The 57671-nt window shown below is 40.1% G+C and carries 63 protein-coding genes, 1 tRNA gene and 1 other RNA gene (1 of these 65 running past the window's edge); 18 read left to right on the top strand and 47 right to left on the bottom strand.

Features of this window, described 5'->3' with window-relative positions:
* From fosM to SLU01_RS04430, 6 genes are all read right to left on the bottom strand, one after another.
* Positions 1-313: the 5' portion of a FosM family fosfomycin resistance protein gene (fosM, locus tag SLU01_RS04455; RefSeq protein WP_147055770.1), read on the bottom strand. It extends 110 nt beyond the left edge of the window; only the first 313 of its 423 coding nucleotides appear in the window; its start codon is at positions 311-313; its stop codon lies off the left edge, out of view.
* A 205-nt stretch (positions 314-518) separates the two neighbouring features.
* On the bottom strand, positions 519-1055 hold the full coding sequence (locus SLU01_RS04450; protein WP_246110870.1) for a DUF5412 family protein: 537 nt from the start codon (positions 1053-1055) through the stop codon (positions 519-521).
* 400 nt (positions 1056-1455) lie between these two features.
* Complete coding sequence (locus SLU01_RS04445; RefSeq protein ID WP_147055766.1) at positions 1456-1707, bottom strand: hypothetical protein; 252 nt, start codon at positions 1705-1707, stop codon at positions 1456-1458.
* 27 nt (positions 1708-1734) lie between these two features.
* Entirely contained in the window at positions 1735-1959 is a 225-nt protein-coding gene (locus SLU01_RS04440) for a hypothetical protein (RefSeq protein ID WP_246110869.1), read from the bottom strand.
* 247 nt (positions 1960-2206) lie between these two features.
* Positions 2207-3202: a S66 family peptidase gene (locus tag SLU01_RS04435; RefSeq protein WP_147055763.1), complete on the bottom strand. Its 996-nt coding sequence runs from the start codon at positions 3200-3202 to the stop codon at positions 2207-2209.
* Between the two features lie 7 nt (positions 3203-3209).
* Positions 3210-3632: an NUDIX hydrolase gene (locus SLU01_RS04430; RefSeq protein ID WP_147055760.1), complete on the bottom strand. Its 423-nt coding sequence runs from the start codon at positions 3630-3632 to the stop codon at positions 3210-3212.
* A 97-nt stretch (positions 3633-3729) separates the two neighbouring features.
* On the opposite strand from SLU01_RS04430, the gene SLU01_RS04425 reads away from it, so the two are divergent.
* Positions 3730-4071, top strand: coding sequence for a hypothetical protein (locus tag SLU01_RS04425; RefSeq protein WP_147055758.1), 342 nt, complete (start codon positions 3730-3732; stop codon positions 4069-4071).
* A gap of 132 nt (positions 4072-4203) precedes the next feature.
* Here SLU01_RS04425 and SLU01_RS04420 read toward each other — a convergent pair whose 3' ends face one another.
* From SLU01_RS04420 to SLU01_RS04400, 5 genes are all read right to left on the bottom strand, one after another.
* Positions 4204-4668, bottom strand: a complete 465-nt coding sequence (locus SLU01_RS04420; RefSeq protein WP_147055757.1) for an NUDIX hydrolase — start codon at positions 4666-4668, stop codon at positions 4204-4206.
* A 49-nt stretch (positions 4669-4717) separates the two neighbouring features.
* Positions 4718-5032 carry a hypothetical protein gene (locus SLU01_RS04415; protein WP_147055754.1) on the bottom strand — a complete coding sequence of 105 codons (315 nt, stop codon included), beginning with the start codon at positions 5030-5032 and terminating at the stop codon, positions 4718-4720.
* A 95-nt stretch (positions 5033-5127) separates the two neighbouring features.
* The gene (locus tag SLU01_RS04410) at positions 5128-5868 is read right to left on the bottom strand and encodes a hypothetical protein (protein WP_147055752.1); all 741 of its coding nucleotides are present in this window, start codon (positions 5866-5868) and stop codon (positions 5128-5130) included.
* A gap of 71 nt (positions 5869-5939) precedes the next feature.
* Entirely contained in the window at positions 5940-6287 is a 348-nt protein-coding gene (locus tag SLU01_RS04405) for a cell division protein FtsK (RefSeq protein WP_147055750.1), read from the bottom strand.
* 59 nt (positions 6288-6346) lie between these two features.
* Positions 6347-7414: a DUF1835 domain-containing protein gene (locus SLU01_RS04400; protein ID WP_147055748.1), complete on the bottom strand. Its 1068-nt coding sequence runs from the start codon at positions 7412-7414 to the stop codon at positions 6347-6349.
* Between the two features lie 152 nt (positions 7415-7566).
* On the opposite strand from SLU01_RS04400, the gene SLU01_RS18190 reads away from it, so the two are divergent.
* The gene (locus SLU01_RS18190) at positions 7567-7791 is read left to right on the top strand and encodes a hypothetical protein (protein ID WP_246110868.1); all 225 of its coding nucleotides are present in this window, start codon (positions 7567-7569) and stop codon (positions 7789-7791) included.
* Positions 7792-8149: 358 nt separating this feature from the next.
* On the opposite strand, the gene ltrA is transcribed toward SLU01_RS18190, so the two are convergent.
* The 3 genes from ltrA to SLU01_RS04380 all read right to left on the bottom strand — a co-directional run bounded on the left by ltrA (position 8150) and on the right by SLU01_RS04380 (position 11855).
* Positions 8150-9436 (bottom strand): group II intron reverse transcriptase/maturase, encoded by a 1287-nt coding sequence (gene ltrA, locus SLU01_RS04390; protein WP_218029692.1) that lies wholly within the window; start codon positions 9434-9436, stop codon positions 8150-8152.
* Between the two features lie 574 nt (positions 9437-10010).
* On the bottom strand, positions 10011-10544 hold the full coding sequence (locus tag SLU01_RS04385; protein WP_147055744.1) for a YfiT family bacillithiol transferase: 534 nt from the start codon (positions 10542-10544) through the stop codon (positions 10011-10013).
* A 93-nt stretch (positions 10545-10637) separates the two neighbouring features.
* Complete coding sequence (locus SLU01_RS04380) at positions 10638-11855, bottom strand: helix-turn-helix domain-containing protein (protein ID WP_170232588.1); 1218 nt, start codon at positions 11853-11855, stop codon at positions 10638-10640.
* 171 nt (positions 11856-12026) lie between these two features.
* Between SLU01_RS04380 and SLU01_RS04375 the strand changes: the two genes are divergently transcribed.
* Positions 12027-13274, top strand: coding sequence for an MFS transporter (locus tag SLU01_RS04375; RefSeq protein WP_147055740.1), 1248 nt, complete (start codon positions 12027-12029; stop codon positions 13272-13274).
* A 148-nt stretch (positions 13275-13422) separates the two neighbouring features.
* A complete protein-coding gene (locus tag SLU01_RS04370) occupies positions 13423-15039 on the top strand; it encodes a thiamine pyrophosphate-binding protein (protein ID WP_147055738.1) in 1617 nt (538 codons plus the stop codon).
* Positions 15040-15213: 174 nt separating this feature from the next.
* On the opposite strand, the gene SLU01_RS04365 is transcribed toward SLU01_RS04370, so the two are convergent.
* From SLU01_RS04365 to SLU01_RS04305, 14 genes are all read right to left on the bottom strand, one after another.
* The gene (locus SLU01_RS04365; RefSeq protein ID WP_147055736.1) at positions 15214-15753 is read right to left on the bottom strand and encodes an NADPH-dependent FMN reductase; all 540 of its coding nucleotides are present in this window, start codon (positions 15751-15753) and stop codon (positions 15214-15216) included.
* Between the two features lie 240 nt (positions 15754-15993).
* Positions 15994-17022 (bottom strand): spore photoproduct lyase, encoded by a 1029-nt coding sequence (gene splB / locus SLU01_RS04360; protein ID WP_147055735.1) that lies wholly within the window; start codon positions 17020-17022, stop codon positions 15994-15996.
* Entirely contained in the window at positions 17019-17276 is a 258-nt protein-coding gene (locus tag SLU01_RS04355) for a transcriptional regulator SplA domain-containing protein (protein ID WP_147055733.1), read from the bottom strand. Before SLU01_RS04355 ends, splB begins: the two co-directional genes overlap by 4 nt.
* 114 nt (positions 17277-17390) lie before the next feature.
* On the bottom strand, positions 17391-18806 hold the full coding sequence (locus SLU01_RS04350) for a VWA domain-containing protein (RefSeq protein WP_147055731.1): 1416 nt from the start codon (positions 18804-18806) through the stop codon (positions 17391-17393).
* Positions 18807-18829: 23 nt separating this feature from the next.
* On the bottom strand, positions 18830-19858 hold the full coding sequence (locus tag SLU01_RS18330) for an AAA family ATPase (protein ID WP_281288363.1): 1029 nt from the start codon (positions 19856-19858) through the stop codon (positions 18830-18832).
* Entirely contained in the window at positions 19801-20010 is a 210-nt protein-coding gene (locus SLU01_RS18325; RefSeq protein ID WP_281288362.1) for a hypothetical protein, read from the bottom strand. Before SLU01_RS18325 ends, SLU01_RS18330 begins: the two co-directional genes overlap by 58 nt.
* Before the next feature lie 163 nt (positions 20011-20173).
* On the bottom strand, positions 20174-21169 hold the full coding sequence (locus SLU01_RS04340) for a GGDEF domain-containing protein (RefSeq protein ID WP_170232587.1): 996 nt from the start codon (positions 21167-21169) through the stop codon (positions 20174-20176).
* Entirely contained in the window at positions 21162-21992 is an 831-nt protein-coding gene (locus tag SLU01_RS04335; RefSeq protein WP_147055728.1) for an alpha/beta fold hydrolase, read from the bottom strand. Before SLU01_RS04335 ends, SLU01_RS04340 begins: the two co-directional genes overlap by 8 nt.
* A gap of 193 nt (positions 21993-22185) precedes the next feature.
* Positions 22186-22632 carry a GNAT family N-acetyltransferase gene (locus SLU01_RS04330; protein ID WP_147055726.1) on the bottom strand — a complete coding sequence of 149 codons (447 nt, stop codon included), beginning with the start codon at positions 22630-22632 and terminating at the stop codon, positions 22186-22188.
* A gap of 19 nt (positions 22633-22651) precedes the next feature.
* On the bottom strand, positions 22652-23188 hold the full coding sequence (locus SLU01_RS04325; RefSeq protein ID WP_147055724.1) for a hypothetical protein: 537 nt from the start codon (positions 23186-23188) through the stop codon (positions 22652-22654).
* Between the two features lie 24 nt (positions 23189-23212).
* Entirely contained in the window at positions 23213-23593 is a 381-nt protein-coding gene (locus SLU01_RS04320; protein WP_147055722.1) for a hypothetical protein, read from the bottom strand.
* A 505-nt stretch (positions 23594-24098) separates the two neighbouring features.
* Positions 24099-24896, bottom strand: a complete 798-nt coding sequence (locus SLU01_RS04315; RefSeq protein WP_147055720.1) for a helix-turn-helix transcriptional regulator — start codon at positions 24894-24896, stop codon at positions 24099-24101.
* Between the two features lie 195 nt (positions 24897-25091).
* On the bottom strand, positions 25092-27080 hold the full coding sequence (locus SLU01_RS04310) for a PAS domain S-box protein (protein WP_147055718.1): 1989 nt from the start codon (positions 27078-27080) through the stop codon (positions 25092-25094).
* Between the two features lie 581 nt (positions 27081-27661).
* Positions 27662-27734 (bottom strand) — tRNA-Arg (locus SLU01_RS04305).
* A 181-nt stretch (positions 27735-27915) separates the two neighbouring features.
* Between SLU01_RS04305 and SLU01_RS04300 the strand changes: the two genes are divergently transcribed.
* Both SLU01_RS04300 and SLU01_RS17890 read left to right on the top strand, forming a co-directional pair.
* Positions 27916-28761, top strand: coding sequence for an MBL fold metallo-hydrolase (locus tag SLU01_RS04300; protein ID WP_174842614.1), 846 nt, complete (start codon positions 27916-27918; stop codon positions 28759-28761).
* A gap of 203 nt (positions 28762-28964) precedes the next feature.
* A complete protein-coding gene (locus tag SLU01_RS17890) occupies positions 28965-29132 on the top strand; it encodes a hypothetical protein (protein ID WP_170232586.1) in 168 nt (55 codons plus the stop codon).
* Between the two features lie 37 nt (positions 29133-29169).
* On the opposite strand, the gene SLU01_RS04295 is transcribed toward SLU01_RS17890, so the two are convergent.
* The 3 genes from SLU01_RS04295 to fdhF form a co-directional block, all read right to left on the bottom strand.
* Positions 29170-29805 carry a Yip1 family protein gene (locus tag SLU01_RS04295; RefSeq protein ID WP_147055716.1) on the bottom strand — a complete coding sequence of 212 codons (636 nt, stop codon included), beginning with the start codon at positions 29803-29805 and terminating at the stop codon, positions 29170-29172.
* 97 nt (positions 29806-29902) lie between these two features.
* Positions 29903-30382: a helical membrane plugin domain-containing protein gene (locus SLU01_RS04290; protein ID WP_147055714.1), complete on the bottom strand. Its 480-nt coding sequence runs from the start codon at positions 30380-30382 to the stop codon at positions 29903-29905.
* Between the two features lie 5 nt (positions 30383-30387).
* Positions 30388-33324, bottom strand: coding sequence for a formate dehydrogenase subunit alpha (gene fdhF / locus SLU01_RS04285; protein WP_147055712.1), 2937 nt, complete (start codon positions 33322-33324; stop codon positions 30388-30390).
* Between the two features lie 382 nt (positions 33325-33706).
* Here fdhF and SLU01_RS04280 point away from each other — a divergent pair, with 382 nt between their 5' ends.
* On the top strand, positions 33707-34669 hold the full coding sequence (locus SLU01_RS04280) for a polysaccharide deacetylase family protein (RefSeq protein WP_147055710.1): 963 nt from the start codon (positions 33707-33709) through the stop codon (positions 34667-34669).
* Between the two features lie 167 nt (positions 34670-34836).
* Positions 34837-35628, top strand: coding sequence for a formate dehydrogenase accessory sulfurtransferase FdhD (gene fdhD, locus SLU01_RS04275; protein WP_147055708.1), 792 nt, complete (start codon positions 34837-34839; stop codon positions 35626-35628).
* A gap of 28 nt (positions 35629-35656) precedes the next feature.
* Here the strand turns inward: fdhD and SLU01_RS04270 are convergent, their stop codons facing one another.
* The 10 genes from SLU01_RS04270 to SLU01_RS04220 form a co-directional block, all read right to left on the bottom strand.
* Positions 35657-36223 (bottom strand): hypothetical protein, encoded by a 567-nt coding sequence (locus SLU01_RS04270; protein ID WP_147055706.1) that lies wholly within the window; start codon positions 36221-36223, stop codon positions 35657-35659.
* Positions 36220-36855 carry an SCO family protein gene (locus tag SLU01_RS04265; protein ID WP_174842613.1) on the bottom strand — a complete coding sequence of 212 codons (636 nt, stop codon included), beginning with the start codon at positions 36853-36855 and terminating at the stop codon, positions 36220-36222. The genes SLU01_RS04270 and SLU01_RS04265 overlap by 4 nt, the downstream gene beginning before the upstream one ends.
* 30 nt (positions 36856-36885) lie before the next feature.
* The gene (locus tag SLU01_RS04260) at positions 36886-38583 is read right to left on the bottom strand and encodes a cbb3-type cytochrome c oxidase subunit I (RefSeq protein WP_147055702.1); all 1698 of its coding nucleotides are present in this window, start codon (positions 38581-38583) and stop codon (positions 36886-36888) included.
* Between the two features lie 14 nt (positions 38584-38597).
* On the bottom strand, positions 38598-39065 hold the full coding sequence (locus SLU01_RS04255; protein WP_147055700.1) for a cytochrome c oxidase subunit II: 468 nt from the start codon (positions 39063-39065) through the stop codon (positions 38598-38600).
* 466 nt (positions 39066-39531) lie between these two features.
* Positions 39532-40224 carry a Crp/Fnr family transcriptional regulator gene (locus tag SLU01_RS04245; protein WP_170232585.1) on the bottom strand — a complete coding sequence of 231 codons (693 nt, stop codon included), beginning with the start codon at positions 40222-40224 and terminating at the stop codon, positions 39532-39534.
* A 108-nt stretch (positions 40225-40332) separates the two neighbouring features.
* A complete protein-coding gene (oppF, locus tag SLU01_RS04240) occupies positions 40333-41265 on the bottom strand; it encodes an ABC transporter ATP-binding protein (protein WP_147055695.1) in 933 nt (310 codons plus the stop codon).
* Positions 41265-42329, bottom strand: coding sequence for an ABC transporter ATP-binding protein (locus tag SLU01_RS04235; protein ID WP_147055693.1), 1065 nt, complete (start codon positions 42327-42329; stop codon positions 41265-41267). The genes oppF and SLU01_RS04235 overlap by 1 nt, the downstream gene beginning before the upstream one ends.
* Positions 42330-42345: 16 nt before the next feature.
* Positions 42346-43365, bottom strand: a complete 1020-nt coding sequence (opp3C, locus tag SLU01_RS04230) for an oligopeptide ABC transporter permease (protein WP_147055691.1) — start codon at positions 43363-43365, stop codon at positions 42346-42348.
* A complete protein-coding gene (gene opp3b, locus SLU01_RS04225; RefSeq protein WP_147055689.1) occupies positions 43365-44297 on the bottom strand; it encodes an oligopeptide ABC transporter permease in 933 nt (310 codons plus the stop codon). Before opp3b ends, opp3C begins: the two co-directional genes overlap by 1 nt.
* A 172-nt stretch (positions 44298-44469) precedes the next feature.
* Positions 44470-46188, bottom strand: a complete 1719-nt coding sequence (locus SLU01_RS04220; RefSeq protein ID WP_147055687.1) for a peptide ABC transporter substrate-binding protein — start codon at positions 46186-46188, stop codon at positions 44470-44472.
* A gap of 255 nt (positions 46189-46443) precedes the next feature.
* On the opposite strand from SLU01_RS04220, the gene SLU01_RS04215 reads away from it, so the two are divergent.
* The 3 genes from SLU01_RS04215 to SLU01_RS04205 all read left to right on the top strand — a co-directional run bounded on the left by SLU01_RS04215 (position 46444) and on the right by SLU01_RS04205 (position 47862).
* The gene (locus tag SLU01_RS04215; RefSeq protein WP_147055685.1) at positions 46444-46788 is read left to right on the top strand and encodes a DUF3899 domain-containing protein; all 345 of its coding nucleotides are present in this window, start codon (positions 46444-46446) and stop codon (positions 46786-46788) included.
* A 149-nt stretch (positions 46789-46937) separates the two neighbouring features.
* Positions 46938-47414 carry a DUF948 domain-containing protein gene (locus SLU01_RS04210; protein ID WP_147055683.1) on the top strand — a complete coding sequence of 159 codons (477 nt, stop codon included), beginning with the start codon at positions 46938-46940 and terminating at the stop codon, positions 47412-47414.
* A 19-nt stretch (positions 47415-47433) separates the two neighbouring features.
* Complete coding sequence (locus SLU01_RS04205; protein ID WP_170232584.1) at positions 47434-47862, top strand: DUF948 domain-containing protein; 429 nt, start codon at positions 47434-47436, stop codon at positions 47860-47862.
* A gap of 33 nt (positions 47863-47895) precedes the next feature.
* Here the strand turns inward: SLU01_RS04205 and SLU01_RS04200 are convergent, their stop codons facing one another.
* The 3 genes from SLU01_RS04200 to cax form a co-directional block, all read right to left on the bottom strand.
* Positions 47896-48447 carry a DUF948 domain-containing protein gene (locus SLU01_RS04200; protein ID WP_147055680.1) on the bottom strand — a complete coding sequence of 184 codons (552 nt, stop codon included), beginning with the start codon at positions 48445-48447 and terminating at the stop codon, positions 47896-47898.
* Complete coding sequence (locus SLU01_RS04195; protein ID WP_147055678.1) at positions 48444-48884, bottom strand: DUF948 domain-containing protein; 441 nt, start codon at positions 48882-48884, stop codon at positions 48444-48446. Before SLU01_RS04195 ends, SLU01_RS04200 begins: the two co-directional genes overlap by 4 nt.
* Positions 48885-48947: 63 nt before the next feature.
* The gene (gene cax, locus SLU01_RS04190; protein ID WP_147055676.1) at positions 48948-50006 is read right to left on the bottom strand and encodes a calcium/proton exchanger; all 1059 of its coding nucleotides are present in this window, start codon (positions 50004-50006) and stop codon (positions 48948-48950) included.
* A gap of 126 nt (positions 50007-50132) precedes the next feature.
* Here cax and ssrS point away from each other — a divergent pair.
* A non-coding RNA gene (ssrS, locus tag SLU01_RS04185) (6S RNA) lies at positions 50133-50323 on the top strand.
* A 117-nt stretch (positions 50324-50440) separates the two neighbouring features.
* Here the strand turns inward: ssrS and SLU01_RS17885 are convergent.
* The gene (locus tag SLU01_RS17885; RefSeq protein ID WP_170232583.1) at positions 50441-50734 is read right to left on the bottom strand and encodes a hypothetical protein; all 294 of its coding nucleotides are present in this window, start codon (positions 50732-50734) and stop codon (positions 50441-50443) included.
* On the bottom strand, positions 50735-51037 hold the full coding sequence (locus tag SLU01_RS04175) for a YunC family protein (RefSeq protein WP_147055672.1): 303 nt from the start codon (positions 51035-51037) through the stop codon (positions 50735-50737). It abuts the gene before it with no gap.
* Positions 51038-51161: 124 nt separating this feature from the next.
* On the opposite strand from SLU01_RS04175, the gene SLU01_RS04170 reads away from it, so the two are divergent.
* From SLU01_RS04170 to SLU01_RS04145, 6 genes are all read left to right on the top strand, one after another.
* Positions 51162-51983 (top strand): S1C family serine protease, encoded by an 822-nt coding sequence (locus SLU01_RS04170; protein ID WP_147055670.1) that lies wholly within the window; start codon positions 51162-51164, stop codon positions 51981-51983.
* 73 nt (positions 51984-52056) lie between these two features.
* On the top strand, positions 52057-52503 hold the full coding sequence (locus SLU01_RS04165) for a hypothetical protein (RefSeq protein ID WP_147055668.1): 447 nt from the start codon (positions 52057-52059) through the stop codon (positions 52501-52503).
* Positions 52491-52784 carry a DUF2653 family protein gene (locus SLU01_RS04160; protein WP_147055666.1) on the top strand — a complete coding sequence of 98 codons (294 nt, stop codon included), beginning with the start codon at positions 52491-52493 and terminating at the stop codon, positions 52782-52784. The genes SLU01_RS04165 and SLU01_RS04160 overlap by 13 nt, the downstream gene beginning before the upstream one ends.
* 125 nt (positions 52785-52909) lie before the next feature.
* The gene (locus SLU01_RS04155; RefSeq protein WP_147055664.1) at positions 52910-53947 is read left to right on the top strand and encodes an IS1595 family transposase; all 1038 of its coding nucleotides are present in this window, start codon (positions 52910-52912) and stop codon (positions 53945-53947) included.
* A 106-nt stretch (positions 53948-54053) separates the two neighbouring features.
* Positions 54054-54281, top strand: coding sequence for a hypothetical protein (locus SLU01_RS04150; RefSeq protein ID WP_147055662.1), 228 nt, complete (start codon positions 54054-54056; stop codon positions 54279-54281).
* A gap of 261 nt (positions 54282-54542) precedes the next feature.
* Complete coding sequence (locus tag SLU01_RS04145) at positions 54543-55472, top strand: hypothetical protein (RefSeq protein ID WP_147055660.1); 930 nt, start codon at positions 54543-54545, stop codon at positions 55470-55472.
* 348 nt (positions 55473-55820) lie between these two features.
* On the opposite strand, the gene SLU01_RS04140 is transcribed toward SLU01_RS04145, so the two are convergent.
* Positions 55821-57512, bottom strand: coding sequence for a methyl-accepting chemotaxis protein (locus SLU01_RS04140; protein WP_170232582.1), 1692 nt, complete (start codon positions 57510-57512; stop codon positions 55821-55823).
* Between the last annotated feature and the right edge of the window lie 159 nt (positions 57513-57671).

Below are 57671 nucleotides of genomic sequence, written 5' to 3'. Positions count from 1 at the left end.
TAGACTTCTTATCCTTTTTATCTCTCGGACGACCAGATAAGATATTCACACCCAATCCCTCTAACTTGATATATACACTAGCAAACTCAGCCTCTTCAATTGAAAATGCTATATGTGTATATGATTGATTTATTTCATTACGCTGAATATCACTTTCTAGATTGAGAGCAAGCCATATACCATTTAGGTCAAAATAAGCAGTACTGCTTCCTTTAGTCAATAACTTGGCTTCAAACACATCTTGGTAAAACCTAATCGATTTCTCTAAATCAGATACTGAAAATAATAAATGATTTATCCCTTTTACAAACAACTGGATCACCTCAAAAAATAACGTTCTTTTGTCAATCTGGGAATACCGCCTAAATACAGCTAGTATATCATGAAGACACTACTACTTTCCCACAATTCATATAAAAACAAAAATAAATACACCCCTTAGCTTTAAGAAGGTGTATGATATGCAAGTCCGACCCAATTGCTCTTCAGTTAAGCTATTCCCTAAAGAAACGCTGCATTCATTTCCGATAACAAGTTTCATATTCATCTTTCATTAGCCAACTTCGACATGCTAATCCTCTATCATGATAAATCTCATGCTCCACATTTAATTTGATACTATTGCTGCGATTAGGGCCTGCGTTCGTGATGAAAATCCTTTTTTCATCTACCCAATCAATGAGCATATTGTCATTCGCATCACTATAATAGATTATTTTCTTACTGTCATTGTCATCATGTCTCGTTATCTCCACCCACACATTAACCCCGCCTGCCGCGCCGCCATATGGCTCGTAATAGGCATTGGCCGTATATTCTCCTGTCGGCGACAAAACTGGACCCGGTCCGTTTTGGATGAATTCTCTATCAATTTCATCAAATGTAAAAAAGTACACCTCATAAATATAGATTGTAGATACAAGTACCATTCCAACTAAGGTTACGAGCATTAATTTTTTAGGAAACTGTTTCTTCTTGATGAATGAAATAATAACCCTGACCACAAGAATGAAAAATAGAATTACCGTAATGAAAGATATAAGGATAGCAAACAAAATTAGAATGATATTCCCCCCCTAGTGTATTTCTCTACCAGCTATCGAATTGTATCAAAATAAAACCCGTGCATAGCTGGCCACATTTCCCCTTTTTAGCCCAAGATTTGACTAGTTAATGAAAATTGCGCTTCTAATGTTAACGATAATTGGAGGGTTTTGTTGTACTAAATTTTGCATTTATGAAAACATATTACGCAGACGACTTTGGACGTGGGATGGGTGGCATTGGACGCGCGGCGGATGGCTTTGGACCGTGGAACAGTGACATTTGGACGCGCGGACAGTTTTGAACGCTGGACTGACCGCTTTGGACGCAGGACAGACAACATTTTACAAATAACCATCTTAGCAACAAAAAACTGTCCATAAAGTTATGTTTTCGACTTTAAGGGTGTCCTTATTGTGCAATTTCATTACGAGAATTCCTCCAATAAATAACTGTTAAAGTTAAGAAAAGGATTGGTGCTACACCTAAGAAAGAGATAGGTGGATTGCCACTTAGAAAGTACATGGAAATAGGTAAACTGGCAATGAAACAAACTAACATAGCCTGCCACGAACGTTTAATCACAGCAAGAAACAGAGAAAAGAATGTAATGAAAATGGAAAATCCTATTAATAGCGTTAACAGTAAACCGACTAAATTCACTTCAAACACCTCCTACCTAAGAAGAACTTATTTTTCCCCGTACTTTCCAACGTTAATCGCCTTTCGAAACTCGCCGTCTTCCTCAATGGCAATCGCCTCATCTGGATGAATCCCTTTTATCGAATATAGCTTAGTCCCTTTACTATATTTATTAGAAAAATTTCCGGAATACGTTCCTTCCTTATCCGAATACCTAGTCACTTTTCCAATCTCTTCATCTATTTTCACCCACATACTCATTGCCGACTTCATACATATCATCATTCCATACAACAAATGATGAGTTCCAGTCGGCGCTTGAAGAACAACCTGATATAATTAATAACATTAGAAATACTATACCTATCATTCTTCTCATTCTACACATCCTCTTGAACAATTTTTCATACGTCAGTTACCGACTATGCCGATTAATGCTTCACTTGGCTGGAGATCCATAACACACATTTCAAGCACTGCATTTATCAACGAACTGCTATGTGTAATATGGAATGTCGGTTCATTCCCCCATCCATTCTTCTGTACAAAATACTTTTTGACTATCGGCATCTAACTTCACTGTTTTCCCAATCGCTAGTGGATGCATCGGATGGGTGTGACATGTATCGAATTCAGCCAAAATCGGGATTTCCTTCCCATCCAATTGTTCCATCAATAAATCCAGCGGCTGTTTGCCTGTCCCCAAATCATCATATTGCTCATGCTTCCCTAAGAGAATGCCGGCCACTTTATCGAAAATGCCATGTACTTTTAACATCGCAAAGTTCTTTTCCACTACGGAAGCGGTTTTCATGCAATCCTCCAATAATAAGATGTCGCCTTTTTTAATTTCAGGAAAATAAGCTGAGCCAATAAACCCATACATAGCATTCACATTGCCGCCTATCAGTCTCCCTTCAGCAACCTCACTATGTCCAGTGATCCATTCATTTTTGTACAGTTTTTTCTCTGTTGTTTTTTCCAGCCAATTTACCGGTTCATCTGACCAGAAGGGAGACATTGGAATTTCATACGGGAGCTCATTTTTATCCATAAAATAATGTTCAAAATAACGATATGTATCATCCACTAAAGGTTCAAATTCACCAAAAGAAGGGATTAAAGCTGGGCCATAATACGTTGTTATCCCTGTTTTAGCATATAAGGCAAGTAAGATGGCTGTTGCATCTGAATAACCAACTACCAATTTAGGGTTCTGCTTAAAGGCTTCATAATCAATATACGGCAGCATGCTGTTTGAGTTTGTCCCGCCAATCGTGGACATGATCATCTGGATATTTGGATTTCGTAGCAATTCATTCAACTCTTCCGCTCGCTCTATCGGGGTCCCCGAACGATATCCATCCACTTTTCCAGTCAAGTTGCCTTCGACAATCTCAAATCCCTTTTCCTTCAAAAAAGATTTTGCCCGTTCAAAGCGCAGTTTTGCCGTGACCGTTGCGGGAGAGGATGGTGTAAATATGCCAATCGCATCTCCTTTTTTCAAGCGTTTCATAATGTCTTCACCTCGTATTAGTATCGATTTGATTCTGGCTGTTGTCTAATTGCTCTAGCAAAAGTTTTAAATCCTCAGGATAGGCGTGCTTCAATATTTTCAAGTCAGAAATAGACTTCCATTCAGCTTCAGCAATCAGGTTATCCGGATCATTAATTCCACTGCTTAAACCAATCTTATCTACTCTAAAATAATAGGTTTTTACTTGGATGCCTTGGATAACAGTTTCTTTCACCATTAGCTGTTCAATGATTTTCACATCATAACCTGTTTCTTCTTTTACTTCCCTGACGCAACATTCTTGCGGAGTCTCCCCCTCTTCAATTCCACCTGAAGGGATTGCCCATTGCTTTGAATCAAAACTTTTGACCATTAACACTTCCATTTGTTCATTAATACAAATACCCGCTGAACCAGTCCAGCTTTTCATAAGCCATTCCCCCACGATTCTATTTACATTCGGATGAAATTTTTGTCGAAACATGATATAATTGAAGCACTATATTGTTTTCAAAAGAGGTGAAAAAATGAGCGGGTCAATCAATCAAGACGTAATTTTACAAGCAATAAAAGAATTGTCATCACTTGACATAGAGAACCAGAATGAACTGAAAGAGATGCGTTTAATTGTCGATTCGAATACAAACGAACTAAAAGTACTACATTCGACTCTCGAATCGCATACTAACAAGCTGAATGATTTGAGCGAAACGGTCAAGTCGAACCACGAAGAAGTAATGGAACGCATTGATTCGGTAGAAGAAAATCTCAGTGAAAAAATACGAAAAGTAGATGCCAAAGTAACCATCCTCTCAAATGAGTTGCTAGAGACAAAAGCTGATGTCCTTCGGTTGCAACAAGCTAGATAAATAGGTGCCTATGACCAAATCACTTCCTCTATTTGGTCATAGGCATCTTTTCTTATAGCATTAGGTAATTTTTTCAAACAATAAGCGTGGGCAATGATTCAAAAAAGCAGTTCTACTAATCCGATTGCAGACTTAACTAATAACAGGCAAAGCCTTATTTTCAGCCCAATGGCGAATAAACTGTTCTTGGCGTGGGTTTAAGTTTTCGGGTAAATCCTCTTTCTTAAAAAAACGATGCTCTTTACTTTCGATTCCTTGCTGCTTCAATTCACCACCATATGAAGTTGTCATAAAGATGATTTGCACACTGTATACTTTATCGTAATTTTGATATTGAACAAAACAGCTCTCTCCAGAATACATACCGAATAACTTCAAATCATTCACGTCTAATCCTGTTTCCTCATAAGTTTCTCTCTTGGCTGTTTGTTCAAACGTTTCCCCGATCTCCATCACTCCACCAGGGATACACCAATTATCTTCATCAGTACGATGCTGCAGTAATATACATCCTCCGTTTTCTATAATTACTCCACATCCAACTGTGAAAAGAGTTTCGTGGCCAATCAGCTCTCTCATATCTTTAATATAGTTCATACCATTCCTCCCCATTCAGTATTTTTGATGCTACTGCAATAGATTCGATTCATTCTACTTTTTCTACCGTGAGTGTATTTATTACTTGGGGAGCTGTCTCACCAATCATACCATCATAACCAACCCTTATCTTATCGCCGATTTGAAATGTTTCATTCGGGTTTACAGTAAGATCAACGCTAATTTGGCCAAGAGCTTTTCCATCTTCCCTGAAAGCAAAAACTAGAGCATCATTATCTCCTCTAATTTCGTCTATTTCACCAACAAAAGTTGCTTTGACGTCTTTCTCCAGATTTTGAGAACCACAGGCAACTAGTAGACTAGCAACTATGGTATAACAGAATAAAATTAATTTATTTCGCATTACCCCATTCCTCCTTTATAACTCAGACGATTACTTTTGGAGAAATGCTACACTTTTCGCCTTAGAAATAACTTGCTTGTTTAATTAGCTCACCTTTATTTTCGCGAACTGCCCAAAATATATTCCCGTGTAAGTTGTAGCATCTTCTCTTGCATTTCTTCATCATTCTTTTCCCTGTCTATCAAATAGCCGACATGATAAATATAACCATTATAATAAGCATAAAACTCATTTGAAGAAGTGCCGACGATTGTTATTTTGTTTTCTTCATCATTATATTGATAATACCTATACAGCAAGGCGCTATTTGTTGTGAGGACCTGCTGGTAGATCGGCAAGTTATCCGTCAGGTGTTCTTTCTTTAATTTGTTTCCAACCAAATCCACTTCATCTGAAGTGTCATAGGCATTCAGTGGATTTCGATCGCTTTCGGTAACGGAAATGATATAAAACCGTTCTGTGTTACCATACTCGTTTTTGCCAAGATAACTGACTTGGGCTTGGCTAATACCTTTTCCTTCTTTACTTTTCGAAGTGACGAAATAGACATTCTCCTCATCAACTTTAAAAGGCAGATCTTTCAAATCGATTGGATGTATAACTTTTTTCATTTCATCAGGCAAGGACGTCGACTGCACTTCATTCATCGAAAGCGGTTTATAAAATTTACTGTTTCGTCTTTCATCCAGCCTATCGTATGCACGAAAGTACTCACTAAATGTTAACCCGTCGCTTTTTGTCTTTTTTAAGTTCGTTTGATCGGCAGTACAACCGACCAAGAGAGAACCGATAAAAATTATTGAACATACTATTTTCAAGGATTTTTTCTTTAGCATGGCTGACTCCCCCAAAAAATCGTTTACTCCAATTACATGCTCTATGATTGTAGAAATTCATTGCTTTTAAGTTAGAGAATAAGATCGTGCGCCTCTCCGAATATAAACATAACCAAACCGATAACGGAAAGTGCGATACCCAAGTAAAATGGCCAAGGATTGTCTTCTTTTTCTTTATCAAATGTATATAGTGTCACCACGCAAAATGTTAAAGTTATCAATGGGATAATTCCGTATTTTGGTCCGAACGCAAATGCAATGCCACCAAATATCAATCCTATAAGTCCATAGGGATTTTGTGTTGGAACTCTGTTCATATATTCTTTTTCCTTGTCAGATAGACCTTCATATTTATCTCCCCAAATATCAAACTCTTTTAGTCTATTTAGGAGTTCAATGAACTTTTTAAAACCCTTCATGTAACGCACCTATCCTATTAATTATTCCAACATGTATTGTACTAATAATTAATCATTATTCATTTACGCAATTTAACACTATAATGTCTTATTGATTTGGGAATTCCTTTCAGTTCAAGGAAACCACTATATAGTAAATGCCGAATTCTATATTCCAGGAAGAAAACATTTATCAATTCTTTTTTCCCTGATAGGACTTCTCCAATCACCATTCCAGACTTGATAAAATCCTTTTTCTCCTGCTTGCGATGCAGCATTTCAAGGATTTCTATGATCAGGAAGTCGAAATAATCTTCATTGACACACTTTATTTCATCCTTCTCCCATATACGAAGGTCTTCTTTCGTTTGCGCCAAGAACAGCCACTCTTCTAGTAGCTGACTTCTTAACTGTTCGGATAGAGGCTTGTCCTTCCTTCTCTTTTCAAAAAGGATACGTAAATCGTTTGATTCGATTTGACTTGTATATGATATTTTTCGATTTTCACCTTGGGAAGTGATGTATTTTGCGTAGAGTTCAGTTGAGTTCAAAAGAAATATATCATTTGCCTTGTCGCGCAGTAAAAATAGAAGAAACCGAAGACCAATTTGTTCATCGACATTATTGCTATACCAAGTGTAGATAGGAAATTGACCAGGAATATCGTCTATTTCCCGTACTGTATTGGAAAATTTATTTTCATATATATAATCATCTTGTTCATAATTAATATGTTCATATATCCATTCAAAGCGAATCGTTTGCCCCTCTTTTTTATGTAAATTATACAATGGACCAATTGAAAAGGAGTCAGGAAATCCAATGACAACCTTGGGCCAATCGAGTCCTACGCGTAAGGAGCCAGCTGCAGATTCGGAGGAAACAATATGTACAGGCATCACCTCATCCTCCTCAATCGGGCTAGGTGAATAAGATTTATGATTTTGAATATATCCATTTATGATTTCCACTATATGGTTGATGTCATTTTGATTCAACACAAATCCTCGGCCTTCGAGGTGATTGCCCGTTTCATGATTAAAACTTTCAAAAGTATCTTCCTTTTCTGCTTCAAACGTTTGCCATTCTCCATTTTCATCCACATCTAAAGCAGTTACATAATTTTGCGTTTTAATTTGATAAACCAATACTCCTTTAGCTTCTATAAAAAAATAAACAAATGGATAATTGACTTTCGTTTTGATTATTTACAACTCCTCTCACATTATTCAATTAGCAGCAACCATCTGATATGGTATAACAAATTACTCTTTGGTAAAGCTAATTTTGAGGTGATCATATGATTCGAAAAGTATTGCTTGCGTCAATTCCCATACTTTTCCTATTCACTCTTTCAATGGTAAGTGCACAGAGCACAACAAATATTGAACTTCTTGCTATCGAAAAAAATGAAATAACCACAATTCCAACTAACTCCACTATTCAATTGGAGACTGAAAAAATTATAAAAGAAATCGATACTGTTCTTAAAAATTCAACCCTATTCCAGACAACGGTTATATAGTGAAAATTCCTTTAAACCCATCTCTCCGATTGGAAAATAAATGGGTGAACGCTATGATTAGTGAGGTTATTATTATTATTCCAGAAGAAGAAGCCCCTTATTTACTTATATTTGACAATGAAAACAGGCCTTGTTTTTTCACCTTTAAAAAAGAAATTAATACGTTACTAAAATCTTTAGAATTACCCCTTTAAAAAAGACCATTTGTCGGTCTTTTTTTATGTACTCCTCCAACCGATTATATCATGAAGCTGACAGCTACTTTCACATTATTCGTTAAAGTTAAAATCGAGTAGGAGGGAGTAATTAACTCCCGACCTCTCACACCACCGTACGTACGGTTCTCGTATACGGCGGTTCAATAACTTAAGTATCGACGCTCATATAAGTGATTCAGGTCTTTCAGACCCCACTTGTTGAGCGTTTCTGCTTTGATTGCTTTATGCAGTGTTTCGCTTTTGGAAACTCTCCAGTATCCCTTTCGGGAATTTGCCACCATCCAAGCTTCTTCATGCCAGATTCCCAATCTTCGCAACTGGCGATATTTGGTCCACGTCTTCTTCCAACGTTTCCATATCAGTTGCCGTAACCGGTGGTTCAGCCATTGCGCCATGGATTTGATAAAACTTTTCATAAAGCCAATTCCATAGTAATTTATCCATCCTCCTGTCACTTGGTTGATTTCTTTGGCAATTTCATCGAAGCGGCCTGGACGATTCCGTTTGGTGATTTCCTTTATTTTGGATTTGAATCGACTTTTCGCGGAATGATGTGGTCTACAACCTACACCCTTAGATGTGGAATGGAGGCAGAAACCAAGGAACTTGAGTTTGGTCGGGGAACCCACCTTGCTCTTTTCTTGGTTCACCGTCAGCTTCAAGTCATGTTCTAGGAACTTTGTAACGCTTTCCAGAACACGTTCCCCCGCTCGCTTACTTTTCACATAGATGCAGAAATCATCCGCAAATCGAACGAATTTATGCCCCCGTCTTTCAAGTTCTATATCCAACTGATTCAAATAGATATTGCTGAGAATCGGGGAGAGTACGCCACCTTGCGGGGCACCTTCTTCTGTCGGACTGATAAGTCCGCCTTCCAGAATGCCACTTTTTAGAAACTTCCATATCAACTTTAGGACAATCTTGTCGTTTATGAACTCTTTCAGGTACTCCATCAGCTTCTGATGATTAATGGTATCGAAGTAGCTTTTCAAATCACAATCGACTACCACTCTATAACCTTGTTCATAGTACGTGATGGATTGCTTAATGGCTTGATGTTGGTTCCGTTTTGGACGAAAACCATAGCTCCCCTCTGAAAAATGAGGGTCAATGATTTTGCCAATCACCTGGTAAATGGCTTGTTGAACCATTCGATCTCGTACACACGGTATGCCGAGTTTCCGCATTGAGCCATCTAACTTTGGAATTTCAACACGTTTTACTGGCAGTGGTTCGTACGAACCGTCTTTCAGCTTTCTAATAAGCTGGGTTCGGTATTTAGCTACATGACCTAAGAGTTCATCTACTGTCATTTCATCGACACCCGGCGCCCCTTTATTTGCCTTCACTTTCTTACAGGCATTAAAGAGGTTGTTGATGTCGACAACTTTATCAATCAAATCGATACCATCCTGTCGCTCCATTTCTGTAAAGACAGGGCTGCACGCTCCCGCATACTCTTTGGTTTCCAACCTATCCCTTTGCGGCCAGCCATCTGCCAATGTTTTCTGTGGTCTTTGCACTGTCTCTACCTCCATTTCATTTCAGGATTGTTATTGTTCAGCCCTTCATCCTAGCGGACTACTATGGCCTCTGCTGACTTCTTACAGTTCAACCTGTCATCACTGCCAAGTTTGTTCCTGTGGGATATTCCATCCCTCTTGTCGGGAACCCCTGTAAGACCTCCCCGGGTAAGAGCTATAACCTTCCTCCCATGTAACCGCTGCATTTACTGTATGGAATTCGGGCAGTATTGGACTTTGTTTTGTTAAGCAAACTCGTCCATTCCAATTCAGCCTTATATGCAGTTTCTGTCCGTCGGTTCGGGATTTTGCCGCCGGCTTCCTTCAGATTCCACCTCACGGTGGACACCCTTGCCTTAAGCTAACAGTTCCTACTGCCAAGCCTGTAGTGGACTTTCACCACCAAGTTATAGCCCATGCCGGGCGCACAACAAATACACCTTCCTACTCTCTAGGAAGGTGTATTGTAATGAAACTATTTATAGTAAACTCGTTCACTGTCTGTTTTTAGAGCGATATTTATATGTTCCAGATGATGATTTTCATGCCAAGCTAATTTTGCAAGCTTTGTAGCTACTGTAATTGCCCCGTTTTGTTCATGTGTAAAAGTACGCTCTAATTGCTCTTCAGTGAGATTGTTTCCTAAAAAGACGATGCGCTCATTAATGCCTTCCAGTATTTTGATAGAACTTTCCACGGGAAGCTGTGTATCCGGCTGAACCGCCCATTTATCTTGATCAAAAGCAGGAATTGTTGGGTTCTCATCTGTTAACGCGAGCTTCAAACGTTGGTACATGTTCAACTGGGAATCCGCGATATGATGAACTAGCTGACGAACAGTCCACGCACCATTCCGATAGGTTTTGCTTAATTCTTCTTCTGTTAATGAGTCAACGACTTCTCGTAAGCGAGTTGTGTACGTTTCAATGTCCTTCAGCCATTCTTGAACATTGGCAAGTGTTACCTTTTCAGGAACTTGTAATTCTCCAATCGGAAATGTAACATCCATTTTCAATTCCCCTTTTCTTTAATAATTTTATAGAGCACCCTTAGGCTATTATATCATAAAAACAATTATATTTTTCTAATAATTCACAGAAAATTAACTAGCTATCGTGTTATATGTTTTCATAATAAAATCCTTATAAGGGCTGCTTGGCATGGCCGATATATTCTCCACCGCTATTTCAATCAAACGTTTGGCTTCTGCTTTATTTCCTAAAGCCATATGAGAAAGGGCCGCATAAGCATCCTTTTCGTATAAAATGGACAAGTCGAATGGATGGTGGGCGTAGTGTGGAATTTTCACCTCTTTAAAACAAGCCAATGCCTCTTCATATCTTCCAAGACCGTAAAGGGCCTTTCCCTTTTCCCCCATAAAGGAATAAGAAGTATTCGATTCGTCGAAGCCATATTCATTATGATGCTCTTTTATTAGTTCGAACGCTTCCCTAAATGACTTTTCATAGGACGTTAAATAATGTATTTTAACAAAGTTAATAAAGGGAATTGCATCTCGGTCCTCAGCAAACACCCCATAGTGTAGAATTTTATTCTCATAATAGCTTATTGCGCTTATATCCTTATTCATCATCGCATTAACGATTGCCAACTGATATAGGTGCGCAATACGATAGAATATTTGCTGACTCTTAGAAAATTCTATCCCTTCATTCATGATTCGCACCGCCTCTTCTGAATTACCAACAGCAAAGTGAAGAAGAGAAGTCCAATAATCAAAATCGAGACGGATAAGAGGCTCAATAAGTCCATTCCGTTTTTCAAATTTAGACCTTTCCTCCAAAAGAATTGCAAGGGAATCCTCATACTCACGCTTGGTGAACTTAACGATCGATTTGAAAATACCAATTGCAGCGAGACGGCTTGTTAGATTCAGTTGATCATAAAGGGCAGTAGCTTTGTCTATCACTTCTATCCAGTTGTCCATTTTTTCGTAATAGAGGGCACGCCCATACAACTCCAACAATCTCGCAGCCTCATAGCCTTGATCCAAACTTTCTATGTATGGTCTGACCGCATCAATGATTTTCTTATATTTATCCTCCGTTTCCCCTGTGTAAATCTTCTCAACTGCCTTTAATACTTCCCGCACTTCTTGCGGATTTATCTCTTCCATCAACTCGGATACTTTGACACCTAAACGCTCCGCAATATACGAAAGGCTTTCCATTGATGGGTTTGCTTTATTGTTTTCGATATAGCTCATCATTGCCTTCGTCATCTGATCTCCCGCCAAAGCGTCCAAAGTCATCTTTCGTTGTTTACGTATGGCTCTAATTCGTTCACCTAATGTACTCAACATGAACCCCCCTATTTTTCATCTTGGTTAAATTATACTTAACTTTTTGTTGCAATGAAAGAGAGAGCATGCTATTCTTTTGTTAAATTTAATTTAACTTCTGGAAAGAGATTAGTTTCGGTTTTAAAGTAGGAATGAAAGGGACTGGATTAATTACAAAGGGGGATCTCCATGGGGAAAAACTATTTCATTTATATCTTTAGCACAATTGTTGTTGCGTTAGGTGGCTCTGTGTATACATTTGCAATCTCGTATTTTATTTTACAAGAAACCGGCTCAGCACTTTATTTTTCAATCAATGCAGCAATTATGAGCATTGGTGCCATTATTGCATTGCCAATATCCGGAGTAATAGTAGACAGCATGAACAGAAAGAAAATTATTCTTTCCTTTGAAGCACTCTCAGCATTGACGTTGCTTTTTCTCTCTCTGTATATTGCCTTTTTCGGCTTTAACATCTATGCACTTTTCTTCATTACGGCAGTTCGTTCCATTATTACACCGGTTATTTTCAATGCTTTCGACGCTAGTATGACGCAATTGTTCGACAAAGAACATATCCAAAAGACACTTGGTAAAATCTCGCTCTATAAAACATCAATTATGTTTTTAGGGCCGATACTTGCGGGAATCATTTATGGATTCTTATCTTTACAATTGATGATTCTGATATTTTTTATTATGCAATTGCTTTCTTTCATCTTGAATATTTTTCTTGTATTTAGCGAACAAAAACTGGAAAAGGCTTATGAGAACGCAAGCTTTGAAATTTGGTTTAAGAGCTTTTCAAATAAATTCATCCAAGGCTATCAGGTTATTTTAAAATCGGATGTATTAAAACAGTTATTGGTTTTATCTGTGGTCATTAATGCAGTTGGCGCTGCAAGTTTTGGCGTTTTACCGGAAACTATAATGATCAAAGAATTAAATTTCACCGCACCTCAGGTTGGTATTGTAGGCACCATCTTTACTGTTGGATCGTTAATCGGTAGTTTTATATTATCAAAACAGAAAATCAAAAATCCGCTCAATATAGTGAAATATGCGTTCATCATCGTTGCTATGTTCTTGCTGTCCTTTACATTGCCAGTATATGTTGAGATGAAGCCAATCATATCGATGGTTTACATTGGATTAATTGGTTTATCGATGGCCCTTGTATTTCAATTCATTTCGATTCCAATGTCTTCCTACATGCAAAAGACGATTCCTGATGAGTTTAAAGGGAGAGTGTTTTCAATAAACGGTACAGTAGGGATGGTCCTCATGCCAATAGGAACAATCTTTTATGGTGCTTTATACGAAAAAGGCATCTACTTTCCGGTAAACTTGTTCTCGTCAATCATCATCTTAGTCACCGTATTTCTTACCTTAAAACCATTCATAGTGGCGAAAAGTGCGATGGAGTATACTCGATAATATTTTGAGACTACTGGATCCAATAAATCTCTCTCACTCGTCTAAACCTAAAGTTTATCTACTGCTTTTTAGAGGAAGAACTATAAGAGCGGACTTTCCTGTTACACAGCTAACAGGATGGATAGAACTTTCGAGGAGGTTGTATGATATGGAAAATAGTGAACGGACAGTTGCAGAATTGGTACTCGATCAACTGTCGTTATTCGGTGTAAAACGGATTTACGGAGTAGTCGGTGATGCGATTATCGGTCTTATTGACGCACTTGCAAAACAAGATCAGATTCAATTCATCGCAGTTAAACACGAGTCAACCGCTGCCTTCATGGCTTCTGCCGAAGCGAAGCTGACAGGCCGGCTTGCGGTATGTACGGCAACGATGGGTCCTGGGGCAGCCAATTTGCTTAACGGGTTGGGAGACGCATATGCAGACAAAGTACCTGTCCTTGCCATCACAGGCCAAGCACCGACGGAAAAAATCGGAACAGAATTTCCGCAATATGTGGACCAGCAAGAGTTAATGAAGCCATTCGCATCGTTTTCCGCTAATCTCGCGAGTCAGGACGCAATCATCGAACTTCTGCATAGAGCATCATGCAAGTCAGTTGAACAGCGGGTTGTCACCCATTTGTCGATTCCAAAAGACCTTTTCATGGTTTCATCGTTGAAGGAACCGCGTCCTTTGCCAAAACGTATAGACGGAGTTTCTTATTTTACAAAGGAAAGCTTAATAGAGGCAACATCAATAATGAAAACAGCAAAGCGCCCGATGATTCTCGCAGGCTCCGGCGCCGCCGCTGCGTCAGAAGAGGTTGAGATGCTTGGTGAAATGTGGGGAGCTGGCATCTTAACGAGCTTAGGTGAAAAAGGTTTATTGGATGAATCTTCCCCTCACCTGCTGCAAGGTATTGGCGAAGGCGGAAATCCATATGCAGCCGATATTTTGAAAGATGCCGATGTTGTTCTCCTTGCAGGCACAGCATGGTGGCCGGAAGGGTATGTCCCATCTGATGCGCAAATTATCCAGATAGACACCCATTTCGACAAAATTGAAAAGAGCATCCCCGTGCAGCTCGGCATAACCGGCTCAACAGAAGAAGTTCTTCCTCTTTTAAGGGAGGGCTTGCAAGGATTTTCCCGAGCTGAAGAATGGGTCGATCGCTGCCTGAAAGCCAAGCAGAAATGGGCCGAGCAAAATGAGCAAGAAGGAAATTCTGCCGGTTCACCCGTGCACCCTTCCCGGATTATGCGGGCACTTGAACGAACAGTCGATGCCGATGCAATTCTTGCAGTCGATACAGGTGACGGTACAGTGTGGTTGAATCGCAATTTCAGGCAAAAACAGCAAAAGGTTTTATTCTCTGGATATTGGCGAACGATGGGCTTCGGTCTACCTGCTGCAATGGCAGCAAAGCTTGAAAAACCGGAGAAGCAAGTGGTGGCGATTGTCGGAGACGGCGGCCTTCAAATGACACTAGCCGATTTAACGACCGCGACTCGCTATGGACTCAACATTACCATCATTGTATTAAATAACGGCTCACTCCAAATGGAAAGAGACAAAATCAATGTCATGGACAAGAAAGAAATAGGTGTCGATCTAACAAATCCTGATTTCGTCAAAATTGCTGAAGCGTGCGGGTGGAAAGGATTCCATGTCGCAACAGATCAGGAACTTGAATCCATGTTGGAAACCGCCTTAAAAATAAAAGCCCCTACACTCGTAGATATTCAAACATCCCAAGCATTTTTCCCGGAAACCAATTAAAATTTGCTACTAGTTGAATGACAACAATCCCATGTATCTACAAATGAAAAGCACTGTCTACATCTATCAGTGAACTACTATCTAGAAATTATCTAAGATACAGGTTCTCTGATATTGTAGGCAGTGCTTCATTTATACAACTTTTGGTTAGTTTATGCAGTTTTGTCTATTCCTTTACTTCTTAATCAATTCGACAAATGTATCCACAAAGCCTTGTAAGAATTGAAGAGTATCTTCGTTTTTTATTTTACCATTCTCATCTAATAATTCTGGTGAATTGGCGAGATATACTTCAGGTTGTTGAACGACTGGCATATTTAGGAATGCGAGTGATTGGCGTAAATGGTGGTTTGCGCCAAATCCGCTTAAATTACTAATCGATTGGCTAATAATAGCTGCTGGTTTGCCATTCCACACACTTTCACCATAGGGTCTTGAACCAACATCTAGCGCGTTTTTCAATACACCTGGCACCGAACGATTGTATTCAGGAGTTACAAATAGGACGGCATCTACTTCCTTTATTGTATTGCGGAATTGTGTATATTCTTCTGGAGAATTGCCATCATACTCCTCATTATATAATGCAAGATTACCGATTTCGACAAACTCTGTTTCATAACCTTCAGGAAATAATGAAGCAACATTTAAAGCGATTTTTTTCGAATAGGATTCTTTCCGTAAACTTCCAACTACAATACCCACTTTTGTCATATAGATCATCCTTTTTATATTTTTTTAGTTCCAAATCAGTCCTCTAACAATTATAGTTACCCTTTTTCATATCATTTAATCCCACTGAAAGAAACCGGTCTCGGAAGGAAAAAAAACCTTGAAATCGTAGTTAAGAATTCACTATAAAAAACACCAAATTGCTAGTATACTCCTAACAATTTTGGTGCTATTCATCAATAAGTATTTCAATTTTTAAGCTGACCTCATCATCTTAAATTTCTACGTGAAGTATTCCAATTTTGCTTCTGGGAAAAACTTCTCCATGTAGCCATAAAGATGGCTTTTAATATCTTCTTCCTGTTCTTTTTGGTAAATATATTTCCCAATTCCGTATTTACCCCATTTATATCTCCTTTTTTCCTCATCCAGCTCTAATTTTGTCATGGGATAATTCTTTTCTATCACTCTTTTGGCTGGCTTGGTAAAACGATGTTGAATAAATTCAAAGGTCAAGTCCTTTTTTGCTTCGGGGGGCAATTCAGCTTCTAAACGTTCGAACATATGATAATATCCTTCCTGCCAGCCTTCGTGAAGATAAATCGGGGCAACTATAAAACCAAGAGGATACCCCGCTCTCGCAACTTTTCCTGCCGCCTCAATTCGCTTAACGAGTGGAGAGGTGCCAGGTTCAAAATACTTAATGACATAATCCGCATTTACACTAAATCGAAAGCGCGTTTTTCCGTTATGCTTCGCATCCAGTAAATGATCGACATGGTGGAATTTTGTCACAAACCTCAGTTTTCCATACTCCGATTCTCCAAAATGTTCAATCGCCCGTTTTAACGTATGTGTCAAATGATCAATCCCAACAATATCTGACGTACAGGCAGCTTCGAAACGAGTGAACTCCGGAGCTCGCTCGGCCATATAGTTATCTGCAGCGTCAAGAATCTCATCTACATTCACATACGTTCGAATATACGGTTTACTTCCCATTGTCGTCTGTAAATAGCAATAATGGCAATGTCCCATACAGCCTGTTGCAAAAGGAATAGCGTATTCAGCAGAAGGTTTTGAAGTATCAAACTTCAGTGTCTTTCTGATTCCAACAACTAATGTGGATTTCGCAACCCTGTATTTCTGAAAATCATTATCACCCGGAAGATTTCTCACCTGGTTATGGGATGTGGTGTATCGAATTTCGACATTCTCTTTTTCAAACTTTTCATGCAGTTCTTTTCCTAATGGATAGTTAAGTGCATCGGGTTCAAAGTAAATCAGCTTAGGTGTAAATGGCTTATTCATTCAAGTCTACCTGCTGAGTCATCATCTCCATAATAGTAATCGTAGGCTCGGTTCGCTTCTTCTTCTGATGAATATACGGCCATTTCACTGGAAAGCGGGTAATAATCTTCATAAAGAAATATTGCGAGTTCATCAGGCTTTTCGGGGCTATTGACAACAGCAGCGCTTTGTACGTTTGCAACATCCTGCGTATGTGGATTTCGGTAAAATACATAGACGACATCACCGGCGCGATAAGAAGCGTTCCCGTTCATTTCCTCACTCCTCGTATTATAATACTGCAATTATTGATTTCCATTTTACTATGACGCAAATCCTTGGAATTAACCCTCCCAGTTTCTGGTCTAACATTCTTAGAAATCCAACCCCTATACTTCATATGCTGTATAACTTCCTTCGTCATCGAAATCCTTAATTTCAATCACCCTATCGGAAAACCTTTCGACTGTATGCATATTGGTACCTATGACGAGGGTAAGGACATTGAAGTCCTTCAATTGTTTCTTTTTCTCGAACGATTCGAGGAACGAATCGTTTACACGGTCTTCACCATCAGTAATAAAGACAATATCAGCTCGCTTGAAACGGCTATCATCGATTACGTGCAGCGCCTCGTTTAGTGCAAGTTCAAAGTTCGTTCCACCTCTTAAATAGGTTCCTGCGAGCCTAACTATTTCAGAAGCCCTAATTTTCCCTTTTCCATAAGTGAAAGTTTGAGAACGCGAGGAGAATAATATTAAACAAAAATCCCTTTTCTGCTTCCTTGCGATTGACATAAGGGCTAAGGCAAATCCTTTCGCTGGGGTGTCAAGGCCACTCATACTGTCCGACTGATCAAGACACAGTACAATTGGACCTTTGTTAAGAATTTCAGGCCCTTTCTGTTCAAATTGCATCGTTTGTCTTTCCGCAAAGCGACGAAGAAAATCTATTTTCATTAGCGGGTGTGTATAGAAGCTATACTCAACCGACAGTAAATTTTCAATGTCATTCCCTATGGTAACTCCTCTTCTAGACGCGGAATGGCTCTGTTTCGATTTTTGTCTTTTCCGAGCAATCCGTTTGAATCGGCCTGCCCAATCGGCTATTTCTTTCATCATCTTTGTCGAAGCCATCTTCTCTGCCAGAACTATTTTGTCGCGCAACGGGACTTTTTGCAATTCTGCCTCCGCATTGCCTGCACTTATTCCACCTATTAATGAGTTCAACCCATCTTTCAACTGTGTCGCTTCTTGCCTTGCTTGTCCCATAGTTTCCAAGAAGCCTTCACGATTGCTTTGAAATATCTCCTGTAACGTTACTTTAAATTCATTCATGGCATCTTCTAGACTTTGTCGATCAGCTTCTTGATGCTGTTGATTTTGCAGTTGCCTGCGCAGCAGTTGAATTTTTCTTGCCTGTTCTCGGAGCACTCCATCTTCCTCTGATTGCCGCGCTATCCATTCATTTGCCTTTTCCCCGAGCATGATTGTACCAATGGCGGATGCCAGATCATTTAATCGGGTGAAATTCCGATAGTATGCAAATTGTTCATCACCCATAATGACTTCCATGAGTAATTTATTTACCGATAGTAAACCATCTACTTCCGTTGCTGTTATGACCGGTTTCATCTTATATAAAGAAGCCCAAATATCTCCAAGGAGAGGTTCGAACGTTGGCAATGCAGCCTTTTCAATAAGCAGTTGGAGACTTGACGACATTTCAAGAATTTCTTGAAAACGCCTTTTGTCGAATGTATCCGTATTCAGTACTGAAAAGTTCTCGTCGGTGATTTTGAACATTCTCACGAGGGCAGCACTCCCTTTCACATTCTATAAAAGATACCCGAAGATTCCTCGATTTCATTTTTGTCATGTAACGCATTAAAATATAAAGGCTCTAAAGTTGCGTTCAGGATCTCTTGCTGGAGCGATTTTACGTTAACAAGCAAAACGTCAATTTCCACACTTCGTTCCTCATGACGCCTTTTCAGGTCGTTCAAATCAGTCTCCAAAGCCTTCATTTTTTGAGTTGCTTCCATCCCTATTTCGATCGAATTATCCTGCATGATTGAATTAAAAATTTCATTTGCTTCATTTCGTATAGTATCGAGCATCCGAATCACCGTGTCTTGCGCATGTCTACGAACAATAATTGAAACTGCCTCTTTTTGATCAACCGTTTCCCAAAGAGCATTTTCGAGAATTACAATATCGTCTACTGACACGACTTGTCTATTACGAATCAATGCTCTCGCCTTTAGAATGCTTAATGACTGCTTAAATCGCCGATCCGACGGTCGAATCCCCTCATCATGCAACGCTTTGCGGATTTTCGAAATTGCTGTGTACACTTCATCCTGAATGACTACCTTATCTGTTAACAATTGAAGGTATATCAACTCTTCCATTGTCATAGCCGGCATTTGCTTATCTTGTCCGGCATCCTTCATCATGGAAATAAAATTACTGTCACCCGCTAAATAATCAATTTCAAAACGAAGTAAAAAACGATCAAATAACGCTTCAAGTCCTTCCCCTTCTTCTGGATATTCATTAGAAGCACCGATTACGGACATCAAAGGAACTTGCACGGGTGACCCGTTATTGTAGAAAAGCCTTTCATTAATCAAGGTTAGTAAACTGTTTAAGATAGCGCTGTTCGCCTTGAAAATTTCATCTAGAAACACCAGATCTGCTTCAGGCATTTTTGTTTTTGTATTCCGTTTGTATATTCCTTTTTCCAAATCCTTCAACGATAAAGGTCCAAATAATTCCTCAGGTGTACTAAACCTCGTTAGGAGCCATTGAAATAGTGAGTGCCTTTTATAATTTTTGCAAGATCCACGGCCAATGCCGATTTTGCTGTGCCTGAAGGACCTATCAGAAGTATGTGCTGTTTAGACAATAATGCTATAAGGATCGCTTCGACCTCAGCTTCGCGCTCATAGAACTTGGCATTTAACGCAGTTTTAATTTCACCTATTTTTGAAAGGATATTCTCCATTCACCACTACTCCCCTCACATCAAACATGTTTCCAACAAGCTTTTCCATTTCGACCATTTGCTATTCCCCATTGATTCTAAAAGGGCTGTCACAGAAGATCAGTTGTTACTGATTCTCTGGACAGCCCTTGTTATTCTCAGGTAATGCTTTTTGTATGTGATTTTAATCAGTAAATAGCGAACGTATCAAATCGCTTGCGTGAGTGACTTGATTTCGACCGCGATTCTTTGAGGTATAAAGTGCTCGATCTGCTCTTAATTGTATAGCGCTTTCTGTATCGTTTGATGAACTTGTGGCAACCCCTATACTGATCGTGATGTTTGGTAAATTCCAATTTGTATTTTCGACATGTAAACGAATCCCCTCGGCAATTTTCAAAGCACCGGATTTATCGATGTTCGGGAGAATTAATGCAAATTCTTCGCCCCCATATCGAGCGGCAATGTCATTTGTTCTGGATTCGTCTTTCAGCAATCGTCCAAACTCTTCTAGAATCTTGTCCCCCATCATATGACCAAAATTATCGTTTATGCTCTTGAAATGGTCTATATCAATTAGAAGAAGTGAAAATGGTTCCAATCGTTTTCTGTGTAAGGCTACATTTAAAGTTAGATTTTCTTGAAAGTAACGTCTGTTCTTTAATCCTGTCAATCCATCTGTAACGGCTAACGTTTGAAGCTTTTCATTCAACTCTAAAAGTTCGTTTTGCTTCGACTCCAATTCAAGACGAAGAAGGTCCAACTCGGCTATTTGCTTTTTCTTTAGCTGGTTGCAGGAGTCTGTTTCTTTTTTAACTGTCAGAAGTGCCTGCTCATACTCATATCGCCGCTTCATTGGCACACAGATGTAATCATTGCACATCTTCCCATTACGCTCATGTCGACATGCGTTAAGGAGAATAGGAATCTCTTCGTCAGTCTTTGACTTGAGTGAAATGTACATTTCTTCTACCTTCTTCTGAAGCCGGATCATCGGGAAAAAATAGAGTTGAGAAAAAGATCGGCTTGCGTTTGATAGAATGAGATCGATGTGCTTCCCTTGTAACTCATGAAGGTTGTGACCAAGCAAGTTGAGTAATGTCTCATTGATTGCCAGAATGGTCCCATCATCATCAAGGGATAAATAGCCACATGGCGCAAAGTTTAGTTGCTCATCCATTCGATATGCATCCCGCATAGCTAGTTGTTAAATAATCGCTTATCAAACGGATTGTTTCCTCAGGATGGCTCATGTGTGGACAATGTCCTGTCGCTTTCATTAAGGAAAACGTACTTTCTGAAAGAGTTCGATGCATATACTCTCCCACTTCAATCGGAGCGATGGAATCATTGGAACATTGAAGAATAAGTGAAGGTACAGTAACCATCTTTAAGTCTTCCCGATGATCAGAGAAAAAGGTCGCTATGGCAAAATCTCGAGCTACTGTCGGATCCGTTGAGCAAAAGCTTTCTTCCAATTCTTGCGAAAGCTCCGGCCGATCAGGGTTTTTCATAATAACTTGCGATAGATAATTCGCCCAACCTATGTAGTTCATCTCCATCATTTCAATCAAAGCCTCTAATTCCCCTTTAACAAATCCACCACTATAATTCGGAGGGTCATTAAGGTAACAAGGCGATGGGCCAATCATAATGAGATGCTCAAAACGATCGGGTTCCTGAATAGAAGCTAGCATACCAATAATTCCGCCAACTGAATGTCCCACAAAGACTGCCTCTTTTAAATTTAGTGCGTCGCATATATCAAGTACATCTTGTGCATATCCCTTAAGGTCACTGTATTTGCTAGGGCTATAAGCATTATAATCAGATTTTCCAGAACCGACGTAATCGAATAGAATGACACGAAAGTGTTCTTCAAAAAACGGAGCCACCATCCGCCACATATTCTGATCACATCCGAAACCCGGTGCGAATAGGATTGCTTTTGAGCCCTTACCTGTAATGTTAACGTTATTGCGAAAAAGGATGTTTTGATCCATATAGAAACCTCCTTGGATACAAAAGTAGAATAAATACAGTCAGTAAATAATAATTCTAGTAAATAAGTCTAGTAATATATGACTATAGACAGTATATATTATACCATATGCTTTTTCAATAACGCCCCTTATTGCAGCTAGTTAATGTCTCTTTCTTTTTTAATGAATAAAGAAAAACCGCTGAATGGAGTAACTATTTGCTGGAAATTATATTCTTTTTAAATACATAGCTAACTTTATCATATCCCATCTTTTCCTCATAAAATCGGTGAGCGTCGGTTCGCTGCAATCCCGAAGATAAGGCGACGCTCCGATACTCATGATCTTCAGCCCATTCATGTACATAAGAAAGTAGCCTTTCCCCATATCCGTTTGAACGCTTGGTTTGATCGGTGACTAAATCACATACCCAAACAAACCGCCCATAATAGAGAGTTATCATCGGTTTAAACCCAATAACTGCAACAATCTCTCCTTGATCAAACAAGGCAAACAATCTGTACATATCCTTTTCTTTGGCCTCTATCACCAAATCCAGATAGGTTTTTTCATCCAAATGTGTTCGCAATTGATTCATTACAGGAAATGCCTCAAGCATTTCTTTTGGAGATTCAAGTTCCTTGACTATCATTGTATCCATTGAGCAATCTCCTTTTTATTTACTTTGAAACGTTATTGAATCCGAGGTTATAGAAGAGCTTTCCGCTCTTTAACAAATAAACGCCAAGCAATAACTGAATAACAGTTATAACAAGGTTTTGAACAATGAATTCCGTTTGAACACTTGTATCAATTAATTTTGCAGATGAGACAAACATGATATTAGACACTAATTGAAAAGCCTTTGGTATTGAATAAATAATTAAAATCAACCCGGCCAACTTCATAAACAGCATGAATAATTCCCCAGCCTTGTCGTCTCCCTTCTCAACCGAACCTCGAAAAGCAAATTGAATGATCGCCTCACCGCTTTTCAACAAATAAATCCCCAGTGCCAAGAGCAAGACAGGATAGACGGCCTGAAAAACAAGGGATAGTCGATAATTTGTTAGATCACTATTTGTCATCATATCTGAGAGATTGTAGATAGAGTAGAACATATACACAACAGAGATGACGTGGGTCAAACTCCAAATGATTGTTAGCAAGCCGATAATCTTTAAACCCGCACGAAAAAAAGCTGTTGGTTGTAACAAGTGAACTCCCCCAAAAATTTAAGATCATTTCTTTTTGATTTCAAATGTTTTAGCAAAGATGTAGCCTGACAATCCGAATGATGAAAAAACCACATAACATTTATAATTATTATTTTGTAAGTACTGTTTGAGTTCTTCCACATCATCATACCAAATTGGCCAAGCATGCAATTTATGAGCCTCAAATTGTTCTCTGTTTTTCACGAAAAATGTAGTTACATCTGCTTCTTCAATATCAAACAATATACTGCCAGCCATTACATGTTCGAAATCGTGTGCTAAATAATTATCGAATGCAACAGTGACAGCCTCATCTGCCACCGTTTCAATATCTATTAGTAATTCATGCTTTAAAAAGTTCACAGCGTACCCTATTACCACACCATCATGAATAGATATTTTCATTCATCTCCTTCTTTTCAAATTCTGGCCTGCTGTGGTACATTCTTAAGTTCATCTGTGAAAATGATCGTTTCTAGCACATGCTTCCATTTTCCAAATAAATGATGGACAGCACAATTGAAAACTTTCACTTTAACTCTTATAAGTAGTTTAAATGATTCAATTATTTAATCAAGCCACACCCAGAATTAAATTCATGTGCATCATAATGAGTTCTAATCGCAATACAATGAAATCGGGACGTATCACAACGAAACTGCCGCAACACAATGAAATTCGCATGTAACAAAATGAAATTGGTAAGCAACGCAATGAACGTTACTTGCATCGAAATGAAGCCAACCTTTGAATAGGCCCTGGCATTGAAGGAATGAGCCTTTGTACGAAAGAATGGACCTTGGCAGCTAAAGAATGAGCCTTTGTTTGAAAGTACGGACCTTGGCATCGAAAGAATGAGCCTTTATGTGAAAGAATGGACCTTCGCAGCTTAAGAGTGGACCTTAGAATTTCAAGGGCAATAAAACCCCTCCACCGGTTTATCAAACAGCATGAAAATATCCTTGAAATACGTTTCATCGACCAATTTATCCAATACGCCCTTGAAATACCCCGGCAAATTGCGGATCGCCTTCTTCTTCGTTGCCATCACAGTAATTTTTAATGCACGATAAGCAAGCTCCTCGAATACATCCTTATCATCCTTATAAATTTCGTACTTCAACATACGTCCTAAGACAGCCCGATGAATTCCGAAAAATTCACGGGTCTTTTTTGTGTCTCCGATTGTTGCGGCAAGCAGTTCTTTCATCCGGCTGAATAGACTTGTGGATAACTTTGACGACTCACTATGAGACGTGCAGTTAAGTTCTTTAGATTTTAATAGAGATTTAGAAAGATAGGCTTCGTCTGCTGAAACCTGTGAAGTTTCCGCGTTGTCATGCGGTTTGTCGTCATGGTCACGGTTGTTCATTTTCCCCTGGTCAACAAAAGGCAAAATGATATAGATGTTAGCGCCGAGCCCGCTCATGACTGGACGGATGAAGTGAACTTTCTCAATGATTCCTAATTTGACAAGTTTGCGGATGGCGCGACGTACAGTCGCGTTTGACTTTCCAACCGCAGCTTCAATTGTTCCATGTTTCAAGTGTGCAGCACCGTATTTTACAGAGTAGCGGCGGATGACATCGAGCACTTGGCGATCCGATTTTGTCAGCTCATCCCAGTGTTTCATTAAGTGCTGTTCAGCAGCTGCGTCCATTTCCGCGATAGTTGTGAAGCGTGAGTATTCTTTCAAGTAATGTGTCATTTCCCATTCCCCCTTTTACCCCCTATATAGATGGGTGGGGTCAAAAAGGATACTCGACATACGTAAAAAATATATTTGATTCTAAATACCCATTCTCAATTTAGAGAACATAGCTTGAACGATAATTTCATTCCAAAGCTGGGAATTAAAAAAACTGACTCAGAGTCAGTTTTTCGACTTTCTGGACAGTTCCTTTCATGAAAACATCATATAGTTATTACGTCCATGTTCTTTCGCTTCATACAAAGCGAAATCGGCATTTGTTAATAATTCATCCATCGTAGTGCCATCTTTGGGGAAAATAGCAATACCAACGCTGGAAGTTGTTGTGAAAGAGTGCTCCCCTACTTTCCACTCTGTCTGTAAGTCCCCCAATATTCGTTCGGCTGTCCTTTTTACATTCTTAACATTCCCAATATCAGGCAAAAGAACAAGGAATTCATCTCCGCCCTGCCGGACTAATGTGTCATTTTTCCGCAGAGCGCTGCCTACCCTATCCGCAAACTGCTTCAATAACTCATCACCAGTAGAGTGACCTAAATTATCATTTACCCATTTAAATTTATCGATATCCAAATAAAGAAGAGCAAACTTCGTTTGATTTCGTTTGGCTTCCTCTAACGTTTCCCGAATTTTTTTCTGAAACAGCCGACGATTTGGCAATCCGGTCAATTCATCTTGAAATGCCATCAACTTTAACTGTTCACGCATTTTCTTTTTCTCTTCAATCACGCGGGAAACAAACAATAGAAAACGCTGACCCTTTTCCTCAAAATAAGTCCCTCTAGCTTCTACCCAAATCCAACCTTTCATTTTATGTTTATACCTAAATTCCATTTCGTGACTATCTTTTGTGATTAGTAATTCCCCCATCATCTTTCGGACATTGGGCAAATCATCGGGATGCGCTTTATTAAACGCAGGTTTACCCTCATAATCATCCGGCGTAAATCCTAACACAGCTGACGTCGAAGGTGATGCATAGGTGATCAATCCGTTTTCATCTACAACAGTGACGAGATCTGTCATGTTTTCAGCAATTAAACGATATTTTTCTTCACTTTGAATTAGTGCTTCTTCCACCAATTTCCTCTCTGTAACATCTCTTAAAATAACATGGACTGCTGGCATATCTGCATACTCTATTCCTAACTGTATAACTTCTGCGATGAAAGTGGACCGATCTTTTCGCAACAATTTTTGAAACACTGTTTGTTCTGGAATTGTTATTTCATTAACAGATTTGCAAATAAGATTCGCAACGGATTCATATGAATCGGAGTGTACAAAATCCAATACATGACGGCCGAGTAATTCGTCAGGATGGTTATATCCAAACAATTTTACCGCTGCCCTGTTAATGTAATGAATGACACCTTCGCTTTGAACATAGCTAGGTTCTGGAGAAGCGTTCAGTAATCCCTTATATTTATTCTTGCTTTCAATGAGTTCTGCTTCCATCTTTTTTCGTTCTGTTATATCACGCGAAATGGAAGAAAATGCAAACACTTTGCCGTCTTCATCGTATAGAGGGGATATTGTTATACTAACAGGAATCATGTTGCCGTCTTTTTTCAAACATTCCACTTCGAGCCCTTTTATATATTGCTCTTTCTTCAGATTTTCTCGTTCATCTTTCACCTTTTCAAATCGAGCAACCGGAATTGTAGGCATCTGTTTTCCTATAATCTCTTCAGCTTTCCACCCATACATATCTTCAAATGCTTTATTCACATGCACAACATTGCCATCTAAATCGATAATATCCATTGCATCCGCAGAAGAATCATAGATTGTCTGCAATTTTTCGGTAGTGTTTTGTAATGCAATTCTCGTTTCAACGACGTCTGTCACATCCTTTGCGACAATCATTACATTAACAAGTCCCTCATCTTCAAATATCGGGATGCTCTTCACTTGTAAATGAAGAATTTGGCCAAATTTATCATACGTGCTTTTATGATAGGTACAAAATTCACCTTGTAACGAGTTACAAGTTTCGTCACTCATGATTTTGCATCGTTTACCAATCACTTCAGGTGGGGTATATCCGAAGATAGCATTGACTGTCAAATTTATGTCTAACACGAATCCTTCTTTATCCAATATGAAAATCGAATCAGGATTATGATCTATCAATGAACTATATATATTACTTGGAATCCCTTTCAAAACACTTTTCATACAACTTCCTCCTGCATGTATTTTCCACACTAATTTGTCTGAATAAGGGAATGATTGTTAAGTCACTTATATATTTTTCGTTAAGTACGAGTTGAGTAGCTAAACACAAAATGTTCTTCAGCTTTTCAGTAAGTTATTGTTCTGAAATTCTATATAAATTAACTACGATTGTACTTTACTACGATATTACCTTTTCAGTCAATCAAAGCATGCAATCGATAAATAAAGGTTTTCTGTTTTCTAGAATCCGTGAAATAAAAATAAGCTAGGTACTAATATCCAAAATAACAAACTGATAAAGTACGTTTGACCTACTTCTTTTCAGGGTATTATGATAGTAAAGGGGAGAGAGAAACTTATGGAACAGAAATGCAAATATAATCTTTTAGAGATAGAAGTTGAAAGATTATGGAGGGATCTAAGAAAATGTCCCGACAATCTAAAGCCTCAAATATTATCGGATATCCAGTTATTAGAGAAAGCAATCGAACTTTGTCACATACTGTGATAATAGATAAAAAAAGGTCGGATGGAATGTTTGAATCAACATTTCATCCGACCTTTTTTCATTGCTTAATTAGCGTCCCAGGCAGGAATCGAACCTGCGACCTACAGCTTAGGAGGCTGCCGCTCTATCCCCTGAGCTACTGAGACAAAAAATGAGTACCTTTCTATTATAGAGAATTGAGCGGTGAAGAGCAATATAAAAGTTTACCTAAATTTAGGTATGGATCATTGAAAGTAAACCACATTAGTAAAAGTGCGAAGAATTTGTGGCATTTTGGGTATAGATCAAGTAGATAGAAAACAACTGAAGGAGGATATACATTTGGAGATGGAAAGAAGCTCGTCTACAGAAAGATTCCAACCGATGACGTCTGTCGGCAGTGGAGTCGGAATAGAAATGGCTCCTGACTTATACTGTTTTACAGTGCAAATTGTCAATGTTGTGTTTTATGGGATTGCCGGTGAAGGAAATGATTGGGTTTTAATTGATGCGGGAATGGCAAAATCTGCATCGATGATTAAGGCGGAAGCGGAAAAAAGGTTTGGTGAAGGAAATCCACCAAAGGCAATCATCTTGACGCATGCTCATTTTGACCATATCGGAGCGTTGATTGATTTATTGGAAGACTGGGGCCCAGTACCCGTTTACGCACATTCAAACGAACTTCCCTATCTAACAGGCAAGAAAAATTATCCTAAGCCTGATACATCAGTTGAAGGTGGGATGGTCGCTAAAATGTCATTCCTGTTTCCGAATGAAAGTATTGATATCGGTGAGAATGCTCATCCACTTTCGGACGATCATACCGTTCCATTCATGCCGGATTGGAAATGGATCCATACGCCGGGACATTCCGATGGGCATATATCATTATTCCGCAATGAAGATCATGCGATGATTGTGGGCGATGCCTTTGTGACAGTTAAACAAGATGAATTGTATAAGGTATTCACACAGGAGAAGGAAATTAACGGGCCACCCCGCTACTTTACTCCCGACTGGGAAACAGCGGAACAATCTGTTGGAATATTGGAGGCTTTACGTCCCGCGATTGCGATTACAGGACATGGCGTTCCTGTGGAAGGTGAATGGTTGAAAGAAAATCTGACGAAATTGGCAGCCGAATTTAAGACAATTGCGGTTCCTGATTATGGGAAGTTCGTCGATGAATAACAAGAGTTGACCAGTGTTGTCACCTGGTCAACTTTTCTTATGAAATGAACTAGCACCACTCATCAATCCTTTTCACAAAACTCTCCTTCGCACGATCAATCATCTCCTCCTTTTGCTCCCCGTTAAATTAACATTCCTTTTCAGTTATACTTTCGGTTTTATAAGGCACAGTAAAAAGAAGGCTTAGGAAGGAGGTTGTCATCGTGGATGAGGTTGAAAAAAGAATTACTAAAAGGAATGAAATAGCCAGAAGAAAAAAGATGTCCGAAGAAATGGCCCATGAATTCGCCACGCTTGGTCATTATAGGGAAGCAATGGTTGATGCTTATCGGAATACAAAAGAAGAAGAAAAAGAAGAGAAGGGAAAATAAAAAGCTCGCATTGCGATGAACGGCAATGCAAGCATTCTTATAAGAACGGCATCGTCAAAGCAAGAATAACGATGAAAAATAGAATCAGAAGGATAATTGGCAAAAGTACAACGAAGACTGCCTTCCAAATAGATAATTGGTGAACTTCAGCGATAGCTGCACCGAGGACGAACAACGACCAACCCCCAACAGCAAGATTCACAAGCATTGAGAGCAATAGCCATACAACTTGACCAACTGAGAGATCCGGCTCACTCATGAAATTGCCTTGCCCCAAAATCAAAAGATCCGGTATCCAGATAAGCCCACCAACAACGAGGATTATGCTTGAAACAGCATAAGCATTTTTCGTATCAGTGAAAGTACCCGATCCGCCCAGCATCATTGAAATCACGTAATAGATACCAGATGCAACAAAAAGTCCAATCAATCCGAAAACCGGCCCGGCGAGCAACGAAACTAAGAGAATGAGACCCATATTCCATGAATCTCCTAGATCGTTGCTCATCGCCTGATCAAGAAAATGAACAATTCCTGCTAACGCAGCAATCATAAGAATAAAGCTACCGGGTTTATTATCTACAACATACCGCACGGTTTTTCTTGGATGAAGCCAAACAGAAGTCCACGGGTTTATACGCGGCTCAACTGTACTTTCATTATTAGTATCCATACTATCAGCCCACTCTCTGTTGTTCACTATAAGTTTAATACGTATGGATGCTAAAATGGTTTCAAGATTTAGAGAGATTCAGGGTCTTGAATGAGCTTTAACTTTCCAACCCTTTGCCCATCCCTTTCAGAAAATCCAACCCATATTTTACGGCGCGATTGATATGAGGATCGTTTAACGCGGTCATCACTTGGAGAATTGACACTTTATCGCCATTCCCCTTATACAATTCAGCTTCTTCTATCCCGTGAGTGATACTATTTTTCAAGTTCGCTGTAACTTCCGGATTCAAGGATGTTAAAAGGCCTGCCGTATTCAATAGATTATTGATGAGATTTGTCATCGGTTCACGCGAAGCTTGTGTAACTGCAATGCCTGCGAGCTCATCCTTCCCTTTTAGCATTGCATTCGCCGCATCAAGAACCCCTGCTTTATCCAGTTCAGAAGTAAGTTCCAAGATTTTATTCAACGATTGTTGCTGTTCAGCAATCAATGCTTGCAATTCATCTAATTTCTCTGTCTGTTGTTGTTCGGGCGTTGCTTGTTTTCTTTGAATGGATGTAATCGGTGATGCCACTTTATTCACCCTTTCTCCGGTTGATCTGTTAGATGCTCATAGCCCGGTCTTGCCCATTTCCGCTCAACTTCGACACCGTCTTGCGGGTATCGCTTTTTATTCCGATGATTCGTTGCAGGCAAAGGATTTTCTCCTTCCTTCTGCAATACTTCCATCCGAACCTTTGTCTGTTTGAACGCTGGTGTATTCGTCCGTTGATCGACCGCAGTTCCAGTTAAGAAGTTGATGGCCGATTCCTTTTTCACCGAGTTCATCGGCAAGAATAATTCGTTTCCTTTAACTCGATCGGTTACTAGAGCCGGCAAACGCAATGCACCATGAGGTGAGACCAATCTTACTAACGAACCGCTCAGCACACCTCTTTCTTTCGCAAGTTCCGGGGAGACTTCTACGAAAATCTCGGGTACTTTCGACTGGATGCCTGATGATTTATTTGTCAGATTTCCTTCATGGAAATGTTCCAGCAAACGGCCGTTATTTATATGCAAATCAAACTCATCCGGATATGCAGCCGGTTCCACCCAGTCGGATAATGCAAATCGTGCTTTACCGTCCGGGAAATTGAATCCATCGACGTATAATAGCGGCGTACTCGCTCCATTCAGGCTCCCCCAGAGAAAGCTATCCCAGTTTTCCATATTGCTATAGTCAGCTTGACTAAATAGCGGTGAAAGGCTTGCCATCTCTGCAAAGATTTCTCTCGGGCCTTCAAAGTTCCAATGTGCTCCCAATCGAGTTGCGATTTCTTGGATGATCCACCAGTCGGCCTTCGAATCACCCAGCTCAGGCAATGCCTTATATAGACGTTGTACCCTTCTTTCCGTATTCGTGAAAGTTCCTTCCTTCTCCAAAGAAGGCACAGCCGGGAGGATCACATCTGCATATCGAGCCGTCCTTGAAAAGAACAGATCTTGGACGACTAGGAAATCGAGTTTTGATAAGACATCATGCACATGATTTGAGTTGGAATCAACAAGCGCCATGTCTTCCCCTACGATATACATCGCCTTCATCAGTCCCTCGTCTACGGCATGCAGCATTTGAATATTATCCATTCCGGGCTTATCGTCGATTTCAACTCCATAGGCACGTTCGAATTTTATGCGCGCGGCATCATCCGTTACATGCTGATAACCCGGCAACCATCCAGGGAGAGTACCCATATCACATGCACCTTGAACGTTATTATGGCCGCGTAAAGGATAGGCCCCCGCCCCAGGTCTACGATAATTGCCTGTTGCCAGCAACAGGTTGGAAATCGCAGCAGACGTATCCGAACCGCCCGTATTTTGGGTGACTCCCATCCCCCATAAAATACAAGTGCCATCCGCATCGCGTATCATTTCAGCCGTCCTGATCAGTTTTTCTTTCGGAACCCCAGTCACATGCTCGGCAAAATCAAGCGTATATGTTTTCAAAACATCTTTAAACTCTTCAAGATGATGAACATTTTCTTTGATAAATGCTGAATCATGCCAACCCTGGTCAATCATATATTTCGTCACAGCCATTAGCCATACTTGGTCAGTTCCTTGCTTCGGACTAATGAAAATATCCGACCGTTCCGCCATTTCATGTTTACGCAAATCAGCGACAACCAATTTCTGGCCATGAAGCTTATGAGCACGCTTCACCCGTGTTGCCAGAACTGGATGACCTTCTGCAGGATTCGCTCCGATGATAATAACAAGTCCTGCTTTCGCGATATCTTTAATAGTGCCTGCATCTCCACCCATACCGACCGTCCTGAATAATCCGTCGGTTGCCGGAGATTGGCAATAGCGTGAACAGTTATCGACGTTATTCGTCTTGAACACTTGACGCGCAAGCTTTTGAATCAAGTAATTCTCTTCATTTGTAATCTTTGATGAAGAAATAAGCCCAACACTGTTTTCACCGTATTTTTTATGGATGGCGCCTAACCGTTCAGCGACCAAGTCCAATGCTTCTTTCCATGTAGCCTCGACGAAGGAATCCCCTTTTCGAATAAGCGGCGTTGTCAATCTCTCTTCGCTGTTGACGAAATCCCAGCCGAATTTCCCTTTTACGCAGGTCGATATTGCGTTGACAGGTGCGTCAGAGACGGGTTGGATTTTGAGGATTTTTCGATCTTTCGTCCATACTTCAAATGAACAGCCTACCCCACAGAATGTACAAACTATTTTTGTCTTTTTAGTCCTCGTTTCACGCATTGCGGCTTCCGCATCAGAGATGGCCATGATTCCGCTGTAGCCAGGTTCTACATCTTTCACAAGATCGATCATTGGCGATAAAATTTCGTCTTTCATCCCCGTCATGAATCCCGCCTCGCCAAGCATCGATTTCTCCATTAACGCATTGCATGGGCAAACCGTCACGCAATGGCCGCAGCCGACACAGGAAGACTCATTGATTTTAGCACCGCCGTCCCATAAGACAATTGGCCGGTCCCGTTCCCAATCAATGCTAAGTGTTTCATTCACCTGCAAGTTTTGACAAGCTTCCACACATTGACCGCAAGCGATGCATTGGTTTGGATCGTAGCGGTAAAATGGATGTGTGAAATCGACACTGTCCTTCGAACATTTCGGTTCATACGGATACTTCTGCTCCTCGATACCCATCATGTCGACAGTGTTATGTATTTTGCAGTTTCCATTGTTGTTGTCACAAACTGTACAGTACAATAGATGGTTTTCGAGGATTCGATCCATTGCTTCGGTTTGAGCTTCTTTTGCACGGTGGGAAGATAATTTGACATCCATACCTTGTTCTGCTTTTGTTGAGCAGGCACGGACAAGACGGCCATTTACTTCTACGATGCAAGTATCACAAGTCTCAATCGGATCCACTTCAGGCAAATAACAAATTTGCGGATGCTCGATTTTCATTTCATTGATCACTTGAAGTACAGTCATGCCGTCCGTGTATGGATATGCTTTTCCATCAATCTTGATTGACATGAAAACTCCTCCTTTTTGAAAATATAAAAACCAACCGGATTTCCACTTCAGGCGGACGCTTTCCGCGGGCACGGCTTCAGCCTCCTCACTACGCTTCGCTTCGTTCCGGGTTCTTCAGCTCGTGCTGTTCCCGCAGGAGTCGCCGCCTTCCGTTCCAATCCTAGTGTAAATCTCAAACATTTATATTCATTTTATCTAGAAGTCTATTTACTAATAGTATAGTTGAAAGAATATTATTATACAATGTGTTCTGAAAACGAATGATAGATAATTCACTTTTTTCACCCTAAATCGTTCTATCCCTATCTTTACACCATTAATTGTATTGAATAATGATTTCGGGGAATTCCTAAATGGATAACGCGGAAGGAATGATTGTTATATGAAAAATACAATTGTAATCGCGGCCATCTCTGGGCTATTCATTTTTTATGGGCTATCGATGGTCCATACTCCAAATCTATCAGCAGCTTCTTCAACAACAATAAGCAAAAATGAAAATCTGCTTGAAACGATTCAATCATACGCCAATGCAAACGACATCCAACCGATCGATGCGGTGATCGACCGGGTTTGGAAAGCAGTTCCTGGCTATAATGGACTCGTTGTTGATATAGAAGCAAGCTATAAACGAATGGTGAAAAGTGATGAATTCAATGAAGATTTACTTGTCTATAATAAAATCGCTCCGTCTGTTCGTTTAAGTGATTTACCCCCTTCACCTATTTATAAAGGAAATCCACAAAAACCGATGGTCGCTTTTTTGATAAACGTTGCATGGGGCGATGAATTCATTCCCCCTATTTTAAAAACGCTCCGAGAACATAACGTGAAGACGACCTTCTTTTTTGACGGGAGTTGGACAAAGAAAAGTCCTGAGCTTGCGAAGATGATTTTGGATGAAGGCCATGAGATCGGAAACCATGCGTATAGCCATCCGGATCTTGGTAGGTCGTCTGAAGCGAAAACACGGGAAGAATTGACGAAGACGAATAACGTAATTGAAGAAATGCTAGGTGTCAAGCCAAAGTGGTTTGGACCACCAAGCGGAAGTTTCAACCAGCGGACTGTTGAAATTGCACGGGAGCTTGATATGTTCACCGTACTATGGACGGTCGATACAGTTGACTGGAAATTGCCCGAAGCGAGTGCCATGGTCAATCGCGTTGTTTCTAAAGTGGAAAACGGTTCGATGGTACTTATGCATCCGACGAAACCAACTGCAGAAGGTTTGGAAAAAATGATTGCCGACATCAAGCAAAAAGGCTATGTTATCGGAACAGTGTCCGAATTACTAAGCGAGGACCGAATCAATACTAACCTACAAGAAGACTTGTTCAATTAATTCCTTTCGGACATAAAAAGCCTAACTCCTACATTTTTCAGCAGGGAATTAGGCTTTTATGCCGTTTACGCACGATACTTTATACGACATATAACTATTCCCCCCAATTAGTAGTATTATAGTAGACATAGACTGAATTTCTGAACTACTACAGGGGGTCTTGCCGAATGGAACAGCTTCACAAACGGAAGGTTTTCCGCTATTCAAACGGTCAAATGGAAGAAAAAATAGATTCGATCACAGTGGAACACCCCATCACAATCCGTATTAACGATAAAGAATTCATGACAATCGTCTGTACGCCCGAATACATCGAAGATATGGTTATAGGTTTTTTAGCTTCTGAAGGTGTCATTCCTAAATATGACTCCATCAAAGAAATGTGGTTTCAAGAGGAACTTGGCGTCGTTCATATCAAAACGGATATGCACTTCCCTTTCTATGAAAAAATGCTAAACAAGCGATATATTACTTCCTGTTGCGGTATGAGCAGACAAGGATTTGTATTTGCGCATGACGCTCTTACAGCGAAAGAAATGAAGTCCATCAATGTCCGACTCACACCTAAAGACTGTTTTTCATTAATGGAGCAAATGGATCAGGCTGCTCATATGTTTCAACATACGGGCGGCGTCCATAATGCAGCACTTTGTGACGCTAATGGAATTCTCCTTTCAAGAATGGATATTGGGAGGCATAATGCATTAGACAAACTATACGGTCACTGCCTAAAGAACAATATTCCTGTACACGACAAAGTAATCGCTTTCAGCGGTAGGATATCTTCTGAAATTTTACTGAAGGTTGCAAAGATCGGCTGTGAAATTGTCTTATCGAAATCCGCACCAACTGAACTTGCATTGACACTTGCCGAACAATTAGGGATTACAACAGTAGGGTTTATAAGAGGGACATCTTTCAATATTTATACGCATCCGGAACGAATTGTTGCCGAATAGGAAAAAGCTGTCCAAAGTAGACAGCTTTTTATAATTGGATAGGTGATTCTTGCTTGTCGATGAAAGCAAGATAAATCAAGTAGATGGAAAAGCATATAGCCATTGTCATGTATCCCCAACCAAGTGTGATTTGGTCGATTAATAAATAGTTATTGCATAATTGAATCGGTGCCTTTATATAAAGGAATCCCATTACATAAAAAAGTGCTGTGAAGACAATAAATACAATCTTTTTACTACCTGATCCGATTTTGTTCCAGCTATCGCGTAAAGGAACACCAGCCAGAAAAGGCAGACTGATAAATTTGAACAGTTCAACGCTCGTTGTTGTCAACGCATCATCCATCGTTTTAGGAATCATCCAGTACACCATGACGAGCGTAAATAATAGGATACCCGGTATGCCGTCTTCATTCCATTTTGCAAAGAACTTAGGGAGCTTCGATTGAAAAAATGGAGCCATCAGAAATCCGGAAATCACAAGAAGAGGCATTTGCATGTGCATATGCATGATCATAATTGACTCGAGAACAGATGCCATCGGCGGAATTGCCATGAATAATAGAAGGGCCAAACCATATTTCGACTGTTTCATGACCGCCCCTCCCCGCTATCCAAGATGTTAATGATTTTCTCCGCCGCAGCATCGACGTCTTTATAATCCATCACTTCTTGCAAAACGCCATTCTCATCCACAAGATAGAATGCCGAATTATGGGCGAAGTTCCCATAATCATCCGGTATGACGATAACACCGAACTCCTTCAATACGTTAGCCAATTGTTCTTCGTTTTGGATACTAGCCATCCGCCACGTTTCACCATCGCTATTGAACATATTTTTATAAATGTCCAAAGTGGCAGGGTCATCACGGTCGGGATCAAAACTAATGCTTAAAAAATCGATATCTTTACCAATATACTTTTGAGGAATCTTATCGTAAAGCTCAGACATATTCATTTCCAAATCAATGCAAACTGTTGTACATGATGAATAAAAGAACGTGATGAGTACATAATTTCCTCTAAATTCATCCATCGAATATTCACGTTCTTGACTGTCTTGGAAAGTGACATCCGGAAATTCCGGCTTATCTTCCAGTAGTTTATTGACACGCGCCGTTTCTGCAGTGAAAGCTGTGAATCCATCCGTTCCGATGGAGATCAGCAGAATCCCAAACAGCAATACAACTAGAGTCGCTATTTTTGTATAACGATTTGACATGATCTCCACTTCCTCGGATAGTTTTTCACTTCATTACCATGTAATAAATGGCGGTGATCCTGGTGGTGCATTGACGATTAAATCTACAACTGGCACGACATATCCCATCGATACTACAATTAGCATGATGACGATCCATAAGCCCCATCGATCTGTCCACATCGGTGTTTTTTCTTCCGGCTCTTCCGCTTCCGCAATTGGGAATTCAGTTTCGCCTTTAGGAGCGAAAAACATCATATGGAAGACTGCAAACACTTGGATGAGCACGCCGATGATTAGAAGCGTTCCCCCTACTGCAAGGAAGATCAAGTACGGATCCCAACCGAGCGCAGTCGCATTATTACCGTAAGTTGTATAAGACGTTCTGCGTGGTGAACCGAGTAAACCGACCCAGTGCATCGCACCGGACATGAACAGCATTCCTAGCGTCCAAATAATCGTTTGGACAATCCCGACTTTATTCATCCGTGGTGTTAGGACTCTTTTCGAAATATACGGAATCAGCCAATAGCTAATGCCGAAGAATGTCAAGATGACGGAAGTTCCGACAGTTAAATGGAAGTGACCGACAACCCACAAAGTGTTATGGACAACTTGGTTCAACTGGTTTGATGTTTGTGCAATACCGCCTGCCCCTGCTGGAATGAATGCAATCATCGCAATCATGGGTGCAAGGAAACGGACATCTCCCCAAGGTAATTTTTTTAACCAACCGAATAATCCTTTGCCGCCAAGCTTCCTGCCTGTTTTTTCAAAGACGTAAACACACGCAAATGCGGTCATCAATGAAGGGAAGCCGATGGACAAGCTCATGAACAAGTGAAGGAATTTCAATGTTTGAGACATCCCTGGATCCACAATCTGATGATGGAAACCACCAGGTATATTCGAAATGACGAGCAAGATGATAACTACCCGTGTGAGTGTATCACTGAAACGTCGGCCGCCTATGATTTTTGGAACAATCACATACCAGGCTGATATCGCAGTCATATACCAAATGTTTACGAGTGTATGGCCAAATGACCAGAATAACGTCCGGCTTAACAAAACGTTGACAGTCGCTTTCCAACCGAAAGACCAGGCGATCAATGTTAGTACTTCGATTGTGACACCGATGCTTCCGAAGAATAGAAGGACGAATACTCCTGTTGCAAAAAAGGCGAAAATCGGAATATGTTTTCCCGGATTTTGTTTGCGCCATTTCGCGATATTGATAAAAGCTCCGAATGCACACATCCACACACCGATGACGATAAGTGCAAGACCGATATAAAAGTATGGGGATGCTGCCATTGGCGGATAGAATGTATAAAGGACCGATGCTTTATTTTGTATGATCGGTACGACTGCAAACACAAGACCGACAACTTTCATCCAAAATCCGATCCACGCCATCTTCCGTACTTGAGGCAGCAACCCACCTAATGTATGGGATAATCCAGCATAGAAATAACCGATTGTGAAAAACGCTGTCAACACAAGAACTAGCAATACACCATGCGCCGTCAACACTTGATAATAGTTGAACCAATGCGGCAATTGTAAGAGGCCTGCACGTTCAAGGCCTTGTAATAATCCTAAGGCACCGCCAATAAGTAATGCGATAAACGCAACAGCCATATATGATTTCGTCAATTTGGCATCTTCAGGGCCTATGCCCATTAGTTTTTGTGATTTTTCCTTTAATGAACCTTTTATCTTCTTTTCCTTAATTGCTGTCGAATTCATTGTTCTCCCCTCCTTCATTTCACCGTAATTGTTGTGCTCATATGCTGATGACCCGCGCCGCAATATTCGTTGCACAATACGAGGTATTCACCGGGCTTATCAAATGTCTGCGTCGCTTTTTGAATATGCCCCGGCATAACCATTGCATTCAGGTTGGTGTCAACCACTTGGAATCCGTGAACGACATCCTTTGACGTCATAATGAATGTAACGGTTGACCCTGTTGGGATCTCAATCTTTCCGGGATTGAAATTAAACACTTCTAACGTCATGACAACTTCATATTCGTTCTCTCCTGTTTTGAAAACACCCGGGTTATCAAAAGGTGCTGTCTCATCGACTTTTTGCGGGTCGATCGTTTCTTTATTACTCGGTGGACCCATTCCTAAAGCGAAAGTTTGATAGCCTGTTATCAACATGAAAATAACAAGCATACCTCCGCTCAGCATCAACCAGATCTCTTCGTACCGATTCATCTTCATCATTATTCCTCCTAATCTCACAGGGTAACTTTATTTTCATTTGCCGCTCGTTTTTTCCCGGAAGCGCTCGTTTTTTCTTAGGAACGCTCGTTTTTCCTAGGAAACGCTCGTTTCTCCTCGGGAACGCTCGTTTATCATCAATAACGATACATATAAATAACAAACAGCAGTACCCAAGTAATTAAAATTATAAAACCGACAAACCCGACTGAAAATAATGTCCCTTTTATCGTTGATTCGACTTCTTCATGTTGCTCTTCTACTTCTATATTTGGGGATTTCACTTTTCTCACCTCCGCTGTTTTCTTCTTGAGTTAATAATAATTGATAATGATTCTCACCTCTGTGATGTACATCACACATTTCGAATTCAAAAGTGACAAACTCTTGACAGTGCGTTAATTAGAAAAAAGCCATTTTGCAAATCCACTGATGTGGTTTACAAAATGGCTTTTCAATTTATACATTAGCTGAAACTAAGCAATTCATCCTTCAATTTTTCAGGAGCAATCATATACTCCCCATCTTTGATATCAACAGATTCATCTTTCCGCAGCTGCGATATCATACGATTCACTGACTCTCGGGATGTCCCGATCATATTCGCGAGATCTGCATTTTTGAATCGGGTATTCAATTTCACCCAACCGTTCCCCACTTTACTTCCATGAGTTTCACAAAGCCTTAATAATAGAAGCAAAATCCGTTCATTCGCACTGCGCAATGCCATTTCTTCAAGACGTTGTTGAAGACTCACAATCTGATCACCCAGCACCCTCAGCATTTTCACAGAGGCTGAAGGATTTTCCATGAGGACTTGTTCAAAATCCTTGATCGCGATTGAATAAACTTCACTATCCTCAATTGCCTGCGCGAAAGCAGGAAAATGTCCTTGGCGAAAGAAGCCGACATGTGGAAAAAGGTCTCCATGCTGTTTGAAATGAAGGACTTGCTCTTTTCCTGCATGGTCGTTCCGAAAAATCTTAATTTTACCGGACTCGGCTATGTAAACATGTGTAATCGGATCCCCTTGTAAAAATAATATTGTTTTGTCAGCTAATTTCCTTTTGTGCATGATCGGTAAAAAGGGTTCCAATTCCTGTTCGGATAAATCCTTAAAAAACATCGTATTTTTCAAAAATCCTGTCGGAAAATCCATGTCATCTCCCCTTCTTTTAAATGCTGTTTTTGCCATTATACCATTACCAAATAGACTGCATAACAAAAAGCCGCCTTTGTCAGTATCTGACTTAGACGGCTTTCGGTTTTATTTTAATTCTTTTTTCATTGCTTCGAATTCTTTGTCCGAACATAATACAAAGTGTTCCGGAGAAATTTCACGGAATTCAACTTTTTCGTCTGTTCCGTATTTATGGTCATTCGGATTGTATGGCTTCCGCACGCGCGTTCTTTCGTAAATCGGATCCGGAAGCGGAATAGCTGAAAGTAATGATTTTGTATAAGGATGCATTGGATTTTTGTATAGATCTTCGGCAGGCGCCATTTCGACGAGTTTCCCAAAATACATAACACCAATCCGGTCTGAAATGTATTTTACCATCGATAAGTCATGGGCGATGAATAAATACGTCAAACCTTTCTCTTTTTGGAGATCCTTTAAAAGGTTTACCACTTGAGCTTGGATGGACACGTCAAGAGCTGAGATTGGTTCATCTGCAATGATGAATTCGGGATTTACAGCTAACGCCCGTGCAATCCCGATCCGTTGACGTTGTCCTCCGGAGAACTCATGCGGATAGCGGTCTGCGTGCTCTTTATTCAGTCCAACCGTTTCAAGCAATTCAACGACCTTCTGTTTACGGTCCTTGGCATTTTTGACCAATCCGTGTATATCAAGGCCTTCCGCAATGATATCAAGTACCTTCATACGCGGATTCAATGATGCGTAAGGGTCCTGGAAGATCATTTGCATTTTTTGGTTTAATGATTTCACATCTGCTTTGGATTTATTGCCATGTACACTAACACCGTCATAGAGAACCTCTCCATCCGTTGCATCATATAGCCTGATGATTGTACGGCCTGTCGTCGATTTCCCACAACCCGACTCACCAACCAAACCGAATGTTTCTCCACGATTAATCGTAAAGCTAATATTATCGATCGCCTTAACCTCCGAAGGTTTTCCGGCATTAAAATATTGTTTCAAGTTTTTCACTTCAAGCAATTTTTCTGCCATTATGCTTCACCTCCTGTGGTTTCTTCATAATATCTGCTTCCACGAAAAGTCTTCATCCGCTCAATGATGTTTGCAGGCGGTTCTACTTCCGGCGCATTCGGATGTAGCAGCCATGTAGCCGCGAAGTGAGTTTTACTGACTTGGAACATAGGTGGTGCCTGTTCCAAATCAATTTGCAATGCATACTCACTTCGAAGTGCAAACGCATCTCCGACTGGAGGATTCAATAGGTCAGGCGGTGTGCCTGGAATTGCATAAAGCCTTTCCTCTTCCAAGTCCATAGATGGCATAGAGCTTAAAAGACCCCATGTATACGGGTGTTGAGGATTATAGAAAATTTCATCGACTGTACCGACTTCAACAATACGGCCACCGTACATTACAGCTACACGATCAGCGACATTTGCCACGACACCAAGGTCATGTGTAATAAAAATAATGGACGTATCGACTTTTTTCTGAATGTCCTTCATTAACTCCAAAATCTGTGCTTGGATTGTAACGTCAAGCGCCGTTGTTGGTTCATCGGCAATCAATATTTTAGGGTTACAAGCCAATGCAATTGCAATGACGATCCGTTGTCTTTGACCACCTGAAAATTGGTGCGGATACATTTTAATACGCATTTCCGGATTCGGAAGCCCTACCAATTTCAAGAGTTCAACGGCTACTTCCTTCGCTTTTGCTTTACTTACTTTTTGGTGCTTTAAAATCGGTTCCATGATTTGTTTTCCAATTGTCATCGTTGGATTCAAGGAAGTCATCGGATCTTGGAAAATCATCGAAATGTCTTTTCCCCTGATTTTCTGCATTTCTTTATCTGTTAGTTTTGTTAAATCATGATTGTTAAATAAGATTTCTCCATTTTTAAATTCGGAGCTTGATTCGGGCAATAACCGCATAATCGATTTCGTCGTCACTGATTTTCCAGATCCCGACTCTCCAACGATTGCTAGCGTTTCCCCTTTGTTCAAGTCAAAGCTTACTCCACGAATCGCTTTCACTTCACCGGCAAACGTGTGGAAGGAAAGCTCCAAGTCTTTTACTTGTAATATTTTTTCCATCTCGGCTTTCCTCCAATCAATCTTTCATTTTCGGATCAAGTGCATCTCGTAATCCATCACCGATTAAGTTAAACGCAATCATCAAAACACTAATAACGATTGATGGGAATAAAAGAACATATGGTTGGAACTCCATTACTTTATAACCATCGTTAATTAATGTACCTAACGAAGCCGCAGGCGGTTGAAGTCCAATTCCGATGAAGCTTAGGAACGCTTCAAAGAAGATTGCGCCTGGAATCGTGAACATTGTGTTGATGATGACGATACCTAAAATGTTTGGCATCAGATGCTTTGTGATGATACGGCCATCACCCGCTCCTAGCGTTCTTGAAGCAAGTACGAATTCCTGACTTTTGTATTTCAATATTTGTGCACGGACGATACGGGACATCCCTATCCATCCCGTTATAGAAATGGCAATGATGATTGCCATTATTCCTGGATCCATAATGAGAATCATTAGAATTACAACGATCAGCGTTGGAATACCGATAAGGATTTCAACGATCCGCTGCATAATATCATCGGTACGTCCTCCGAAATAACCTGAAATACCGCCATATGCGACACCAATCACAAGGTCAATAATGGAAGCAACGAAAGCGATGAACAAGGAAATTTGTGTTCCTTCCCAAAGTCGTGTAAACAAGTCACGACCTAACCCATCTGTACCAAACCAATAGTACTCGTCGACTTTCTTCATTTCATATAAATCGACTTTTTGTCCTCCCATGTTCCCAACCCCATCAAAAATGCCTAACTTTTCGATACCTGGAATTTTAGGAGGCAAGTTAGCGTGTCGGATTTCTTGGTGATCGCCGGAGTGACCGTTCAAATGAGGTCCTATAAACGCCATTAAAATCAATAACAGCAACACAAAAATACTGACGACCGCTGCTTTGTTTTTACGTAGGCGCAACCAAGCATCTTGCCAGAAACTTAAGCTCGGTTTTGTAATCCGTTCAGCAGATTCGTTATCAATGGCCACCCGCTCAAATTTTTCTGGCGGTAATTGTTGTTTATCAAGTTGCATTATCCTTTACCTCCAGACAGACGGATTCGTGGGTCGATGATTCCGTATAAAATGTCTACGATGAAAATAACGACAATTAAAAACACAGAGAATAATAATGTTGTTCCCATAATCGTCGCGTGGTCATTCGTCATAATAGAAGAAACGAACTGCTCCCCGATTCCCGGGATCGCAAAGATTTGCTCAATTACCAATGATCCTGTAACCAATCCGGCTGTAACCGGACCTAATACGGTAATCAATGGGATTAACGCATTACGGAATGCGTGCTTAAATGCAATTTCAAATCCGTTAGCGCCTTTCGCTTTTGCCAATGTAATATAATCCGAGCTAAGTACTTCAATCATTTCAGTACGGATGAACCTTGCCGCCATTGCAAGCGGTCCCATTGCTAATGCGATGGAAGGCAAAATACTCGATTTCCAGCCGTCATTCCATAAGCCAACCGGCAATAAGTGCCATTGTGAAGCAACCCAATATTGCAGTAATGAAGCGAATACGAAGGACGGAATCGAACTACCCAATATCGCTAAAAATGTACTTCCATAATCCCAGAATGTGTTTTGCCTCAATGCTGCGAGCATCCCCAACAAGATACCAATAAGTGTTCCGAATACCATTGCCTGCGCTCCAAGAACCATAGATGGTTTTAATCGTGTTGAAAGGAGGTCGTTTACACTTTTCCCTTTAAAGACGAAGGAAGTCCCTAAGTCCCCTTTCGCAAGGTTTTTCATATAAATCGCATATTGCACAGGCTTCGGTTTGTCGATGCCGTACTTCTTCTCAACGATTGCCCTTTGAGACTCATTTAACTTGCTATATGAAGCAATCGGCGAACCTGGTAGCGTTTGCATTAAGAAAAATGTTGCAGTAGCAATTAGGAACATCGTTAGGAACATATAAACTAAACGCTTACCAATATACTTAACCATATTGCACCTCCGAATTAGGTTAGATAATTTATGTCAAATTGAATACTCAATTTTTTTTCGGAATGAAAATACGTATAATTTTCAAAGTATTATCTACTAGTAAAAAGAGAGAGCATATGAGCAATTCGCCCATATACTCTCATCCTTATTAAGTTGACTGTATCTTTACTGCTTACTCTTTTCCGGAAATATAAGCCCACTTGTAGCTATAGTCAGCTCCGAATGGGTGAACTGCTAGACCTTTGAAATATGGTTTTTGCAATTGTAATAAACCACGTTGGTAAATCGGTGCAATCGCTGCGTCATCTTCAATTAGGATTTTTTCAGCTTTTGCAAATGCATCATAACGAGCTGCAGGATCTAAAGCAAGCTCATCTTTTGATGATTCGATCAACGCATCATATTCTGGGTTTGAATAAGACATCAAGTTGTTTGTACCATCAGTAACGAACAAATCTAGGAATGAAATTGGGTCTTGGAAGTCAGGGCCCCATCCAGAAACTTGGATGTCATATTGTTGATTTGTGTCAAGGTCCAAACGAACTGAGAATGGTACTTCTTTCAACTTAATTGACAAACCTTCAAGGTTGCCTTCAAGTTGAGCTTTGAAGTATTCATCCATTTTTTTGGAAAGTTCAGTGTCTCCGCCTAGGATTTCAAGTTCCAATTCAGTTACACCAAGCTCATCCAAACCTTTTTGCCAGTATTCCTTCGCTTCTTCTGCATCATAGACTAATAGGTCGCCGCTGATGTCACGGAAGTCTTTTCCGCTTTCATCGAATGCGAAGTCTGTAGGTACAAGGAAGTTTGCAGGAATCGAACCGTTTGCAAGGATTACATCAGCCAAGTCTTCTTTTTGGAAAGATTTAGCGATCGCTTTACGAATGTTAACGTTTGCAAGCGGAGTCTCTTTACCGTCTTTTTCTTGGTTAAACTTGAAGTAGAATACAGAAGTTTCTGGTTGAACGATTGCTTCTGCATGAGTTGAATATTGTAGAGCTAAGTCACCAGATACACCAGCGCGGTCTTTCTTGCCATCATTGTAAAGCTTGATTGCAGTTGCAGAGTCTTTTACAACGTCAACGTTGATTGTATCAAGTTTAACGTTTTCTGCATCCCAATATTGTTCATTTTTCTTGTAAACCCAGCTATCTCCAGTACCATCCCATTCAGTAAGAACGAAAGGTCCGTTGTAAAGAAGGTTATCTGAGTTCGTTGCGTATGCATCGCCTTTAGCAGTTACAAACGCTTCATTTTGCGGGTAGAAAGTTCCGAAAGACATAAGTGATAAGAAGTATGGCACTGGGCGTTCCAATGTAACGACCAATGTTTTGTCATCTTCAGCAACTACGCCAAGTTCTGACTTGTCCATTTTTTCTTCACTGATTGCTGTTGCATTTTCGATAACACCTGACATCATGAATGGACCATAAGGTGATCCAGTTGCAGGGTCGATTGCACGTTGCCATGCAAATACGAAGTCATGAGCAGTTACGTCTGTTCCATCAGACCATTTAGCGTCACGAAGTTTGAATGTATAAGTCAATCCATCTTCGCTCACTTCTGCTTCTTCAGCAGCCATAGCAGGTTCAGCAACGTTTTCTAAGTTCAAACGGTACAAACCTTCGTTTACGTTATTCAATACGTTGAACCCTACTGCGTCTTCCACGATAGCGGAGTCTACAGAAGGAATTGCTGCAGATTCGATCAAGTTAAGAACTTGCTCTGCATCTGGTTCACCAGCTTCTTCTTTTTGTTCTGTCCCTTTGTCGCTTTCTTTATTAGGAGTAGCGTCTTTTTCTTCTGTTTTGTCTTTACCGCCACAAGCAGCAAGTACAACGCTTAATACTAAAGAAAGTGCCAAAAGCAATAGCATTTTGTTTCTCTTCAAATTGATGACCTCCTTTTGTAATTGTCTGAAGAATTAACACTTTTTATTATACCTTGAAAATGTATGAAGTCAAAGGGTTTTTTGAGATTATTTCAGTAACAATATGATGTTAAAGTAATGCGAGGTTTATGAATTATCAATTTTTAAATGACAAACATTGATATTACGCACTTTGTTCTCAATTGCTTTATTTCACTCTTTATTATAATATACAAGAATAAACAGTTATATAAATGATAAAAAAGAGGTTTGAATATGAAGAGAATTTCAATTAACATTATTGTAAGTCAATTATTAATTTTTGTTTTAATTTACATTTTGTATAGAAATGTGACAGTTCTCGACTATATAAACATTTCGTTTTACGTCGGTGGTCTACTTCTATTCATTGGATTGGCCCTTCTCCTATTCCAATCTGGATTTTTTGATTTCTTTTCTACAAGTGTCAAAAAAGTATTTTACCGGAAACATGTTCAAGAGGACATCATGAGTATGCGGAAGCCATCGGAAGCCTTGTCAATGAAATCTACTTTTTTCTTCATGACAGGAATTCCAATCATCCTGTTCATGTTAGTCACGTTGTTTATTTATTCTTCATAAGGGATCGGCCATTTCTCAATTTCGAGAAATGGCTTTTTCTATAGTAGGATGCGCCCAATGCTGGATCGTATGTATGATGTGTTTATGACATTGTCGTTAGTGGTATTAATAGATAAGAGAAAAAGTTGTGGAATGGAGCTGGTGGTTGAATGGAGTACCTCCTATATATAAGTGCAGTCATCGGGGCATTATCCTTATTACTAATTGCCATCTTTCTCATCATGGCAGTTACAAGCGCAAAGCGAACGATGAAGGAAGTTACAGAGACGGTTGAAAGGATGGAGACGAAGCTCAATGCAGTCACATCAAAATCGGATCAAGTAATGGAGCAGACAAATCGGATTGCCGAAGACATTGAAAACAAAATCCATCAATTGGATGGTATAACGCATTCGGCTCAAAATATCGGGAAATCAAGTGAACACATTACCCAATCGTTCGAATCAATCTCAAGGGAAATTAAGACTCCCAAAACGAAGCACCGCGATTTGATGAAAAAAGCAACAGCACTTACGGAGTTAGCATCATTTGTATTCTTCAAATTCAAATCGGAGAAAGACAACCAAGGAGCATCTTCTAAACATGAAGTAAAGAGACTTCCTTATAGCGGACAGGAATTGGAATGAATTTTTGGGAGGGATCAAGTTGGATTGGTTAGGAATCGGAGTACTTGTCATCGGTGTAGCATTTGCAGTGCTTGTTGGTATTTTAATTAAGCCTATTAACAAATTGGCGGATGTATTGGATGGTGTCAAAGAGACAACGGACCGCCTTCCAGAGACGATGGACGATTTAACAGGACATACAAAAGAAATAATGCGGACAAGCAATGCCACGATTGAAACAGTAAATGACCAATTAAAAGAATTCAATCCCCTTTTACATGCCATTGGGGATGTCGGCGGAACAGTCCGTCAGAAGACGCTTGCAGCTCTAGGGAAAACAAGTACCCTGAAAGCACAAACTGAACATGCGGCCGAATTTACAAAACAAGAGAAATATGAAGGGATCTATGGTCTTTTATCCTTCTACTACTTTATGACCCGTAGGAAAAAGAAAAGAAAAAGCGTATGAAGGACGGTGCTTCGCCTCCTTCATACGCTTTTTTTATAGATCATCCGCCACGTACTTCCCGGCCTTTGCAGAGTCCTTCGCTTCTTCCTTTATTCGCTGAATATCGAAAGCTCTTTGTTCGCCCTCGCTATGAAAAGTGCTCATTCTTGAAAAACTTTTTCTCTTTTTCAAGCTTTTTCCTTTGTCTACTGAGTAAACAGCAAGTGCAGACATTCCGTACAAACCGCCAAGTTTTTTGTTTCTCGTTTCCTCGTCAGTCGCTTCCAATTTCCCTTTCATAGAAACGGTAAAATCATTTACAGATGAAGTTACCTTGCGAGTAGACTCGCCTACATCGCCGATAATATGGAATAGTGGCGTCAGTGTATCTAATTTTTCATTCACATCCGATAACGTATCATTCGTATTACGGATCAGACCGCTTGTTTCATCCAAGACACCATCCAGCTGATCCGGAAGTCGGTCGATAGTAGTGCCTACTCCTTGCAATATGAATGCCGTATGGTTCAGTACCTTTGCTAGGAATATAGAAAGTATTAAGAAGGCAATTCCAATTAATAAAATCCCTGCTCCTGCTAAAGTCATTTAAACCCCTCATTTCTTCTTGTATATCTTCGTTTTCCATCTTTCCAGGAACCGAATAAGCCTGAAACGAATTCCGCAGATTGTATGATTCTGATGAACGGCATGGCACCCGGTAACTCTTTTTGATTCGCATAATCACTCGTCAATTCCTCCAATTCATCAGTTGCCAATCTAGCTGAATCTCCAACTTTTCCGGCCGATACGAAAACGGAGTCAATTGCATTTAACTTTGTTTCCATATCGATCAATGTGATTTCCGTTTTCTCAATCGTATTCTCTAAACTATTTACCGTTGCATCTAACTTCGATTCCATTTGATCAAAGCTTTTTCCTGCACTTCCAATTGTTGAAGAAATTTGCCGCAACAACTTAGAAAGCAGTATTGCGAAGATGGCGAAAGATACTGCCATTAGGAACACCCCGATATGCATTAGCATTTTCAGCGATCCCTCCTTTCTATCATCTATACCACAGAATCTTTTCACATAAGCATAACGGCCTCATAAAAAATAAAAACCGATCCCGATGATGAGATATGCCGACAATAAAGTCAGACCTTCAAACCAGTTCGATTCTCCATCATTGCATAAATTAATAACTAAAAAGGTGGCAGTCACCATTGCAACTAATTCAGGTATTGTAAATACGAGTGGCATAGTTACAGGCATAACTAGTGAAATAAGGACAAGGATTGGCGCGACAAACATGGCAACTTGTAATGTGGAGCCAACAGCAATTTCCACTGCGACATCCATCCTGTTTTTCATCGCCATTGTAATTGCTGAGAAATGTTCCGCTGCGTTTCCGACAATAGCCACGATGATGACCCCGATGAATAGTTCTGTCCAACCGAACATTTCCCCGAGTGTTTCAAATGTATGTACCAGTTTTTCTGACACAAATGCTACGGCGACGGTAGAGAGAAGAAGAATGAGAATGGATTTACCTTTTGACCATTCTGGGATTTCCTCCTCTTCCTCGACTGTTTCTTTATCGGAAGAGGTAAATACACCTCGATGCGTAACGAGCTTAAAAAAGAGGCCCGCTAGATAAAGGGCAATCAAGATGATTGAAACCCCGATACTTAAGGTGACCGTATTTTGGCGATTCATCGTCTGCGAGAAGATTTCCGGAATAACAAATGCTACAATCACAGCGAATATTAATAACCCTGAATTATACCGCGCATCATGGATGCTGAAATTTTGCGTTTTGTATTTTATGCCACCTGCAAAAAATGAAAAGCCAAGCACAAGCAGTAAATTCCCTAGTACGGATCCTGTCAATGAAGCAAGTACGATCCCGATCATACCGGCTTTCAATGTAAAAATCGAAATGATCATTTCAACCGCATTTCCAAATGTAGCATTCAATAGACCACCCACTCTCGGTCCGCTAACGATTGCAAGGCTTTCCGTAGCCCTGCCGATAAATCCCGAAAGTGCAATTATGCTTGCGCAACTTAATAAGAAGATCGGAATCGCTGGCCAATCCATGACTGAACCGACTAAAACCAATGGAACACCTATAAATGCAAGAAACAAAAATACCCGATTCACATATTACACTCCCTTTCGCTTTTTGTTATCTTTCCCTGTAAGCAAAAATGCAAACAGCAGCGATGTCGTCTTAGAAATGGAAGTTATTTTCATTGCTCTGCATCAAAAAGTAATGTAAGATGTATTCATAAGCTGCATTGTACGTATTCACATAAGTTTTAACCTTTAAGCTGTAAAAGGGAGTTTTATATAGGAACTGGAATGGTATGCCCAGTCAGATCTACTGGGACGAACAGGAATGTTTCTGCGAACACCCACTTTGAGGAGTGGTGGTTTAAAACTTTCATGATTAACGATACGGCAAAGGCGGCTTATCTTATTTAACTAATGCAAGCACCATCCTTCATGGATGGTGCTTTTTTTGACGACAAAAAACTTTCATTTATTTTGCGGATATATTTTCGAGTCTGGGACATCATACATCATGTAAGTGTTCATTCACTTAACAAAAAAACCAAAGGGAGATGTCTTACATGCCTGAAAATCGCCAAAACAGGAATAACCAAAACAACAATAACCGACAAAACGATCGGAACCAGAACCAAAACGAGAACAAAAACATCGAGTTCGCAGATGACTTCTTCAACAACAATCAAGACAATAACAACCGAAACAATAACGACAGAAATCAAAACAATCGCAACAACCGTAATAACAACAACCGTTAACTTTATTAAATCAAAAAAAGCATCGAACCGAGGGCATTCTCGGCTCGATGCTTTTTTCATTTAAACCATTTTCAACAACGCTTCTTCTCCGATCATGCCAGTGTAAATTCCTAGCGCTTCTGCTTCCTTCGTAACGGACTCAAGCGGTGCCTTTAATAATTGGTCAATCGTTTTGACTCCCACTGCCCTCCCCGCGACAATTTTCCGATCCGCCAATACATTATTCAGCAAAGCAACGTCCAAAGCCCCACACATAATATATCCTTGATCATTAGAAACCGTCAGTAAAGTTGTTTTCGGCAGGCGGACAGTTACTGCCGTAAATGGATGGCCGTCAATTATAATAGGTGTTAAAGATACCAAGTCACCCTCCCCTTTCCCCTTTATACATATGGGCATGAAGAACAAAAGGTGACCCCTTCGTGCAATTATCGATTCATTGCTATAATGATAGAAAGATCTTTGAAGACGAGGAAGTGATTGATTCATGACAGATGAGCAAAATAATAATCGAACTGAACACATAGATGATGACCATTTTGAACAAATCAGCGATGAGGAAATGAATGAGCTTGTCCTTGAAGCTCAAAGAGAAGCCTTGCTAAAATCACTTGAAGAGAAGGACGCACCCCCAAAAAAGCGGATTCCCAAATCATTCATCTGGCTAATGGCCGTCACTTTGGCATTAAGCACGTTTGTTGGCCTATTTCAGGTGTTCTCGATTCCTGCAATCGACTTTCTCATCTCTTCGGCTGCTTTATCACAACAGGAGGAAGTCGCCGCCCACAAAAAATCCGTTGTCGTCGTGTCGACAGAAGACGGTAAAGGAACTGGATTCTCCATTTCCGATGATGGTATTATTTTAACCAACTATCATGTAATTGAGGATAATGAATTCATTACAGTCGTCTTTCCAGAGGATGGCCGCTTTAATGCAACCGTTTTAGAATCCTATCCTGACATTGATTTAGCCGTACTTAAAATTGACGGAAATGACCTTCCTTCGCTTGCAGTTGCGAAAGATGTGCAGATGGCCGAAAATGACCCAATTACTTTCATCGGCAATCCGCTCAGTTTTAAAGGCATTGCTAATGAAGGTACGATCTTAGGACCAATAAAATTGGATGATTGGACAGAAGAAGTAATGATGATCAAAGCTCCTGTATATCGAGGAAATAGCGGCAGCCCGGTTATAAATGAAGAAGGTCAAGTGATCGGTGTTGTATTCGCAACTTTGGACCACGACCAACATGGGAAAGTCGGTTTATTCATACCGATTAACTTGCTTCCCGATTTTAAGGCAAACTAATATAATTAAATGTCAAAATGAATTATACTACTCTATGCATCATTTGTTTTACATAGTAATGGAGGGAAATGAATTGAAGAAGTTAATGTCTGCGCTAATTGCATTGACGATCGTCATGTCGCCTATCGGCAGCATTGTGCTGAATGATCATGCGACAACAGTGGAAGCAAAGAGATACAAATCAGGAAAGAAGAACTTTAACACGAACCAAAACAACTTCACTACTCCGAAAAAAGCGGAAAAGAAACAGGATGAGAACAATTCGCTTAGCAAAACTACTAAACCCGCATCTTCAAAAGGCGGATTCTTCTCAGGAGGTCTCATGCGCGGTTTGTTTATCGGTGGAGTTGCAGGACTTCTTTTCGGTAGCCTGTTCGCCAACATGGGTATGTTAGGCTCAATTTTAGGATTTATGATCAATATGCTAGTCATCGTCTTTGCCATTAGTATAATACGGAAGATTTTCATGCTTCTAAAGGCAAAGAAAGAAAAAGAGGATGTTAATCCATGGCAGAATTGATCATGTCCGAGCAGGATATCGTGAATGCAATCTGCATTGATCAAGCTTGGAAAAACGAAGATCTTTTGCCGGAAAACGTTGAAGTTGAATTGATTTATGATGATGATGAAGGCTTCTCGGCGGAAGTTGAAATTCCGAATCAGAACTATGTCCTCGGATCTTTCGATATGATTCAATCGATTCGCTTCTATATTAAGGAAGTATTGCAACAAGACCCTTATGCGGCGAGCATTAAGTTATTGTTGGATCGAGAAGAAGGCATTATCGCTTCAATCCAGTAACATATTGACCAGGCGGGTAGTTTCCGCCTGGTTTTTTTATCATTGGCTGTGTTAAATATCTTTGTTAATATTTGATTAATTGGAAATAAATGTTCTAGTAAGAACGTTCATTCGGAGGAATTGGTATGAGGTTAAAAGAAATAATAGCAGAAATAAAAAGGTTAAAACCCGCAGAGCAACATCGTTTAAAAGAATTCTTTATTACTTCACTTGCGTCATTCTACCCGAGTGAGCCAATATTCCAAGAAATAAATGAGCGTAAAAATAAAGTCGGATATACTTGTATTCATTGTTATTCCAAACAAGTAGTTAGGTTTGGCAGATATATAGTTAAGGTCGGCACAAAAGATGTCGAACGCCAACGATATCGTTGTAAAGATTGCAGGAAAACATTTACGGATGTCACGAACACTCCCCTTTACCGCACTCATAAGCCTGAAAAATGGATAGAATTCATCAAGTGTATGTTGGAGGGCTATTCACTTCGTAAATCGGCAGAACTTATCGGTGGCGTTCATTATGTTACCTTGTTTTACTGGAGGCACAAAGTGTTGTCTGCCCTAGAACAAATGGACTTTAATGCATTTTCAGGCATTGTGGAAATGGATGAAACATATTTCCTATACTCCGAAAAGGGAAAGCGAAATATTCAGGACCGCAAACCGCGAAAACGTGGTGGTTCATCACGGTTCCGTGGTATCAGTCGCGAGCAGATTTGTGTCCTCGTTGCAAGAGACCGACAAAAAGCCACTTATTCGGGTGTTCTAGGGAGAGGACGTATTGCTAAGACTCAGTTAGAGAAAGCCGTAGGTTCAAAGTTATCATCAGAGAATACGCTCTGCACTGATGCTTGGAGAGCTTTTTCTACCTATGCGAAAAGCAAAAGTATGGAGCATTACCGCTTCAAATCAGATGGTGTTGAACGAGTAAAGGGCATCTACCATATCCAAAACGTGAATAGCTATCACAGTCGATTAAAGAACTGGATACAACGATTCAATGGCGTGGCGACAAAATACCTCGACCATTATTTGAGTTGGTTTCAATTCCTCGAAATTGTGAAGCACCGAAGCGATGATGGTTCCGTCAGCAAAATGATAGTAGAAAGTTGTTTATTACCAATTAATGAAACCTATCATTCATTGAGAACGTATGAATATTAAGACTACTGTTGTTTAATTAACGGATTAGTTTACTTCAAGAATGATGTTGATTTATAAGGTAGAAATATGTTCTAAAATAACAATATAGGAAGGAGGTTGTGATTCTATGAAAAAAATGTTTTTTGGGTCAATCATTCTTTTATGTGGAACAATAGGCTTGATTTCAATTATTGCACTATCAGTTAATAACCCTTGGGATTATAACGGGATTACTGGATTTTATGGTTTTTTACTTGGTTCCCAAACATTATGGGCTTTTATTTTATTTTGTTTAATGTTTATTTCAGGTGCATTTATTTCCTTTTATGAAGCATATCTTAGTAAAGCTAAATAACCCATAAATTACTTGTATTGACAGGTACGTTAGATTAATAATGATAAATCAAAAAGGGACCTGAATAGGTTCTTTTTCTTTATTAATCAAAAATCAACAACATTATTTAACATAGCCTTATCATTAAAAACAAATGAATTTCTGACAAACACATTCGAAAAAGTATTTTGAAACCTTGCTCTATTTCTTCGACCTAAATAATAGAATGGTTATGATTAGTAATTCGAGTAATCAGGCATTGATCAGGAGGGCAATGAATTAATGAAAAAGAAAAAGGCAAAAAAACATTTTCCTTTTTTTACATGGATGATTGCTATGGTGATAATACTAGTCGCGGCGGTGAACACAATCCCTGGCTTTGTATCTAAAACAAAAGATGTCCCTGTTTTAGGTAGATTAATAGAAGCAGTTGAGTTCCAAGAGGTCCTTAACACGGATCAACTACATGACGATCCTCTAACATCCGCTAGTGCTGAAAGCGGGAATTTTTCTGTCATGGGAAATTTAGTTAAAGATTTTTCATTCGAGGATGGGATTGCTACAGGAGGTACGATAACTGATAACGTAAATGTAAAATCCATTTCCGTTACTAAAGACAATGGTATCGAACATATCGGCATCGGCTTCACACAAAGAGGTGAAACTGAGCAACCACAGCTTGCAGCTCCCTATTTTGAAATTGCATACGATGAAAATCCGTATACGATGACCTTTACGTTTCATGGGGCGAGAGCATTTGATGCGAATGATTTTGCAGATCTCAAGAAAAGCGATTTAGTGGAAGATGCTTATTGGCTTGTAACGCATGATGATTCTGCTATTCAATTTGTCATCGTCTTTAACGGACCAGTTCTAATGGAAGGAAAGGAATATGCAGATCCGGCAGAACTTGTCGTCACTGTTTCGGAAGACATGCATGCAAATGATGAAAAGCTATATGCTGTTCGTACACCTTCGCATTTATTCGGCGGTGAAATCCCTTACTACGAAGAATATTTATTTGAAGAAACTGGACTTCGTGTCCTACGGGAAAACGGCATATTATTTTCCACATGGGAAAGTGAATTTTTTCTGGAAGTAGGATTGTTTGAACGTAAGGAAGAAGCGGAACAAAAAGCAAAGGAAATCAATGAAAAGTATGGACCTGAAATTCATGTCTTTGTAGATGAGCGTGTGAAATTTTATGAATAAAGCTGTCCAGAAAGTCAGTACAAACTGATTTTCCGAACAGCTTTTTCTTTTATTGTTTGGAGATCGGCAAAACAGGCATGACGGTCGATTAAACGGTTCTTAATGTCCCGGCCGCTAGAAAATCGGCCTCACACGGGCAATTAAACGGCTCTTAATGTCCCGCGAGTGGGAAAATCAACCTCGCACGGGCAATTAAACGGCTCTTAACGTCCCGAGAGAGGGAAATTTAGCCTCGCACGGGCAATTAAACGGCTCTTAATGTCCCGGGAGAGGAAAAATCAGACGCTCGCGGGCAATTAGCAGCTAATAATGTATGGACAGCCCTTTTAAGGTTTACGAAGCAACTTCTTAAATGGTAAAACGACGAACATGTTCATTTAAATCTTCCGCCAGCTGGGCGAGTTGGGAAGAACTGCCTGCCACTTCCTCCATGGAACTGCTAGTTTGTTGGGATGAAGCAGATGTCTGTTGTACACCGGCTGCCGTTTGTTCTGAAATAGCCGCTATTTCTTCAACAGAGCTGCTTATCTCTTCACTATTCGCTGCAATATCCGATAGGTTACCTGATACGACAGAAATATGACTTACCACTTCTTGAATTGCATCTCTTATTTCAGAAAATGTTTTGTTTGTTTCCTGCAACTGTTTCGTCCCTTTTTCCACCTCTACATACCCTTCCTGCAAAGATGTTGCGACAGAGCCAGATTCTTCTTGCATTGTATTCACGATTCCCGTTATATCAGTTACTGAAATCGATACTTGTTCCGCCAGCTTTTTCACTTCCTCCGCAACAACCGCGAAACCTTTTCCGTGCTCACCAGCACGCGCCGCCTCGATTGCAGCATTCAGCGCCAAGAGATTTGTCTGATCTGCTATTTCTTTAATGACATCGACCAATTGGGAAATTTCCTGCGATTGCTTGTCCAATCCTTGGATTTTAATAACAGAATCATGCACAATATGATCGATTTTGCCCATCTGCTCAGAAGACATATCCATTAAACGAGTGCCCACATTCGTCTTTTCAAGAACTTCACGGGATGCCAGTTGGATTTCTTCGCCTTTTTGGTTTGCTTCTTCTACTTTTTCTGTAAAGGATTCAATGACTGCTGACAGTTCAGATGCGCTGTCCGCCTGACTTTCCACACCAGAAGACAATTCTTGCATCGTTACGGCAATTTGTTCCGATGCGGCATTCACTTCGCTGGATGACTGAGTCAATTCTTCACTTTGGGCGGTTACTAATTCGGACACATTGCTAATCTGATTTAATAGTGCCCGTGTATTGCTGCTCATCTCATTCGTTGCCTCAGTGAGCTGACCTACTTCATCCCGTGAATAAATGGCTAATGGCTCCTCGCTCAAATCGCCGTTGGCAATGAGCTTCATCCGATTCATTACTCTCCTAATTGGTCTTGTAATAAGATTTGAAGTGAAGATTGCAGCAATTATACTTCCGATGACTACAAAAGCCGTTACAATTATGCCTGTAATAAACATATTGCTGCCGCTTTCTACAATTTCTTGCCCTTTGCTATTCGTAATATCCTCTCGCCTATCCGCAAAACTTTGATACCCTTCACGTAATTCGTTTCCTATAATGGCTAGGTCTTGTAGATTTCTACGTGCTTTACCATGATTCCCCTCATCATACGCATCAAAAACATCGCTGATCATAGACTCTCGCCACTGAACCGTTTTGTCGAGCAGTTTCTCAAAATCTTCGGATGCCCCTAGCATTTTCGCGGTCTCCTCAAGTTCCTTACTTTCCTCAGTAAACTCGTGGAATTGTTCTTTGAACTTCAGGTCACCAAACAGTATGTATGCACGTGCGGCACCGATTCGGTTCGCTAATGAAGTCGCCAATTTCTGATCAGCATTTAAAAGCGGCACTTCAAAATTCACAATGCTATCCGTTGTATTATTTATTTTACTAATCGATATGGCATTAAAAACGCCCAAGCCGATCGACAATAGGACGACGATTGAGAATGATACTAATAATTTGCTTCTAATACTTTTAAATCCTTTTTGTTTCATTACATTAATCTCCTTTTCTATAAGAATCAAATCTACGTATAATTTCCCAAGGCCATAATCACTACTAGACTTATAACCTATCCTTTTCTCTTATCGGTTCAATCACAAACTATTTAAGGTACATTAAAATGTCCTTTTTTCGCAAAAATGTAGAAAGCC

Origin of the sequence: Sporosarcina luteola, assembly GCF_007991495.1 — a bacterium.
In the GTDB taxonomy this organism is placed as follows: domain Bacteria; phylum Bacillota; class Bacilli; order Bacillales_A; family Planococcaceae; genus Sporosarcina; species Sporosarcina luteola.
Note: the sequence above shows the minus strand (reverse complement) of the source record. Positions and strands in the feature narration are given on the sequence as shown.

What these genes read in the sequence shown, in the direction of transcription:
- SLU01_RS04145 (WP_147055660.1), top strand. Translation starts at nt 54,543, where the DNA reads ATGAAAAAGAAAAAGGCAAAAAAACATTTTCCTTTTTTTACATGGATG.
- SLU01_RS04140 (WP_170232582.1), bottom strand. Translation starts at nt 57,512, where the DNA reads ATGAAACAAAAAGGATTTAAAAGTATTAGAAGCAAATTATTAGTATCA.
- opp3b (WP_147055689.1), bottom strand. Translation starts at nt 44,297, where the DNA reads ATGGTTAAGTATATTGGTAAGCGTTTAGTTTATATGTTCCTAACGATG.
- SLU01_RS04335 (WP_147055728.1), bottom strand. Translation starts at nt 21,992, where the DNA reads ATGGATCAAAACATCCTTTTTCGCAATAACGTTAACATTACAGGTAAG.
- fdhF (WP_147055712.1), bottom strand. Translation starts at nt 33,324, where the DNA reads ATGTCAATCAAGATTGATGGAAAAGCATATCCATACACGGACGGCATG.
- SLU01_RS04410 (WP_147055752.1), bottom strand. Translation starts at nt 5,868, where the DNA reads ATGCTAAAGAAAAAATCCTTGAAAATAGTATGTTCAATAATTTTTATC.
- SLU01_RS04315 (WP_147055720.1), bottom strand. Translation starts at nt 24,896, where the DNA reads ATGACACATTACTTGAAAGAATACTCACGCTTCACAACTATCGCGGAA.
- SLU01_RS04435 (WP_147055763.1), bottom strand. Translation starts at nt 3,202, where the DNA reads ATGAAACGCTTGAAAAAAGGAGATGCGATTGGCATATTTACACCATCC.
- SLU01_RS17885 (WP_170232583.1), bottom strand. Translation starts at nt 50,734, where the DNA reads ATGAAAAAAGCATCGAGCCGAGAATGCCCTCGGTTCGATGCTTTTTTT.
- SLU01_RS04415 (WP_147055754.1), bottom strand. Translation starts at nt 5,032, where the DNA reads ATGCGAAATAAATTAATTTTATTCTGTTATACCATAGTTGCTAGTCTA.
- SLU01_RS04350 (WP_147055731.1), bottom strand. Translation starts at nt 18,806, where the DNA reads ATGTTCAAAATCACCGACGAGAACTTTTCAGTACTGAATACGGATACA.
- SLU01_RS04245 (WP_170232585.1), bottom strand. Translation starts at nt 40,224, where the DNA reads ATGGATTTTCCGACAGGATTTTTGAAAAATACGATGTTTTTTAAGGAT.
- SLU01_RS04425 (WP_147055758.1), top strand. Translation starts at nt 3,730, where the DNA reads ATGAGCGGGTCAATCAATCAAGACGTAATTTTACAAGCAATAAAAGAA.
- SLU01_RS04430 (WP_147055760.1), bottom strand. Translation starts at nt 3,632, where the DNA reads ATGAAAAGCTGGACTGGTTCAGCGGGTATTTGTATTAATGAACAAATG.
- SLU01_RS04370 (WP_147055738.1), top strand. Translation starts at nt 13,423, where the DNA reads ATGGAAAATAGTGAACGGACAGTTGCAGAATTGGTACTCGATCAACTG.
- SLU01_RS04210 (WP_147055683.1), top strand. Translation starts at nt 46,938, where the DNA reads ATGGAGTACCTCCTATATATAAGTGCAGTCATCGGGGCATTATCCTTA.
- SLU01_RS04375 (WP_147055740.1), top strand. Translation starts at nt 12,027, where the DNA reads ATGGGGAAAAACTATTTCATTTATATCTTTAGCACAATTGTTGTTGCG.
- SLU01_RS04150 (WP_147055662.1), top strand. Translation starts at nt 54,054, where the DNA reads ATGAAAAAAATGTTTTTTGGGTCAATCATTCTTTTATGTGGAACAATA.
- SLU01_RS04255 (WP_147055700.1), bottom strand. Translation starts at nt 39,065, where the DNA reads ATGAAGATGAATCGGTACGAAGAGATCTGGTTGATGCTGAGCGGAGGT.
- SLU01_RS04405 (WP_147055750.1), bottom strand. Translation starts at nt 6,287, where the DNA reads ATGAAGGGTTTTAAAAAGTTCATTGAACTCCTAAATAGACTAAAAGAG.
- SLU01_RS04195 (WP_147055678.1), bottom strand. Translation starts at nt 48,884, where the DNA reads ATGCTAATGCATATCGGGGTGTTCCTAATGGCAGTATCTTTCGCCATC.
- ltrA (WP_218029692.1), bottom strand. Translation starts at nt 9,436, where the DNA reads ATGGAGCGACAGGATGGTATCGATTTGATTGATAAAGTTGTCGACATC.
- SLU01_RS18325 (WP_281288362.1), bottom strand. Translation starts at nt 20,010, where the DNA reads ATGGAGAATATCCTTTCAAAAATAGGTGAAATTAAAACTGCGTTAAAT.
- SLU01_RS04355 (WP_147055733.1), bottom strand. Translation starts at nt 17,276, where the DNA reads ATGAACGGGAACGCTTCTTATCGCGCCGGTGATGTCGTCTATGTATTT.
- SLU01_RS04300 (WP_174842614.1), top strand. Translation starts at nt 27,916, where the DNA reads ATGGAAAGAAGCTCGTCTACAGAAAGATTCCAACCGATGACGTCTGTC.
- opp3C (WP_147055691.1), bottom strand. Translation starts at nt 43,365, where the DNA reads ATGCAACTTGATAAACAACAATTACCGCCAGAAAAATTTGAGCGGGTG.
- fdhD (WP_147055708.1), top strand. Translation starts at nt 34,837, where the DNA reads ATGGAACAGCTTCACAAACGGAAGGTTTTCCGCTATTCAAACGGTCAA.
- SLU01_RS04235 (WP_147055693.1), bottom strand. Translation starts at nt 42,329, where the DNA reads ATGGAAAAAATATTACAAGTAAAAGACTTGGAGCTTTCCTTCCACACG.
- SLU01_RS04170 (WP_147055670.1), top strand. Translation starts at nt 51,162, where the DNA reads ATGACAGATGAGCAAAATAATAATCGAACTGAACACATAGATGATGAC.
- SLU01_RS04200 (WP_147055680.1), bottom strand. Translation starts at nt 48,447, where the DNA reads ATGACTTTAGCAGGAGCAGGGATTTTATTAATTGGAATTGCCTTCTTA.
- SLU01_RS04295 (WP_147055716.1), bottom strand. Translation starts at nt 29,805, where the DNA reads ATGGATACTAATAATGAAAGTACAGTTGAGCCGCGTATAAACCCGTGG.
- SLU01_RS04385 (WP_147055744.1), bottom strand. Translation starts at nt 10,544, where the DNA reads ATGGATGTTACATTTCCGATTGGAGAATTACAAGTTCCTGAAAAGGTA.
- SLU01_RS04340 (WP_170232587.1), bottom strand. Translation starts at nt 21,169, where the DNA reads ATGGATGAGCAACTAAACTTTGCGCCATGTGGCTATTTATCCCTTGAT.
- SLU01_RS04330 (WP_147055726.1), bottom strand. Translation starts at nt 22,632, where the DNA reads ATGGATACAATGATAGTCAAGGAACTTGAATCTCCAAAAGAAATGCTT.
- SLU01_RS04280 (WP_147055710.1), top strand. Translation starts at nt 33,707, where the DNA reads ATGAAAAATACAATTGTAATCGCGGCCATCTCTGGGCTATTCATTTTT.
- SLU01_RS04270 (WP_147055706.1), bottom strand. Translation starts at nt 36,223, where the DNA reads ATGAAACAGTCGAAATATGGTTTGGCCCTTCTATTATTCATGGCAATT.
- SLU01_RS04160 (WP_147055666.1), top strand. Translation starts at nt 52,491, where the DNA reads ATGGCAGAATTGATCATGTCCGAGCAGGATATCGTGAATGCAATCTGC.
- SLU01_RS18190 (WP_246110868.1), top strand. Translation starts at nt 7,567, where the DNA reads ATGATTCGAAAAGTATTGCTTGCGTCAATTCCCATACTTTTCCTATTC.
- SLU01_RS04215 (WP_147055685.1), top strand. Translation starts at nt 46,444, where the DNA reads ATGAAGAGAATTTCAATTAACATTATTGTAAGTCAATTATTAATTTTT.
- SLU01_RS04260 (WP_147055702.1), bottom strand. Translation starts at nt 38,583, where the DNA reads ATGAATTCGACAGCAATTAAGGAAAAGAAGATAAAAGGTTCATTAAAG.
- oppF (WP_147055695.1), bottom strand. Translation starts at nt 41,265, where the DNA reads ATGGCAGAAAAATTGCTTGAAGTGAAAAACTTGAAACAATATTTTAAT.
- SLU01_RS04320 (WP_147055722.1), bottom strand. Translation starts at nt 23,593, where the DNA reads ATGAAAATATCTATTCATGATGGTGTGGTAATAGGGTACGCTGTGAAC.
- SLU01_RS04310 (WP_147055718.1), bottom strand. Translation starts at nt 27,080, where the DNA reads ATGAAAAGTGTTTTGAAAGGGATTCCAAGTAATATATATAGTTCATTG.
- splB (WP_147055735.1), bottom strand. Translation starts at nt 17,022, where the DNA reads ATGAATAAGCCATTTACACCTAAGCTGATTTACTTTGAACCCGATGCA.
- SLU01_RS04365 (WP_147055736.1), bottom strand. Translation starts at nt 15,753, where the DNA reads ATGACAAAAGTGGGTATTGTAGTTGGAAGTTTACGGAAAGAATCCTAT.
- SLU01_RS04155 (WP_147055664.1), top strand. Translation starts at nt 52,910, where the DNA reads ATGAGGTTAAAAGAAATAATAGCAGAAATAAAAAGGTTAAAACCCGCA.
- SLU01_RS04440 (WP_246110869.1), bottom strand. Translation starts at nt 1,959, where the DNA reads ATGAAGTCGGCAATGAGTATGTGGGTGAAAATAGATGAAGAGATTGGA.
- SLU01_RS04420 (WP_147055757.1), bottom strand. Translation starts at nt 4,668, where the DNA reads ATGAACTATATTAAAGATATGAGAGAGCTGATTGGCCACGAAACTCTT.